Source organism: Ginsengibacter hankyongi, assembly GCF_008710285.1.
GTDB classification, from domain to species: Bacteria; Bacteroidota; Bacteroidia; order Chitinophagales; family Chitinophagaceae; genus Ginsengibacter; species Ginsengibacter hankyongi.
The window spans coordinates 865,072-922,742 of sequence record NZ_VYQF01000001.1 but is presented as its reverse complement, the minus strand read 5'-3'; the positions used below and the strand labels follow the sequence as shown (position 1 = coordinate 922,742).

The 57,671-nt window shown below is 37.1% G+C and carries 46 protein-coding genes and 1 tRNA gene (1 of these 47 running past the window's edge); 38 read left to right on the top strand and 9 right to left on the bottom strand.

The window, feature by feature from the left end:
- From FW778_RS03895 to uxaC, 3 genes are all read left to right on the top strand, one after another.
- Positions 1-1,433, top strand: the 3' portion of a protein-coding gene (locus FW778_RS03895) for a hypothetical protein (RefSeq protein WP_150413275.1). It extends 733 nt beyond the left edge of the window; only the last 1,433 of its 2,166 coding nucleotides appear in the window; its start codon lies beyond the left edge, outside the window; the stop codon is at positions 1,431-1,433.
- A gap of 300 nt (positions 1,434-1,733) precedes the next feature.
- Entirely contained in the window at positions 1,734-4,481 is a 2,748-nt protein-coding gene (locus FW778_RS03890) for a glycoside hydrolase family 2 protein (RefSeq protein ID WP_202552066.1), read from the top strand.
- A gap of 126 nt (positions 4,482-4,607) precedes the next feature.
- Positions 4,608-6,062: a glucuronate isomerase gene (gene uxaC / locus FW778_RS03885; RefSeq protein ID WP_150413274.1), complete on the top strand. Its 1,455-nt coding sequence runs from the start codon at positions 4,608-4,610 to the stop codon at positions 6,060-6,062.
- A gap of 25 nt (positions 6,063-6,087) precedes the next feature.
- Here the strand turns inward: uxaC and FW778_RS03880 are convergent, their stop codons facing one another.
- From FW778_RS03880 to FW778_RS03870, 3 genes are all read right to left on the bottom strand, one after another.
- A complete protein-coding gene (locus FW778_RS03880) occupies positions 6,088-6,285 on the bottom strand; it encodes a hypothetical protein (protein ID WP_150413273.1) in 198 nt (65 codons plus the stop codon).
- Between the two features lie 10 nt (positions 6,286-6,295).
- On the bottom strand, positions 6,296-7,957 hold the full coding sequence (locus FW778_RS03875; protein WP_150413272.1) for a sodium:solute symporter family protein: 1,662 nt from the start codon (positions 7,955-7,957) through the stop codon (positions 6,296-6,298).
- 125 nt (positions 7,958-8,082) lie between these two features.
- Positions 8,083-9,099: a LacI family DNA-binding transcriptional regulator gene (locus FW778_RS03870; RefSeq protein WP_202552065.1), complete on the bottom strand. Its 1,017-nt coding sequence runs from the start codon at positions 9,097-9,099 to the stop codon at positions 8,083-8,085.
- 491 nt (positions 9,100-9,590) lie between these two features.
- On the opposite strand from FW778_RS03870, the gene FW778_RS03865 reads away from it, so the two are divergent.
- The 13 genes from FW778_RS03865 to FW778_RS03805 all read left to right on the top strand — a co-directional run bounded on the left by FW778_RS03865 (position 9,591) and on the right by FW778_RS03805 (position 28,752).
- A complete protein-coding gene (locus FW778_RS03865) occupies positions 9,591-12,635 on the top strand; it encodes a SusC/RagA family TonB-linked outer membrane protein (protein WP_150413271.1) in 3,045 nt (1,014 codons plus the stop codon).
- 26 nt (positions 12,636-12,661) lie between these two features.
- A complete protein-coding gene (locus tag FW778_RS03860) occupies positions 12,662-14,329 on the top strand; it encodes a RagB/SusD family nutrient uptake outer membrane protein (RefSeq protein WP_150413270.1) in 1,668 nt (555 codons plus the stop codon).
- Between the two features lie 283 nt (positions 14,330-14,612).
- On the top strand, positions 14,613-15,563 hold the full coding sequence (locus tag FW778_RS03855) for a class II fructose-bisphosphate aldolase (RefSeq protein ID WP_150413269.1): 951 nt from the start codon (positions 14,613-14,615) through the stop codon (positions 15,561-15,563).
- Entirely contained in the window at positions 15,560-16,441 is an 882-nt protein-coding gene (gene iolB, locus FW778_RS03850) for a 5-deoxy-glucuronate isomerase (RefSeq protein ID WP_202552064.1), read from the top strand. The genes FW778_RS03855 and iolB overlap by 4 nt, the downstream gene beginning before the upstream one ends.
- A 9-nt stretch (positions 16,442-16,450) precedes the next feature.
- The gene (iolC, locus tag FW778_RS03845) at positions 16,451-17,464 is read left to right on the top strand and encodes a 5-dehydro-2-deoxygluconokinase (RefSeq protein WP_150413268.1); all 1,014 of its coding nucleotides are present in this window, start codon (positions 16,451-16,453) and stop codon (positions 17,462-17,464) included.
- 45 nt (positions 17,465-17,509) lie between these two features.
- Positions 17,510-19,375 carry a 3D-(3,5/4)-trihydroxycyclohexane-1,2-dione acylhydrolase (decyclizing) gene (gene iolD, locus FW778_RS03840; RefSeq protein WP_150413267.1) on the top strand — a complete coding sequence of 622 codons (1,866 nt, stop codon included), beginning with the start codon at positions 17,510-17,512 and terminating at the stop codon, positions 19,373-19,375.
- 23 nt (positions 19,376-19,398) lie between these two features.
- Positions 19,399-20,871 (top strand): CoA-acylating methylmalonate-semialdehyde dehydrogenase, encoded by a 1,473-nt coding sequence (locus FW778_RS03835; RefSeq protein ID WP_150413266.1) that lies wholly within the window; start codon positions 19,399-19,401, stop codon positions 20,869-20,871.
- A 7-nt stretch (positions 20,872-20,878) separates the two neighbouring features.
- Positions 20,879-21,790: a TIM barrel protein gene (locus FW778_RS03830; protein WP_150413265.1), complete on the top strand. Its 912-nt coding sequence runs from the start codon at positions 20,879-20,881 to the stop codon at positions 21,788-21,790.
- Between the two features lie 38 nt (positions 21,791-21,828).
- The gene (iolG, locus tag FW778_RS03825; RefSeq protein WP_150413264.1) at positions 21,829-22,857 is read left to right on the top strand and encodes an inositol 2-dehydrogenase; all 1,029 of its coding nucleotides are present in this window, start codon (positions 21,829-21,831) and stop codon (positions 22,855-22,857) included.
- 156 nt (positions 22,858-23,013) lie between these two features.
- On the top strand, positions 23,014-24,474 hold the full coding sequence (locus FW778_RS03820; protein ID WP_150413263.1) for a glycoside hydrolase family 27 protein: 1,461 nt from the start codon (positions 23,014-23,016) through the stop codon (positions 24,472-24,474).
- 10 nt (positions 24,475-24,484) lie between these two features.
- The gene (locus FW778_RS03815; RefSeq protein WP_150413262.1) at positions 24,485-26,140 is read left to right on the top strand and encodes an alpha-L-fucosidase; all 1,656 of its coding nucleotides are present in this window, start codon (positions 24,485-24,487) and stop codon (positions 26,138-26,140) included.
- Between the two features lie 9 nt (positions 26,141-26,149).
- A complete protein-coding gene (locus FW778_RS03810) occupies positions 26,150-27,793 on the top strand; it encodes a glycoside hydrolase family 28 protein (RefSeq protein ID WP_202552063.1) in 1,644 nt (547 codons plus the stop codon).
- Between the two features lie 158 nt (positions 27,794-27,951).
- Positions 27,952-28,752: a universal stress protein gene (locus FW778_RS03805; RefSeq protein WP_150413261.1), complete on the top strand. Its 801-nt coding sequence runs from the start codon at positions 27,952-27,954 to the stop codon at positions 28,750-28,752.
- Between the two features lie 30 nt (positions 28,753-28,782).
- Here FW778_RS03805 and ytxJ read toward each other — a convergent pair whose 3' ends face one another.
- Positions 28,783-29,118 carry a bacillithiol system redox-active protein YtxJ gene (gene ytxJ / locus FW778_RS03800; protein WP_150413260.1) on the bottom strand — a complete coding sequence of 112 codons (336 nt, stop codon included), beginning with the start codon at positions 29,116-29,118 and terminating at the stop codon, positions 28,783-28,785.
- A gap of 277 nt (positions 29,119-29,395) precedes the next feature.
- Between ytxJ and FW778_RS03795 the strand changes: the two genes are divergently transcribed.
- From FW778_RS03795 to FW778_RS03785, 3 genes are all read left to right on the top strand, one after another.
- Entirely contained in the window at positions 29,396-30,748 is a 1,353-nt protein-coding gene (locus FW778_RS03795; protein ID WP_150413259.1) for a UDP-N-acetylmuramate--L-alanine ligase, read from the top strand.
- A gap of 38 nt (positions 30,749-30,786) precedes the next feature.
- Positions 30,787-31,554: a 3'-5' exonuclease gene (locus FW778_RS03790; RefSeq protein WP_150413258.1), complete on the top strand. Its 768-nt coding sequence runs from the start codon at positions 30,787-30,789 to the stop codon at positions 31,552-31,554.
- 70 nt (positions 31,555-31,624) lie between these two features.
- On the top strand, positions 31,625-32,416 hold the full coding sequence (locus FW778_RS03785; RefSeq protein ID WP_150413257.1) for a polyprenol monophosphomannose synthase: 792 nt from the start codon (positions 31,625-31,627) through the stop codon (positions 32,414-32,416).
- Between the two features lie 115 nt (positions 32,417-32,531).
- On the opposite strand, the gene xerD is transcribed toward FW778_RS03785, so the two are convergent.
- Positions 32,532-33,431: a site-specific tyrosine recombinase XerD gene (xerD, locus tag FW778_RS03780; protein WP_150413256.1), complete on the bottom strand. Its 900-nt coding sequence runs from the start codon at positions 33,429-33,431 to the stop codon at positions 32,532-32,534.
- 113 nt (positions 33,432-33,544) lie between these two features.
- Here xerD and FW778_RS03775 point away from each other — a divergent pair, with 113 nt between their 5' ends.
- Positions 33,545-34,048, top strand: coding sequence for a YkgJ family cysteine cluster protein (locus FW778_RS03775; RefSeq protein WP_150413255.1), 504 nt, complete (start codon positions 33,545-33,547; stop codon positions 34,046-34,048).
- Here FW778_RS03775 and FW778_RS03770 read toward each other — a convergent pair.
- The gene (locus FW778_RS03770) at positions 34,045-34,788 is read right to left on the bottom strand and encodes a M15 family metallopeptidase (RefSeq protein WP_150413254.1); all 744 of its coding nucleotides are present in this window, start codon (positions 34,786-34,788) and stop codon (positions 34,045-34,047) included. The two genes, FW778_RS03775 and FW778_RS03770, sit on opposite strands and share 4 nt — an antisense overlap.
- 57 nt (positions 34,789-34,845) lie before the next feature.
- Here FW778_RS03770 and FW778_RS03765 point away from each other — a divergent pair, with 57 nt between their 5' ends.
- The 3 genes from FW778_RS03765 to FW778_RS03755 all read left to right on the top strand — a co-directional run bounded on the left by FW778_RS03765 (position 34,846) and on the right by FW778_RS03755 (position 38,448).
- Positions 34,846-36,537 (top strand): L,D-transpeptidase family protein, encoded by a 1,692-nt coding sequence (locus FW778_RS03765; protein WP_150413253.1) that lies wholly within the window; start codon positions 34,846-34,848, stop codon positions 36,535-36,537.
- 62 nt (positions 36,538-36,599) lie between these two features.
- A complete protein-coding gene (locus tag FW778_RS03760) occupies positions 36,600-37,025 on the top strand; it encodes a septal ring lytic transglycosylase RlpA family protein (protein ID WP_150413252.1) in 426 nt (141 codons plus the stop codon).
- A gap of 94 nt (positions 37,026-37,119) precedes the next feature.
- The gene (locus FW778_RS03755) at positions 37,120-38,448 is read left to right on the top strand and encodes an OmpA family protein (protein ID WP_150413251.1); all 1,329 of its coding nucleotides are present in this window, start codon (positions 37,120-37,122) and stop codon (positions 38,446-38,448) included.
- A gap of 67 nt (positions 38,449-38,515) precedes the next feature.
- Here FW778_RS03755 and kdsA read toward each other — a convergent pair whose 3' ends face one another.
- The gene (kdsA, locus tag FW778_RS03750) at positions 38,516-39,337 is read right to left on the bottom strand and encodes a 3-deoxy-8-phosphooctulonate synthase (protein ID WP_150413250.1); all 822 of its coding nucleotides are present in this window, start codon (positions 39,335-39,337) and stop codon (positions 38,516-38,518) included.
- A gap of 38 nt (positions 39,338-39,375) precedes the next feature.
- Here kdsA and FW778_RS03745 point away from each other — a divergent pair, with 38 nt between their 5' ends.
- Positions 39,376-39,600: a hypothetical protein gene (locus FW778_RS03745; RefSeq protein ID WP_150413249.1), complete on the top strand. Its 225-nt coding sequence runs from the start codon at positions 39,376-39,378 to the stop codon at positions 39,598-39,600.
- Positions 39,601-39,746: 146 nt separating this feature from the next.
- Here the strand turns inward: FW778_RS03745 and FW778_RS03740 are convergent, their stop codons facing one another.
- Positions 39,747-40,931 carry a glycosyl hydrolase family 8 gene (locus FW778_RS03740; RefSeq protein WP_202552061.1) on the bottom strand — a complete coding sequence of 395 codons (1,185 nt, stop codon included), beginning with the start codon at positions 40,929-40,931 and terminating at the stop codon, positions 39,747-39,749.
- Positions 40,932-41,087: 156 nt separating this feature from the next.
- A tRNA-Gly gene (locus tag FW778_RS03735) sits at positions 41,088-41,160 on the bottom strand.
- Positions 41,161-41,459: 299 nt separating this feature from the next.
- On the opposite strand from FW778_RS03735, the gene FW778_RS03730 reads away from it, so the two are divergent.
- The 14 genes from FW778_RS03730 to FW778_RS03670 all read left to right on the top strand — a co-directional run bounded on the left by FW778_RS03730 (position 41,460) and on the right by FW778_RS03670 (position 57,312).
- The gene (locus FW778_RS03730) at positions 41,460-42,230 is read left to right on the top strand and encodes a hypothetical protein (RefSeq protein WP_150413247.1); all 771 of its coding nucleotides are present in this window, start codon (positions 41,460-41,462) and stop codon (positions 42,228-42,230) included.
- Between the two features lie 114 nt (positions 42,231-42,344).
- On the top strand, positions 42,345-43,100 hold the full coding sequence (locus tag FW778_RS03725) for a hypothetical protein (protein WP_150413246.1): 756 nt from the start codon (positions 42,345-42,347) through the stop codon (positions 43,098-43,100).
- A 99-nt stretch (positions 43,101-43,199) separates the two neighbouring features.
- Positions 43,200-43,943 carry a hypothetical protein gene (locus tag FW778_RS03720; protein ID WP_150413245.1) on the top strand — a complete coding sequence of 248 codons (744 nt, stop codon included), beginning with the start codon at positions 43,200-43,202 and terminating at the stop codon, positions 43,941-43,943.
- 43 nt (positions 43,944-43,986) lie between these two features.
- A complete protein-coding gene (locus FW778_RS03715) occupies positions 43,987-44,730 on the top strand; it encodes a hypothetical protein (protein WP_150413244.1) in 744 nt (247 codons plus the stop codon).
- Positions 44,731-44,762: 32 nt separating this feature from the next.
- Positions 44,763-45,524 (top strand): hypothetical protein, encoded by a 762-nt coding sequence (locus tag FW778_RS03710; protein ID WP_150413243.1) that lies wholly within the window; start codon positions 44,763-44,765, stop codon positions 45,522-45,524.
- A 167-nt stretch (positions 45,525-45,691) separates the two neighbouring features.
- The gene (locus FW778_RS03705; RefSeq protein WP_150413242.1) at positions 45,692-46,924 is read left to right on the top strand and encodes an ATP-binding protein; all 1,233 of its coding nucleotides are present in this window, start codon (positions 45,692-45,694) and stop codon (positions 46,922-46,924) included.
- A gap of 86 nt (positions 46,925-47,010) precedes the next feature.
- Positions 47,011-47,388 (top strand): GxxExxY protein, encoded by a 378-nt coding sequence (locus tag FW778_RS03700; protein ID WP_150413241.1) that lies wholly within the window; start codon positions 47,011-47,013, stop codon positions 47,386-47,388.
- Between the two features lie 2 nt (positions 47,389-47,390).
- Entirely contained in the window at positions 47,391-47,534 is a 144-nt protein-coding gene (locus tag FW778_RS23010) for a hypothetical protein (protein ID WP_235906013.1), read from the top strand.
- Positions 47,535-47,659: 125 nt separating this feature from the next.
- On the top strand, positions 47,660-51,385 hold the full coding sequence (locus FW778_RS03695) for a sensor histidine kinase (RefSeq protein ID WP_150413240.1): 3,726 nt from the start codon (positions 47,660-47,662) through the stop codon (positions 51,383-51,385).
- The gene (locus tag FW778_RS03690) at positions 51,382-53,340 is read left to right on the top strand and encodes an ATP-binding protein (protein WP_150413239.1); all 1,959 of its coding nucleotides are present in this window, start codon (positions 51,382-51,384) and stop codon (positions 53,338-53,340) included. The genes FW778_RS03695 and FW778_RS03690 overlap by 4 nt, the downstream gene beginning before the upstream one ends.
- A 247-nt stretch (positions 53,341-53,587) precedes the next feature.
- A complete protein-coding gene (locus tag FW778_RS03685; protein ID WP_150413238.1) occupies positions 53,588-54,358 on the top strand; it encodes a hypothetical protein in 771 nt (256 codons plus the stop codon).
- Between the two features lie 135 nt (positions 54,359-54,493).
- Positions 54,494-56,122, top strand: coding sequence for a M1 family metallopeptidase (locus tag FW778_RS03680; RefSeq protein WP_150413237.1), 1,629 nt, complete (start codon positions 54,494-54,496; stop codon positions 56,120-56,122).
- A gap of 128 nt (positions 56,123-56,250) precedes the next feature.
- Positions 56,251-56,808 carry a fasciclin domain-containing protein gene (locus tag FW778_RS03675; RefSeq protein ID WP_150413236.1) on the top strand — a complete coding sequence of 186 codons (558 nt, stop codon included), beginning with the start codon at positions 56,251-56,253 and terminating at the stop codon, positions 56,806-56,808.
- A 192-nt stretch (positions 56,809-57,000) separates the two neighbouring features.
- Positions 57,001-57,312: a hypothetical protein gene (locus FW778_RS03670; RefSeq protein WP_150413235.1), complete on the top strand. Its 312-nt coding sequence runs from the start codon at positions 57,001-57,003 to the stop codon at positions 57,310-57,312.
- Positions 57,313-57,671: the final 359 nt, after the last annotated feature.

Below are 57,671 nucleotides of genomic sequence, written 5' to 3'. Positions count from 1 at the left end.
ACAATGGCGCCGATTATTATTACAATTACGACACTACAAAAGGCTATGCAAATACATTGCTTTTATTGAAAAAGCATTATGACGAACAGGGTATACCGTTAGGTTATATGCAACTTGATAGTTGGTGGTATGAGAAATCAATTACTGATCCAAGAGGACAGCCAACAGCGGATCATAAAAATCCTCGTTTACCTTCGGGTGCGTGGAACCGTTATGGTGGTTTAATGGAATACAGGGCTGATCCTTTTTTGTTTCCTAAAGGATTAACTTCTTTTCAGCAAAAATTAGGACTGCCATTGGTTACTCACAATCGTTGGGTTGATCCGTCGAGCCCATACCAAAAAATGTACAAAATTTCAAGGTATGCGGCTATTGACCCGGCATACTGGAAAGATATAATGGGCTATATCAAACATTCCGGAGTTATTTGTTACGAACAAGACTGGCTCAATCAAATTTATATGCAAAGCCCAAAAATGAGCTCTGATTTATCTGTTGGTAATGCCTTCACTGACGGAATGGCGAATGCGGCAAAAGCAGATGGACTGAATATGCAATATTGTATGGCCATGCCCAGGCATTTTTTGCAGGGTGTAAAATATAATAACCTAACGACCATCCGTACCAGCGGAGATCGTTTTGAACCGAAGAAATGGATGCCTTTTATTTTCACATCACAGTTAGGGTATGAAATGGGTATATGGCCATGGTGTGATGTATTTAAAAGTTCCGAAAAAGGTAATATGATCGTTTCTAACTTATCTGCAGGACCAGTGGGAACCGGTGATGCAATTGGTAAAGAAGATAAGGCAAATATTTTTATGACTTGTAGAAATGACGGCGTGCTTGTAAAACCAGATGCGCCTTTATTGCCTGTGGATGAAGATTATATCGATATGGCACGCATGGATCACAAGCCCGTGCTGGCGTACACTTACACGAAACACCCAGGTGCAACTACCAGCTATGTGTTTGCTTTTGCAACCGCCCAAACTACAGATATGCAGGTAACTTTTAAACCCGCTGATATAGGTATGAAAGGAAACGTGGCTATTTATGAACCTTTGCAAAACAAGTTGCAAATTATAGCAGCAGATAAAATTTTTACAGATGTATTGCCATCAAAAAAATATACTTATTACATAATAGCGCCGGTTACTAAAACAGGAATTGCATTTTTGGGAGATGCCGGAAAAATAACATCTACCGGTAAAAAAAGAATAGCCGATATTATTACTAACGGTAAAAATTTACAGGTAAAAGTATTATTTGCCAAAGGAGAATCTGCGGTTACCCTACACGGTTATGCCGGACATACTGTTGCCTGCGACAGGGGAAAGGCGAGTTATGATAATGCAACGCATCTTTTTAATTTGGTGGTAGATGCGCCAGCCACGGGAAATAGTGTTAATATAAATTTGAGGATTAAATAACATACGGCAATACTATCTGATAGTCACTGTCTTTTTTTTTATTAAAAATTGATTGCTATAGAATTATTTCCTGCTGCGATTTTTATTAAAATTCGTTGGCAATAAGTCTGCAATTACACAGAGCTAGCCCGCGTTAGCTCCTACGAAAACGTTTCCGTGAATAAACCATTTAACTGAAATAAATTATTACAACTTTGTTAGTACAATTATTATTTTTTGAGAAAATGACATTGCACTTTTGGGCATCTATATAAAAGCGCGAAATATTTTCGGTACCAAAAATTAATTAAACTAAAGTTGATGAGAATGCAAAGTAGAGTAGCTGTATTGTTTTGTTTGTTGTCATTTAATTATTATTCCGTTGCTTTCTCTCAGTCTTCAACAGATCGCTTATGCAAGCGTTCCAGCGATCAATCTGTTTTCCTAAGATCTTCCCTCGGTTTTAATGGTTCCGCTTCCTGGAAAATTAAAAGGGTAAACCTTGTTGGCGATAGCGGAAACATAATATCAAAAGCGGGATACAACACAAATAATTGGTACAATGCTATGGTTCCGGGAACTGTATTGAATACATTGGTTAAAAATAATGTTTACCCAGATCCTTATTTTGGCGATAATAATAAACTAAATAAAAACCTTATTCCTGACATTGCAAGTGTAGGCAAAGAATTTTATCATTATTGGTTCAGGACTGAGTTTGCAATACCACCGGCCTTTGATGGCAAGCGGATTTGGTTAAAATTTAATGGTATCAATTACCGTTGTGTTATTTGGCTGAACGGGCACGTTATAGGACATATGGCGGGAATGTTCAATGATAAAGAAATTGATATTACTTCATTTGCAAATCTTAAAGGACATAATGCGCTCGCCCTTGATGTTGACCCGGTTGATTTTCCCGGGTCAAATAAACCTACTAAAGGGAAAATGCCAGGCGCCATAAGGGAGGCGAAGAACGGAGGCGATGGAATCATTGGTAAAAATGTGACCATGCTCATGAGCGCCGGTTGGGATTTTACTTTTCATGATGGTATCAGGGATAGAAATACAGGTATTTGGCGCGATGTAGAATTGTTTGCTACCGGCGATGTAGTGTTACAACATCCTTATGTGCAATCCCTGCTTCCGCTACCGGACACAGCTTCGGCGAAAGAAACCATTTCTGTGGAAGTATTTAATGCTTCTGATAAAATACAGGAAGGTGTTGTTAAAGGCACTATTGCATTATTGGATAAATCGTTTGCAAAAGAGGTTGAATTAAAGCCGGGAGAAACTAAACAAATTGTTTTTGATGCTGCTGATTTTCCTCAACTCAATATTAAAAACCCCAGGCTTTGGTGGCCAATCAATAAAGGAAACCAGTATCTATATAAGCTTAATCTAAAGTTTATAAACAAAAAGGGAATCAGCAATTCGTTGAATACCACTTTCGGTATTCGCCAGGTCAGCACTGATAGGGATACGCCCGATTCATCGAAAAGATTCCTGGTGAATGGTGTTCCAATATTTATCCGCGGAGCCAACTGGATACCTGAAGGGATGTGCAATGAATCTGAAGAAAGAACGTATACGCAGCTCCGTTATACCCGGCAGGCACGGGTTAATTTTTTAAGATTATGGGGAGGTGGCGTTGCAGAATCTGATTATTTCTATAAGCTCTGTGATGAATTTGGCATTATGGTATGGAGTGAATTCTGGATAACGGGTAATACAGTTTTTCCTGTTGATACATCTTTATATATGAAAAACCTTGCCGGCACTATAAAACGCATCAGGAGTAATCCGTCTGTTGCGTTTTATGTTTCTGCCAACGAATCGCATGACCTGCCGGGGGCAGAACAAGTTATTCATAATATTGATAGTGCAACAAGTTACCAGGCAACATCTGAATGCTGTGGAATACATGATGGCAGCCCCTACAAATATTTAAACCCGATGCAATACTTTGAAAATACTGCATCAGGAAGGGGAAGCCGTATAGATGGTTTTAATCCTGAATATGGTACGCCATGTTTGCCAACAGTTGAATGCCTCAGGGAAATGATGCCAAAGGAAGATCTATGGCCTATTAATGATTCTGTGTGGCAATATCTTGATGGCGGTGGTTTTCATAATATGACTACAACCTACCGGGATGCCGTAAACGAATTTGGTAAATCATCATCTATTGATGAATATGCGATGAAGGCCCAATACGTGGGCGCTATGGGTTACCGTTCCATTTGGGAAGTATGGGATTATAATAAATTTAATTATGGCGACCGGTTTTGTTCAGGATTTTTATTCTGGTACCTCAATAGCCCGGTAAGGCAAACTGCCGGGCGCATGTGGGATTGGTCGCTTGAACCAACAGCGGCATTATATTATACACAAAATGCCCTCCAGCCTTTACACCCGCAGTTTGATTATTTAAAAAATACCGTGTCAGTTTGTAATGATTACCGCACAGCCTTTAAAGGTTATGCAGTAAAAGCTACCGTGTACGATTTAAATATGAAAGTAAGATTTGTCAAAAAGGAAAATATAAATATTCCCGAAGATGGAGTAGTAAATGATGTATTTAAAATTGATTTCCCGGAAGATATTACACAGGTGCATTTTATACAATTGGAATTATTTGATGCAAAAAATAAGCCGGTATCAAATTCATTTTATTGGAGATCAAAAGACAAGTATGAAAAAGCCGGGGCGCTTGAAGGGCCTGCTGTATCAGGGTTCCAGGAGATAGATAAATTACCCGAGGTTAACCTTAAAATAAATGTAAAAAAGGAAATAAAAAACGGCAGGGCATATTTTTTTGTACAGGTTAAAAATCCTGCAAAGTCACTTTCTTTTTTTACCAGGCTACAATTGCAATATGATAATGGTAAACCGGTAAGGCCATCTTTCTATTCTGATAATTTTATTTCACTGCTGCCCGGTAAAGAAAAAGACATCCGCATTGACGTAGATGATAAATTAATAAATGAAAAAAAAATACAGCTGATGATAAGCGGAGGAAATGTAAAAAAGATGCTACTTAATGAAACTATTTATAACGCCAAATAGGATGACTATTTATTAAAAATTTATTTTGAAAATAATTCAACGGAAGAAAAATTCAACGGAATTATTGTTTTACAATAGAATAACGCGATGTAATAAAACCTTTTTGCCAAACTGTTAATTAGAAAAATGGAAAGCCTGGAAATTTTAAGGAGTACTAACGGTAACGACTCATCGAAATTTTTAAACGATGATTTTTTATTACAAAGCGATGTGGCAAAAAGGCTATACCATGATCATGTAAAAGATCTTCCTATAATAGATTATCATAATCACCTTATACCTAAAGAAATTGCAGAAAACAAAAAATTTGAGAACATGACTGCTCTCTGGCTGAAAGGTGATCATTATAAATGGAGAGCCATGAGGGCTTTTGGTATAGATGAAAAGTATATAACAGGCGATGCAACGGATGAGCAAAAATTCATGAAATGGGCGTCGGTCGTTCCTTATAGTTTAAAAAATCCATTGTTTCACTGGACTCAAATGGAATTATTAAAACCATTTAATATCAATACGTATCTTAATGAACAAACTGCTGCAGCCGTTTATAAACAATGCAACGAAATGCTGCAACAGGATTCTTTTTCTTCACGATCTCTGCTTCAATATTTTAATGTGGAACTGGTAGGCACCACAGACGATCCGTGTGATGACCTCCGGTGGCACCAACAAATAAAAGATGATGAATTTCATATAAAGATTTTGCCAAGTTTTCGCCCTGATAAAATTTTAGACATTGAAAACAAGGATTCGTTTTTGTCTTATGTTGCCTCGTTGGAAGAAGCAGTCAAGTTTAAAATAACAGATGTAATTTCTTTACTTGGGGCATTGCAAAAAAGAGTTGATTATTTTCATGATAATGATTGCAATGTAGCCGACCATGGCTTATCGCAAATGCCTGCTGTAACCGGGTTTAACAAGGAATATATTACTGAGTTTAATATTTTCATTAATAATAAATCTGCTAAATCATTTTCTAATCCCGAAGCGTTTACAGGGTTTATATTGCAGGAACTTTGCAAGATGTATCATAAGAAAAACTGGGTACAGAAATTTCATTTGGGCGCTTTGAGAAATAACAATAGCCGCATGTTGCGAACAATTGGCACGGATGGAGGATATGATTCAATCGGAGACTTCAGGCATGCAGAGAAGTTGTCGGCATTTCTCAATGAACTTGATAATACCGATCAATTGGCGAAAACTATTCTTTACAATAATAATCCTGCAGATAATGAACTGTTTGTTACTATGACGGGAAATTTCAATAATTCTGAAATAAAAGGGAAGATCCAGTATGGTCCCCCGTGGTGGTATCTCGATCAAAAAAATGGTATCGAAAAACATTTGAATGATCTTGCAAATATGTCACTGGTAAGTACTTTCATTGGTATGACGACAGATTCACGCAGTTTTCTTTCCTACTCAAGGCATGAATATTTCCGTAGAATATTATGCAACCTGTTTGCTATTGATATTTTAAAAGGTGAATTGCCAGGTGATGAAAAATGGATAGGTGGCATTATAAGTGATATTTGTTATTATAATGCCCGTAATTATTTTAAAACAAACAACACATAAAATAATTTATAGTTTGCTTCGCAGACTATACCTCTTCTTTTTTATGATTGTTCCTGTTGAATAATGCCATGAAAATGCCAAACACGAGAAATGAAAAGCCGGTATAAAAATTTAATTTATAGCATAGCGCTGCAGAAACAAAACCACCGATGATAAGAATCAGTGAAATAATTATAAAAAAAATTCCAATTACAAAACCAAGGTCATTTAATTTTTTATACATCGTATTTTTTTTAAAAGAAAATTATATTAAGGAGAATAGTAATCACAATTAAAATAATACCTAAGGGAACAACCCTTAGATACCATTTATCCTGGTGATAAGTCGGTTTAACAGTTAATGAATACACCAGTCCCTTTAATTCCGCCTCAGGTTTTGGTTTTGTAAAGAGGCTCACAAAAATTGCGGTACAAAAATTGACAATCCATGAAACAGAAGCTACAATAAATGCTTGTCCCATGCCGCTGTGAATTTCATATAAAGGATAAATCCAACCACCTTTTCCTTCGGCCAAGGTTAAACCGTGAGTAAGCGCTGCAGCCACAGTTCCAGCGAGAAGGCCCCAAAAAGCACCATGGCCTGTTGTTCTTTTCCAAAACATTCCCAGTAAAAAAGTTGCAAACAAAGGACCGTTGACAAAACTAAAAACCAGTTGAAGAAAATCGTTAATATTATTAAAGCTTTTGGCGATGTACGCTGTTACAATAGATAAAAGAATTCCGGCAATAGTAACAATTTTTCCAACAACCAGGTAATGCCGGTCTGATTTGTTTTTTATAAAATAAGATTGATAAATATCAAAAGTAAAAACTGAATTAAATGCTGTTACGTTGCCGGCCATGCCACTCATAAATGATGCGATAAGCGCCGTGATACCAACGCCGAGCAAGCCGGTTGGGTAATAGTGTGAAATAAGCGAAGGCAGTGTCATGGTATAATCCAGCCCGCCTTTTCCGTCAGAAGGAATACTAAAACCTTTGGATGCTAAAGCAGGCTGTAATAACGCAATGGCAATAACGCCGGGCAACACTACAATAAGCGGCATGAACATTTTAGGGATTGCTGCAATAATAGGTGTGCGTTGCGCAGCGCTCATATTTTTTGCCATCATGGCTCTTTGCACTACCAAAAAATCGGTGCACCAATATCCAAATGACATAACAAATCCTAACCCAAATATTAATGACATGAAATTTATTCCCATCGGGTTCGATTCGGCATTGCCCATATACTTCCATGCATGAGTCATTTCCGGCTGTAATAAAGTTTTAATGTTTGTCCATCCGCCGGCATCGTGTAAAGCAACAATCACCAAAGGTGACAAACCAAGAACGATCAAAAAAAACTGGAGTACTTCGTTATAAACTGCACTTGTTAATCCGCCCAAAAAAGTATAGATCATTACAATGCTTGCAGCCAGCCAAATTGAAACATCAAAATCCCAATGCAAAATAACTTCAAGCAATTTTGCCAAAGCATATAAAGATATACCAGATGAAAAAATGGTCATCACTGCAAAAGAAACTGCGTTTAGCCCCCTTGTCTTTTCGTCGAAACGAAGTTTTAAAAATTCAGGAACACTCCTGGCCCTGCTGCCATAATAAAAAGGCATCATAAACACACCCAAAAAAACCATTGCGAAAATTGCGCCTACCCAATAGAAATGCACGGTCATTATTCCATACTTTGCTCCGGATGCAACCATGCCTAATACTTCCTGTGCGCCAAGGTTTGCAGATATAAATGCGAGGCTGGTTATCCATAGCGGAATATTTCTGCCGCTTGTTAAAAAATCATTACTTGTTTTAATTCGCTTTTTTATGATAAAGCCAACGCCGATAACAAAAAGGAAATAAACAATAATTATCAGGTAATCTGCAATGTGAAGATTCATATCAATCGTGCAATTATTAAAGTAATAAAAATTGCCACAATATATTATTTATAAAAACAACTAGAGAAAAGTTTTTTCAAACATTGTAAATATTATATCATAAAGTGATCGGCAAAATTATTTATTCACGAGTTGCGTGATGACATTCTTTCAGTGAGGACTGATGGAAGTTCCACATATTCATCGGCGAGATTATATCCTTTTTTTTCAATTCCCTTAAACAGGAGTTCAGCGGCGGCCTTTCCAATTTCAAATGCAGGCTGTGTAATAGTGGTAAGGGGTGGATTAAGTATGGGAGCCGTTTCGAGAGTTGAAAATACTACAACCTTTAATTGATTTGGAATAGATATCCCGGTTTCATGGCTCATCAGGTACACTGTCATAGCAAGCCTCTCAACAGATGCCACAATACCATCAGGCCTGTTTTTACCTGTAAGTAATTTTTTTATCTGCGAATATTCGTCACCGCTAGTTCCCTTACATACAACAACCGCGTTTTCGATATCACCTGCTTTCATTTCAAGAAGTGCAGCTTTAAACCCTTCTGCCCGTTTATTACAAATGCCAAGGCTTGTGGAAATTGATAAGAAGACAGGATTCGTACAACCGTTATTTATTAAATGTATTGCAGCGTTATATCCACATTCAAAATCATTTGTAACGACCCTGGCTATCCGAAGTCCTTCAAACTCTCGGTCAAAAAAAACGATAGGTATATTTTCCCGCTGCAGTTTAAGGATGTGTTCAGCACTGGTGGTCTCACTGCTTATTGAAATAAGAACGCCGTCGACACGGCCGCTGCTGCATTCAGAAAGAATAGAAACTTCGTTGAGAAATTTTTCATGTGAAAGATAGATGAGAACATGATATCCTTTTCTTTCTGCGACAGATTGAATACCGTTGATAGCAAGCGAAAAAAAATTATCTGCCACTTCTGGAAGAACTAAGGCTATCGTCTTACTTTGTCTTTTTCTTAAACTGCTTGCATAAGGATTGAGTGTATAATTAAGCCTGGCGGCGGCTTCCAGCACTTTCTTTTTAGTTTGCTCGCTGATTTCGTGGCTATCACGCATTGCTTTTGAAACAGTGGCAACCGAAACATTGAGCTCTTTTGCAAGTTCTTTCATATTTACTTTTACCATCAGTTTGTTGTTTTTTTTTACACTAAAATTTTACAATACACATACTGTATTACGAAACCGGTTTCGTAAATAAATCTAATCCATTATGTGAAACTCTTGAAAAAAAAAAGCAATTTAGCATTGAGAATTTTAATAAAGGTAAAACGATTGCTAATGAAAATTCAGGAACAAGATCCTGCTATAAAACAAATTAACATTTTGATTTTATAGGATACAAAAAATTACTAATTGGGATGGTTATCCTGGTTGGTTAAAGAATTCGTCAGGGAGGTCTGATAAGGAATTTGTAAAATATAAAACTCTCGAGCAGCCGTAAAGTGTCCTTTTACCGGCTTGAAAAATAAGTGCCAGGCGATTAATTCAGATTGCTAAGAGTAAATCAAATTACATTTTGTCAACGTAAAAAGGTATATAAAATTATAGGCGAAAAATAAGTGTATAAAATACATTATTAAGGGTATAAATATTTCTTTAACTAAAATCAATTGCATATGAAAGTGCTTCATTTTTTGCTGCCAAAAAAAAGAACGGCTGCAATTTTTACAATGGTAATGTTGTTACCTGTTTTATTATTGGCACAGCGAACAGGTACTAAGGATGTTACCGGTAAAGTGACTGATAAATCGGGCAATGATTTATCGGGGATAACTGTTTCTGTTAGATCAACTACGATTGCTACTGTTACTAACGCCAGTGGCATTTATACCATTAAAGCGAGGGAGGGTGACATTCTCGTTTTTAGTTCAGCGTCTTTTACTGCGCAACAAATCAAAGTAACTTCTGCTTCTTCTTATAATATCGTAATGGAAGCATCGGTAACTACCTTAAGTGATGTTGTAGTGGTGGGGTATGGCAGAAGCAGCCGCAAAAATTTATCAAGTTCTATAACCACTATTAAGCCTGAAGAACTTAACAAAGGAGCAATTGGTGATGTTGGACAGTTGCTGCAAGGTAAAGTTGCGGGCTTAAACATTAGCGCCAGTGGCGATCCCAACAGGGCTGCAGCCGTTATTTTGCGTGGTGCTTCAACCATCAATAGTCCCTCTGCTCCATTTTATGTTATTGATGGGGTTCCCGGTGCCGATATCTCTCTGATTGCACCTGATGATATAGCATCAATTGATGTATTGAAAGATGCTGCCGCAACCGCTATCTATGGAAACCGCGCTACCAGCGGAGTAATAATCATTACAACCAAAAGAGGAAGCAAGGGCCAGTTGCAAACAAATTATAACGGGTATGTAGGATTAGAAAAAGTAAGCAGCAATCTTAGTCTTATGAACTCGAGCCAGATTCGGGCATATCTTGCTGCAAACAATAAATCCTTTTTACCTGCTGATGACCTTGGGGCCAACACTGACTGGATGAAGGCAATTGAAAGGTCTTCTGCTGTTTCCCAAAATCATAATCTTTCGTTTAGCGGAGGTGGAGAGCACACTAACTATAGCGCCAGTATTAACTATCTCGATAAAGAAGGTATATTAACTAATAGTGGGTTAAAAAGATTTATAGCTCGCTTAAGCCTTGAACAGTATGCATTGAATAATAAAGTGAAGTTTGGCTTAAATGTATCTAATTCAAGGAGCGATGCATCTTATGTTCCAATACAAAATATTGTGTTACTCCAGGCTGCACACCATCTTCCGGTATCTCCTGTAAAAAATGCCGACGGTACTTATTTTGAAAATTTTAATACAACCGGTTATTTTAATCCTGTTGCGCTTATCGATCATGCAACAGATGAAACAAAATATAATAACCTGATCGGGATATTTACCACAGAAGTAAAACTTCCATTTGGATTTACCTATAATGTCAATCTTTCTTATCAGCAATTATCTTCTTTGCATGGAGAATTTTATGACAGTTATTATTCTAATTATCCAACCAGCAATTTTTACAATAACCCGGATCCTGGTATAGGAATTTCGCATACGTTAATAGGTAATCTTTTCGGAACAAACGGTTCTGCTTTAAGAAGCTCTTATCAAAACACAACCAAAACAATTGAATCTTATTTAACCTGGGATAAAAAATTGGGAGACCATTCTATAAACGCAGTAGTCGGTTATTCATGGCAGGATAATGTTTATGGTGATGGTTTTCAAACTTCCAGTACTAATTTTCCGGCAGATAACGTTGGGTTTAATAACCTTGCTTTGGGCAATCCTTATGCTCTTTCATCTTACCGTGTGCAGTTTGGCCCGGATGGTGTTTATGGTCAGACCCGCCTGATCTCAGATTTTGGCAGGGTCAATTATGGATATAAAAATAAATATCTTTTACAGGGTTCTTTAAGAAGAGACGGAGGATCAGTATTTGGAACAAATAACCAATGGGGTTATTTCCCTTCAGTAGGTGCAGCATGGAGAATATCGCAGGAAGGTTTTATGCAAAATCAGTCGTTTATAAATGAATTAAAATTACGAGGCAGTTACGGTGTAACAGGTAATTCACAAGGCTTTGGCGCCTACACAGCCCAATTCTTGTATGGAAGCACGGGTACTTATTATTCTAATGGAGTGCAGGCTGGAGCTTACGGGCCTATACAAGGCGCTAATCCTGATTTGAAATGGGAGAAAACTGCCACTACAAATATTGGAGCAGATTTTACAATACTCAATGGTAAATTAAGTGGTTCATTCGATTGGTACGATAAGTCAACCACCGGAATGATTTTTAATTACTCCGTTAGTTCAGCCATTGTTCCCGGTGGTAAAATATGGGCTAATGGTGGTAGTATGACAAACAAAGGAATTGAATTAAACCTGAATGCAACACCATTAAGAACAAAAGACTTTAGCTGGAATACTTCTTTGAATCTTGCTCATAATAAGAACCTCATTACCAGCCTTACCAATCCTTATGGAAATGGTGACTCAATATTATATTCTGATCCCGAAGGTCCCGGGCAAACCAATAGCACGCTGCAAATTTTAAAAGTGGGTAAACCACTCGGCCAGTTTTTCTCTTTGCAATATGCAGGAAAAGACCAGAATGGAAATTCACAGTTCCTGAAACATGATGGCACACTAACAACTGCTCCTGTAATTGGCGCTGATTATTGGTATGTAGGCAATGCACAACCCAAATTATTAGCAGGCTGGAGCAACACCTTCCGGTATAAAAACTTTGATCTGAATATCTTTATCCGTGGAGTATTTGGAAATAAAATATTCGATGCTACACGTGCTGACGAGTTTTATGTATCGGGCGCTGCCACTAACAATATTTCACCGGATGCAGCAAATGATAAAATTACCGATGTTAGAAATTCCACTTATTCTACCCGATTCATAGAGAGTGGAAATTATGTAAGATTTGATAATGCAACACTTGCCTATACTTTTAATATTAAGGGCAACTATGTTCATTCTGTAAGAGTTTACTCATCAGTAAATAACCTTTTTGTTATCACCAAATATAAAGGTGTTGATCCTGAAATTAACCAGGGAGGTGCGGCACCGGGCATTGATTTTCAAAATTTTTATCCTAAAACAAGAACCATATTATTTGGGGTAAACGTATCATTCTAAATCCTTCTATTATTAAATATAATAAAATGAAAAAAATAATTAAATTTTTGATAGTGCCTGCTTTCGTGGCAGCAGGTATATTATCATCCTGTCATAAGTTAGACGTTAAAGTAACTTCCGAACTTACACCTGAAAGTTTTCCTGTTACGCCCGCTCAATATGCATCCGTAATTGGTCCTGTATATACTGCGCTTAGATCAGATTATGCCGTGTCTTACTGGTTTTTGCAGAGTTGCAGTTCGGACGAAGCCATATTACCTGCCTATGGTGCTAACTGGTACGACGGAAACAAATACCAGGAATTACACAGGCATACCTGGACAAAAGATAATGGGTGGGTAAACTCTGTATGGAGCTATCTTGAAAATATTATAGGTACCACCAACCAGACTATTTATATTGTTAAGAAATCTCCGGATGGACCTGCTAAGGATGCAAGTCTGGCCGAACTAAAAACCATGAGGGCACTATCTTATTTTTATTTGATGGATTCATATGGAAATGTTCCTCTTGATACTGCTTATGGCACAGGAGAGTTGCAAACCAATACCCCACGGGCACAGGTTTTTAATTTTATTGAAAGCGAATTAAAATCGGCAATACCTTATTTAAGCACTGCCTCCGGGGCCTCTACTTATGGTAAACCAAATAGATACACAGCTTTTGCCTTGTTGGCAAAAATGTACCTAAATGCGGAAGTGTATACAGGAACTGCAAAATACAATGAATGTATTGCAGCGTGTGATAGCGTTATGAATTCCGGCAATTACTCATTAGAGCCAATGAGTACTTACCTGAAAATGTTTTATCCTACGAATGGCCCATCCATGAAGGAATTTATTTTTGCAATTCCTTATGATCCTTCCACGTCTAACGGTACCATGTTTTATGCCCGTTATGATCTTAACCGCAACCTGGGAATCCGTTACAGTTATTCCGGATCTACTGCTGGTGGAAACATTGATCCCATCATGAATAAAACAACAGGCAATGGATTGTCTAATAATAAACCAAGCGGTCCGAGGGCAACTTTGCCGGAGTACTATGCAAATTTTAATGACCCTAACGATATAAGAGATAAACAATGGCTGACAGGCCCGCAATATTGGCCTGACGGAAATCCAATTATGGTTAAGACGACAAAATCGGGCTATGACCAGTTTTATACAGGTTCTGACGGAGGTGCCGAATATATTTACCCATTAGTAATTGATCCAAATATTGTATTAAGAGCAAACCCAGCTCTCTTTGACGTAGGCAACGATGAAATTGGATGGAATATGGGAACACGTAATATTAAATTTTATCCAGATTACACCAATACTACGAGCCGGAACCAAAGTAACGATGTACCTATTTTTCGCTATTCAGATATTATGTTAATGAAAGCTGAAGCTATTCTACGTGGTGGAACTGCTACACTGGGACAAACAGCGCTTTCATTGGTTAATATGTTAAGAGCGAATCGTACTACGTCTGCTGCGCGGACTTCTGTGACATTAGATGATATTTATGCTGAAAGATGTCGTGAGTTTGCATGGGAAACCTGGCACAGGAATGATATGATTCGCTTTGGAAAATTTGAAGACTCTTATGGCTTCAAAAACAACGCAGATACCTATCGCCGGATTTTTCCAATACCTACAACGGCATTGTCAACGAATCCTAAATTGGTACAGAACCCCGGCTATTAGTATTTTTTTATATAGTAATCAAGTAGTCACAATTCCCGGGGTTATCGTGCCCTGGGTTTTATTTTCTTAAGACTACTGAAGTATTTTTATTATGATTCGATAAACGTTTTAACCTGAAATGAGTAACTTGAAATTAAATAAATTAATTACCTCTTTTTACGACAGCTTTTCAAAAAATCTTAGTATAAACGTTGTTTGCTTTTTTACTGTAAATCTAGGCATGATTGAAAATTTTTCTCAAGTGTTTAAAAATAGTAGAGTGTAATTAAAAGAGATATTGTAAATGAATCCCATTTCTTCTAAAATATTATTTGATCATTGCTATGGTAAATACACTATCGCGGCGGTCAACGTATTTACGATGGAGCAGGTGCATGGTTTGTTTGCGGCAGCGCAGGATTCTGAAACACCTGTTATTATTCAATTGACACCTGCGGCAAGAAATTATGCACATCCGGACATGCTGATGGCGATGGTCGAAGCTGCATCAAAAATTTACCCGAAAACAGTATATACAATTCATTTAGATCATGGCGTGGAAGCGCATGTATTTGATGCTATCGGTAAAGGGTACACGTCGGTAATGATCGATGCTTCGCATGATGAATTTGAAACGAACATAAAGAGAACCAAAGCAGTTGTAGATGCTGCGCATAAAAAAAATATAGTTGTTGAGGCTGAATTGGGTGTATTAAGTGGAGTAGAAGATGATTTAAATATTGAAGAGGCTCGCGCAAAATATACCAATCCTAACCAGGCGAAAGAATTTGTTGAAAAAACGGGATGCGATAGCCTTGCTGTTGCCGTGGGAACAAGCCATGGCGCTTATAAATTTAGTGGCGGCAGGGGACTGCAATTTAGCGTACTTGAAAAAATTCAACAACAATTACCCGGTTATCCTTTGGTACTTCATGGAAGTTCGGGAGTAAATAAAAATGATATTGCTGAAATAAACCGCTATGGTGGAAAGCTAAATGAAAATGCCAGTGGTGTTACCGATGAGGAATTAAAGAAAGCGATTCATTATGGAATATGTAAAGTAAATATTGCAACAGATCTGCGGCTTCTGTGGACAAAAATTCATCGTAAATTTTTTGTTGAGCACCCGGATTTATTTGACCTTATTATACCTGGTAAAGATTATATGAAAGCTTATAAAGAATTTATGATAGAAAGGTTCGAGGTTTTTGGCTGTAAAGGAAAATCATCAACCATTAAATTAAATGAATTATGAAAGAAAGGAAACAATATAATTTGGCTAAACATCCTTCTCAAAAAATGGGTGTATATCAAAAGGTGACTACCGGAGATGCAAATTGGAACCATCTTAATTTTGAAGCAAGATTAATGAGTAAGGGCGAAGTCTGGAATGGCAATACAGGTGAGAATGAATACGCTATTATTTTGTTAAGCGGCAACTATTCGGTAACAACTGATAAAGGAAATTGGGAAACGATCAACGGCAGAAAAAATGTTTTTGCCGGTATTGCTCACACGTTGTATTTACCAAGACATACTTCTTTTAGTATAACTGCGCAAAGCGAAATTCTTGATATTGCTGCCGGCTGGTGTTTGGCAAGCGCAGATTTTCCTGCAAAGTTTAAGAGGCCGGAAGAAGCTGCTATTGAGATTCGCGGTGGTGATAATGCCACCCGCCAGATAAACAGTCTTGTTGAGCCTGGTTTTGGTTGTAGCAAAATAGTAGCGGTTGAGGTTTATACGCCTTCAGGCAACTGGAGTTCGTTTCCCGCACATAAGCATGATGAAAGAAAAGTGGATACTAACGGTGCCGTACTCGAAGCATCTCTTGAAGAATTTTATTTTTATAAAATAGATAAAGAACAAGGATATGCTATTCAACAAGTATATACAGCAGATGGAACGCTGAATGAATTGATGCAGGTGAAAACCAACGATATTGTGTTAGTCCCAAAAGGCTATCACCCGGTTGCTGCAGCACATGGGTACAATTGTTATTATTTAAATTTTTTAGCAGGCAGCGACCAGTCATTAGCCAACACACCTGATCCGGATCATGAATGGATCTTTAATTCATGGAAAGGAATTGATCCGCGTATACCGATGGTAACTGCAGCTATGAATAATCAATGAAATATTTTTATGAAAGAAAAGGAATTTGATTTAATAACATTCGGCCGCTCTTCAATCGACCTGTACTCTCAGGACATTGGTGCAGACTTTATTGATATAAAAGGCTTTGATGCTTTTGTTGGAGGATCCCCGCTGAATATTGCCGTTGGGGCGACCCGCCTGGGAGCTAAAGTTTCTTTACTAACGGGCATTGGCAATGATAAGGTCGGTGACTTCATCATTAATTTTTTAAAAGAACAAAATGTAAATACGGATACTATTGCCCGAATAGATGGAGCAAGATCAAGTGCGGTTGTCCTGGGCATAGAACCGCCGGACAGGTTCCCGTTAGTGTATTACAGGGATAATGCAGCCGATAGCCAGGTGACGATTGATCATGTGATTGCTGCAAAGATTGATCAATATAAAATACTTGAAATTTCAGCAACGGCATTAAATATTGAACCAAGTCGAAGCGCTGTTTTTTATGCAGTCGAAACTGCATTCGACAATAATGTAGAAGTCTTTTTAGACATGGATTTCAGGGCCGATCAATGGAAGGATTTGCGATCGTTTGGTTTAATGGTAAGGGCTATTTTGCCAAAGGTAAAAATTGCTATTGGAACTGAAGAAGAAATACTTGCTGCTACATTGCAACATGCAGACCAGGTGCACATCAGTCATCAACAGATTTCTGCTCCGGAAATTAAAGGAGATATAGAAGCATCTATTCAAAAAATAATCAAGTCAGGCCCTGAATTACTGATTGTAAAACGAGGTTCTAAAGGCGCCACCGTTTATTATAAAGACGGCAATAAGCGAGATGTGCCCGGGTTTCCGGTGGAAATATTAAATGTGTTAGGTGCGGGCGATGCTTTTGCCAGTGGATTTATTTATGGGTACCTGCAGGGTTGGGATATTTATAAAGCATGCAGGTTAGGCAATGCCAGCGGTGCATGGGTAGTGCAAAAATCAGGATGCGCTAATGCAATGCCTTACCATGATGAATTGATACAGTTTGTTGACTCATGGGGAGGACTGTAAAAAGATAGAATATAACTTAAATGCATAAATGAAATAATATATAAAATGGCAGAGAAAACAAAACGACTAACCACTGCACAGGCTACCATTGAATTTTTGCAAAAGCAATTTGTAGAAAGAGATGGAATTGAACAGGCATTCTTTGCCGGATGTTTTGGCATATTCGGGCATGGAAATGTCGGCGGCATAGGACAGGCACTATTTCAATACCTGGCTTTTAAATATTATCAATCAAGAAATGAACAGGCAATGGTTCATACCGCTATCGCCTATGCGAAAGTAAAAAACAGGTTAGGCGCATTTGTATGTACTTCGTCGATTGGTCCGGGTGCTACCAATATGGTTACTGGCGCAGCTACCGCCACTATTAACAGGTTGCCCGTGTTGCTTTTGCCAGGTGATATATTTGCTAAAAGGCTCGTGGATCCTGTATTACAGCAATTAGAATATCAATATTCCAAAGACCTTTCAGTCAATGATTGTTTTAAACCGGTTTCGAGATATTGGGATCGTATCAATCGTCCTGAACAGTTGATACCTGCTATGATGAATGCGATGCGCATACTAACGTCGCCGGCTGAAACGGGAGCTGTTACCATTGCTATTCCGCAGGATGTTCAGGCAGAAGCTTATGATTTTCCTCTTAGCTTTTTTAAAAAAAGAGCGTGGCAGATTCCAAGAATAAGAGCAGACAAAAACATATTACAAAAGGCAGCAGCAATTATAAGCCAGGCAAGAAACCCTGTGATAATTGCAGGTGGTGGAGTTATATATAGCGATGCATGTAACGAATTAAAAAAGCTGGTAAACAGAACAGGCATTCCTGTTGCTGAAACTTTTGCCGGTAAAGGGAGCCTGCGTTTTGATGAACCTCAAAACCTGGGCGCGGCAGGCGTTACAGGTACTCCCGGTGCCATTGCTGCCTGCGAGAAAGCAGATGTAATTATTGGGATTGGTACACGTTACAGCGATTTTACAACGGTTTCGCAAGGTGGATTTCAAAATCCTTCGGTTCAGTTTATTAATCTGAATGTTTCTGAGTTCGATTCTTTTAAACAAGGTGCTTTACCTGTCGTGGGAGATGCGAAAGAATCAATCAAAGAGCTTGATAAATTATTAAAAGATTATAAGGTTCCTGATAAATATGATGGTGCCATCAAAAAGAGCCATACAGATTGGAATAAAATTGTTGATAAGGTCTATTCATTAAATCATGGCATACCAGTAAGCCAGGGTGAAGTGATTGGTGCGGTGAATAATTTTTCATCAGCAAAAGATATTGTGGTATGTGCTGCAGGAAGCTTGCCGGGTGATTTGCATAAGCTCTGGAAAACTGCTGACAGCAAGGGGTTTCATCTCGAGTATGGCTATTCCTGCATGGGATATGAAATCGCGGGTGGCCTTGGTGCGAAGATGGCTGATCCTTCAAGAGAGGTATATGTGATGGTGGGCGATGGAAGTTATTTAATGTTGTCGCAGGAAATAATTACGTCTATACAAGAGGGTTATAAACTTACCATTATATTGCTTAATAATAATGGTTATGCAAGTATTGGCGGCCTTTCAAAATCTTTGGGAACAAAAGGATTTGGAACAGTTTATAAATACCGCGATAAGAAAACCGGGCAGCTTACTGGCAATTATTTGCCGGTTGATTTGGCCACCAATGCGGAGAGTTTAGGCGCAACTGTAATTCGTACAAAAAGTATCGATGAATTTAGACTGGCGCTTGCGGATGCAAAAAAGGAAAATAAGACAACAGTAATTTATATTGAGACTGACCGTGAGCAAAGAGTGAATGGTTATGCCTGGTGGGAAGTCCCGGTGGCAGAAGTATCAACCGTTAGTTCGGTAAAAGAGAGTCTTGAAAAATTGCAAAACAATAAGAAAAAACAAAAATATCATTTATAAAAAAGCATAATAAAAAAACAAAAATGGACGTGTTAAAAAATTATATTAATGGCCGGTGGGTTAACAGTGTTTCCAAAGAAACAATAGATGTAGTGAACCCCGCTACTGGTGAAGTTTTGGCGAAGGTGCCTTTTGGAGTTTATACTGCAACCGATGTGGAAACGGCTGTAAATGCAGCAAAGATTGCTTATCAACAATGGAAGGATGTGACAGTTTTAAAACGTATTCAGCCGCTGTTTAAATTGAAGCAGCTTTTCGAAGATAACGCTGATGAGATCGCCCGGACCATCACGCTCGAGTGTGGTAAAACGTTAGCAGAGTCAAATGGGGAAGTTCAAAGAGCAATTGAGAATATAGAAGTAGCTGCCGGCGCTCCAATGCTTTTGCAAAGCGAGTTTTTAGAAAACATCACAACAGGAATTGATGAGTACATGATAAGGCAACCGTTGGGTGTAACAGCGTGTATAGCGCCTTTCAATTTTCCTGCAATGATTTCTTTTTGGTTTCTTCCTTATGCTATTGCGTGTGGCAATAGCATGATTATAAAGCCTTCTGAAAAGGTGCCACTAACCATGATGAAAATTTTTGAATTGATCGGTCAGTTAGATATTCCAAGCGGATTAATTAATTTGGTTCATGGCGGAAAACAATCTGTTGATGCCTTACTCGATCATCCGGATATTAAATCCATAAGCTTTGTAGGAAGTACAGCAGTGGCTAAATACATTTATTCCCGCGGCACCGCCAAAGGAAAAAGGGTTCAGGCGCAAGGAGGTGCAAAAAATCCCGTTGTCATATTACCGGATGCTGATCTTGAAATTACTTCCCAGATTATTACGGATAGCGTGTATGGCTGTGCCGGTCAACGTTGCCTTGCTGCATCTGTGGTAATAGCTATTGATGATAATTCAAAAATTCGCGATTCTTTATATGCTTCTGCAAAAGCAAGAACTGTTGGTTTTGGGTTAAACAAAGGAGTAGAAATGGGGCCTGTTATAAGCAAAGAAAGCAAGAGAAGAATTGAAACGCTGATTGCTCAAGGTGAAGCAGAAGGAGGTTCTATTTTATTAGACGGAAGAAATGCTTCTGTAAAAGATTATGAGCAGGGGAATTTTATTCAACCAACAATTCTTGAAAATATACCAATAGATGGTGATCTGATTAAAACAGAAATCTTTGGTCCCGTTATGAGCTTGTTGCACATGAAAACGGTAGACGATGCGATTGCGTTTATCAATAACGGTAAGTACGGAAATATGGCATGTTTATTTACGAGTAGTGGTTCCAGTGCCCGTAAATTCAGAAGCCAGGCAATGGCTGGGAATATAGGAATTAATATTGGCGTTGCGGCTCCGATGGCACAATTCCCTTTCAGTGGATGGAAAGAAAGTTTCTTCGGCGACCTTCATGGACAAGGCAAGCATGCCATCGAATTTTTTACACAAACAAAAGTTGTAATAGAACGTTGGCCGAAAGAATGGTCAAGAAAATTTTAATAATACTATGGAAAATAAAATTAAAATAGCGAACGCACCTTGTTCATGGGGAGCATTGGAGTTTGAATTGGAAGGGAAATCTTTGGGATATGAACAAGTTTTGAATGAATTGGTTGAAACGGGTTATGCGGGTACCGAATTGGGCGATTGGGGGTTTATGCCAACTGAACCTGGCGCTTTGCATGATGAAATTGCAAAACGAAATATTAGCTTGTTAGGTGCTTTCGTACCAGTTGCTTTGTCAAATGAAAGTGCCCATGAAGAAGGTGTGGAAAAAGCATTGAAAGTTGCTGGACTCATGTATGATGGAGGTTACACAAATGCGTTTATTGTATTGGCCGATGAGAATGGAACAGTGGAATATCGAACAAAGAATGCTGGCAGAACAAATGGACATGGCAGCCTTAATGATTCTCAAATGAAAATTTTTGGCGCAGGTGCGGAGAAGGTTGCCAAAGCCGTAAAAGATAGATATGAGATGCGAACTGTTTTTCATCATCATTGTGCCGGGTATATTGAAACGCCTGAAGAAATTGATGCGTTCCTGCAAATAACCAATCCGCAACTGGTGGGACTTTGCTTTGATACAGGCCATTACATGTTTGGTGGGGGAACGAATCCTGTTGAAATTCTTGAAAAATATTGGGATCGCGTCTGGCATGTACATTTTAAAGATTTTTCATCAGAAGTAGCAGCATTATCCGCAAAAAATAATTGGGATTATTTTCAATCCATTCAGCATGGTGTGTTTTGCCAGCTGGGTAAAGGCGATGTTGATTTCGAATCGATCATACAATTTTTAAAAAATAAAAATTACAATGGATGGATTGTAGTGGAACAGGATGTTTTACCGGGAATGGGTAATCCTAAACAATGCGCTGAAAACAACAGGCGTTATTTACAAAGTAAGGGTTTATAATTGAATCACTTTTTAATATACTTTTAAAAAACAAAAAGATGAAGCGAGTTAATATTGCGCTATTGGGAATGGGACGTATAGGTAAAATCCATTTCAAAAACATTGAACAACATTTCCCGGGTGCAAAAATTGCAGCGGTTGCTGATCCTCTTTACGATATATCTCTCAAAGAAAAATATAGTAACATCTTCTTTTCTAAAGATGCGAATGAAGTAATTGCATTACCTGGAGTAGATGCAATATTAATTTGCACGCCAACAAGTTCCCATGCTGATTTAATTGAAAAAGGAATTCAAAATAAAAAACATATTTTTTGTGAAAAGCCCATGGACCTTTCTTTGGAAAGAACTGATGCTTTGAGTTCAATGGCAGAGGATGCCGGCGTAAAGTTGATGCTTGGATTCAACAGGCGGTTTGATCCTGATTTTATGCAGGCTTACAAATCGGTTCGTGGAGGAACCATAGGTGATATTCAAATTGTAAAAATTACCAGTCGTGACCCGGGATTGCCACCGATCGATTATATAAAAAATTCCGGGGGTCTATTTATGGATATGGCCATACACGATTTTGATATGGCCAGGTATATTATGGGTAAAGAAGTAGTGGAAGTATATGCAAAGGGTTTAAATATTATAGATAAAAAAGTGGGAGAAGCTGGCGATATTGATACGGCATTGACTACATTAACTTTTGAAGATGGCACCTACGCTGTTATTGATAATAGCCGGAAAGCTGCTTACGGGTATGATCAGAGATTAGAAATTTTTGGAAACGAAGGAATGATACAAGTTGAAAATAATTTGCATAACCGGAATGTACTTTATAATGAAAAAGGAATACATCATGCATTACCGCTTGATTTTTTTATGGACCGTTATGCAAAATCCTATTTAAATGAAATGGAATTATTTATTGATGCATTAACCGGTGATAAGGAAATGCCTGCCGGCGGAGCAGATGGACTAAAGGCGACACAAATTGCTTATGCAGCCAAAATGTCTATGGAAAACGGCCGCCCGGTAAAGCTTTCAGAGGTAAAGGTTAAGGCAAAGGAAATAGCTTGATATCATTTGAATAAAATAGAATTTTATTCATTTTTTATATTGAGTAAAAAAAGTCTTTTGAAAAGATATTAAGAACGGAAACGTTACTAACGTCTGACAGTAGCCGAAAATAGAATAAAGCGATTGTTTTTTTGTATTACATTAAAAGGTAGCGAAATGATATTTACAGGTAAAATAATTATTAGGAAAATAATTTTCGTATTTCTGATTCTTGTGCTGTCTTTCCCTGTTTTCTCTCAACAAAAAAATTTTGAAAAATGGGCACCTTCGCCGCCGATGGGCTGGAATAGTTATGATGCCTATTATGGCTGCATTACGGAAAGCCAGTTTAAAAATGAAGTGAATGTATTAGCAAAAAAATTATTGCCTTACGGTTACCAATATGCGATAGTGGATTATTGTTGGTTTAATCCGGGCCCGAAAGGTTGGGATTCGGATAACTGGATAACCTTTGATGTGGGTAAAGTTTATAACGATAATAATTTTGGAGGAATGGCAATTGATAAATATGGCCGTTTATTACCTGCCCTCAACCGTTTTCCTTCAACAGCAAATGGTAAAGGTTTTAAAGCGCTGGCCGATTACGTTCATGCAAAAGGAATGAAGTTTGGAATTCATGTCATGAGGGGAATATCAAGAGAAGCCGTAGAAAAAAATATGCCGGTCTACGGAACAAATTTTCATGCAAAGGATATTGTAAGTTATATTGATAGCTGCAGGTGGAACGGGAGCATGTATGGTGTGGATGCAACAAAACCCGGAGCTGCAGCGTATTATCAGTCTTTAATAAATTTATATGCATCATGGGGAGTTGATTTTATAAAAGTGGATGATATATTATCTCCCATTTATCACAAGGGAGAAATAGAATTGATTAGAAAAGCAATTGATAAATGCGGGAGAAAGATCGTATTGAGTTTGTCACCAGGCGACGCTTTAATGGGCTATGCAGAGCATGTAGATAATAATGCCAATATGTACAGGATGGCTAATGATGTTTGGGACCGTTGGGAAGATATACTCCATATGTTTGACATGACAAACGATTGGTCATCTTTTATTGGAAATGGCTCCTGGCCTGACGCTGATATGATTCCTTTTGGTAAACTTTGCCTCACCGGTTACCCCGAGGCTCGTAACAGTCCAAATTCAGAAAAAAGAGAACATTTTTGCTTTTTATCTTATGATGAGCAAAAAACATTTATGACACTTTGGTGTATGGCCCGTTCTCCTTTAATGTGGGGTGGTTCAGCATTGTACAGTTCTGATAGCGCCTTTGCCGTGTTGACCAACAGGGATATTTTGCATATTCAGCAAAACAGTTTTAATAACCACCAGGTTTATATGACGAACTATGGCCAACGGGCATTTAACAAGGACTATCGTATATGGATAGCCGAGGATGTAAAAGGCAAAATAAAATATGTGGCTTTATTTAATCTTGAAGATGTAAATGCCGATGTAACATTTAACACTCAATGGGAGTTGTGGAAAGGGAAATTCAAAGCAACAGAACTGTGGACAAAAGTAATTAAGGATGTCAATAACGATGTTTTAGTTGGAGAAAATATCCCTCCACACGGTGTTAAAGTATTTAAGCTTGAATCTTATAAATAATTTCAATTACATGAAAAGAAGAACTGTTATAAAAAGCCTTGCGGCCACTGTTCCTGCCATTTGGATAGGCAATCAACTGAATGCAAATTCTTTTTTTGCAAATATGAATCAGCTTGAGCCTTTGATGCAAGGGCCCTTTGAACCAACATGGGATTCGTTGAAACAATATGAAGTGCCCGATTGGTTTCGCGATGCAAAGTTTGGAATGTGGGCGCACTGGGGTCCGCAATGCCAGCCCGAGTATGGCGATTGGTACGCACGCAGCATGTATATAGAAGGCAGCAGGGATTATAATTATCATGTTGAAAAATATGGCCATCCTTCTAAATTTGGTTTTAAAGATGTCATTCATGAATGGAAAGCGGAAAACTGGAACCCGGAAGAGCTGGTGAGTTTGTATGCAAATGCCGGTGCAAAATATTTTGTCGCACTAGCCAATCATCATGACAATTTTGACAACTACAACAGTAAATACCAGAGATGGAATTCTACCAAAATAGGCCCCATGAAAGATTTGATAGGTGGATGGGAAAAAGCTGCCCGAGAAAGCGGGTTACGTTTTGGTGTTAGCGTTCATGCGGCACACGCATCTTTATTTTACGAACCTTCACAATCGGCAGATAAAGCCGGCCCTCTTGCAGGCGTTCCGTATGATGGAAAATTGCAGAAAAAAGATGGAAGCGGTAAATGGTGGAATGGGCTCGATCCACAGGAGTTGTATGAACAAAGGAAACCGTTAATTGGTGGAAATTATGATATCGGCAAACAATGGGCGTGGCGTAACGGTGCTATCGTTCCTTCAAGAGCATATTGCGATAAATTTTTAAACCGTACAATTGATCTTATCAATAAATATAATCCTGATCTTCTTTATTTCGATGACACTGCATTGCCGCTTTGGCCCATTAGTGATGCAGGGCTTAAAATTGCTGCACATTATTATAACCAAAGTATTCAAAAACACGGCAAGCTGGAAGCAGTTCTTACCGGAAAAGTTTTGGATATAGAACAGCGTAAATGCATGGTTTGGGATATAGAACGTGGCCAAAGTAATAATATAGAGCCGCTTCATTGGCAAACAGATACTTGTATCGGCAACTGGCACTACGACCGGCCATTGTATGATAAACACGGGTACAAAACTGCAAAAACAGTTGTTCATACTTTAATCGACGTCGTAAGTAAAAACGGGAATTTGTTATTAAACATTCCTGTTCGCGGCGATGGAACTATTGATGATGATGAAAGAAAAGTCGTGGCAGGAATTACCGACTGGATGAAAATCAATAGCGAAGCCATTTACAGTACAAGGCCATGGAAAAGTTTTGGCGAAGGTCCTGCAATTGAAGATGTGGCACCACTTAAAGCGGAGGGTTTTAATGAGGGTAAAGGCAAACCATTTACAGCAGAGGATGTTAGGTTTACGACGAAAGATAATAGCCTTTATGCGTTTGCGTTAGGTTGGCCGGGCGATCAAGAAGTAATCATTAAATCCTTAGCATCGACCTCGCCCAAATTAGATGGTAAAAAAGTAAATAATGTTACCTTGTTAGGCCACAACGGTAATTTGCAATGGAACCAGGCAGATGATGGATTAAAAGTTAAAATGCCTTTACAACCACCTTGCGATCACGCCGTCGTAATGAAAATTGAAGGAATTATTTAATTATATGTTTTGAAAAAAATCAATTTACTCTTAGTAACATTTTTTGTGATGGTGGCTTGCTTCGGCCAAAAAAGAGATTTTGTAATAACGGATTATGGCGCCATCCCGGACGGAGTTACTAATAATGTAATTGCGCTACAACATGCGATTGACGATGCGAACAAAAATGGCGGTGGCAGAGTGGTTGTTCCGAGAGGCCGGTTTTTAAGCGGTGTTATTCATTTAAAATCGAATGTTGAATTGTTTGTTCACGAGGAAGCTGTGTTGCTTGCAAGTACTGACAGGGCTGATTACGGACCAAGCCAGAGCGCTTCTGCATGGATCGTGGCCGATCATGCAAATAATATTTCTATTACCGGCAATGGCACTATAGATGGTCAATGCGACCTGCTAATACAGGATATTTATAAAAAGTTAAAGGCAGGTGAATTATATGATATAGAATGGAAGCAGTATAATGACTGGCACCAGCGAAGGCCGAGTGAAAGCAACCGGCCACGAATGATCGAATTTAGAAATTGTGATAGTGTTACTATAAAAAATATTCACCTGCAGAATGGTACTTCATGGATACAGGATTATAAAAATTGCAGCAACCTAAAAATCGATAGCGTACATGTTTTCAGCAATACATTTTTAAACAACGACGGCATTGATGTCGTGGATTGCAAAAATGCCAGAATAACAAATTGCATTATTAATGCAGCCGATGACGGTATCTGTTTAAAATCAGAAGACAGTAATAGGCGCTGCGAAAATATTTATGTTGCCAATTGTAAAGTTCGTTCGAGTGCCAGTGCTGTAAAATTAGGGACAGCTTCACGTGGAGGTTTCAAAAATATTGTAATAAAAAATATTGAAGTCTATAATACCTTCCGCTCTGCAATTGCAATTGAATCAGTTGATGGAGGCAGGTTAGAAGATGTAGATGTGCAACACATTCATGCAGTCAATACGGGTAACGCAATTTTTATCAGGTTGGGCCATCGCAATAAAGATTCAGTTATAAGTCAACTGCGAAATGTATTTATTAGCGATGTAACTGTAGAAGTACCGAAGGGCAAACCCGATAAAGATTACCCAATGGAAGGACCCGAGTTGAGAGCTCCATCAAAAAATGAAGATACCACTGTTCAGTATCCAAATGATGCAGCGCCGTGGGATCATTTTAGTATTGATACAAGTTCAGCATTAATTCCGCACAATGTTTTTCCTTCTTCAGTTACGGGCTTTCCGGGCCATCCTGTTGAAAATGTAGTGCTGCAGAATATTACTATCATTTATGATGGAGGTGGAGATAAATCGTTAGCGCATTTTCCATTAGATTCATTTAATAAGATTCCTGAAGCGATAACAAATTATCCAGAGTTTTCAATGTTTGGTGAATTACCTGCATGGGGTTTATATGTCAGGCACGTAAAAGGAATTACATTAAAAAATATAAAGCTGGTTAATAAAACGAAAGATTACAGAGTGTCTTTGCTGATGGATGATGCACAAAAAGTTACCGTGCAAAATTTTTCTGTAGAGGGCGCTACGTCTCTTCCAACGTTATTTTTTAATGACGTAAAACCATTAGTTCTTAACAATATAAAGGCTCCCGGAAAGAGAAATCAAACAATCAAGATTAAAACGACCCGGTCTGAAAAATGATGTTAATGAACAAATCGTACATGTGCACTTAATGTTGAAACCTGGAAATTATTGGCTTCGACAATTACTCTAAAGACTAGTTACAAGAAAATCGATCGATTTGGAAAATAAGATTCCTTTCAAATCTTTAATTTGATATTTGCAACCAAATATTAATGATGAAAAAGATTATTGTTCTTTTTAATGGTATAAACGCTCCATGGCATATTACCACGTTTGCTTTAAATATCGCTAAACAAAATAATGCCGAAGTGCAGGCTATATTTTTGAAAGATGAAGAAAATTCCTATCCGTTCCCAAGTGATATAACCTCCGTTCAAAACGACTTGTCGCCTGCAAAGGAAAAGGCGGATGATGAAATACTCGAAGAAAAGAATGTGCAATTATTTAAAACCTTTTGCGAAGATGAAAAAGTAAAGTGTTCTTTTGAACTGAATGTTTCTCTAAAAAAGTTAGTTGATTTAAGTACCGGAGCAGATTGTATAGTGGCAGACTCACGTGACGATTTTAGAAAATATTCTCTTAAAGATATTATGGCCGAAGTGAAATCTCCTTTATGCCTTATATCTGTCAATGCTACTAAAATTAAAAATGCGATATTATTATACGATGGAAGCGACGATGCAATGCTTGCAATTAAAACTTACTCGAATCTCTTTCCAAAATTGAATAAGAAAAAAACCTTCCTGGTAACTATCAATGAGAAAGAGAAAATAAAAAGGAAACACAGAGAAGCCATCTTTCAAAAACTTGAAAAAAGATTTGATGACCTTGAAACAGTATCGCTTACAGGAAAGCTTGAAAAAAAATTAATTGAATTTCTTGACGATCATACCGAAAATACGATGGTAGTTATGGGCGCTTATGGAAGGAGCTCCATTTCGCTGCTTTTTAAACCCAGCCTGGCTAATGTAGTACTGAACCAGTCAAGGACTTCTTTATTTATTGCGCATGATTAAAGAATAGTAAGCGGTAACAGCGCTTTAGCATCAGGTGTTGGCTGCATTTGCCTTTATATCGTCCATATCAATGCCTGAATGGCTCTCATCATACACACATGCTCCCTTGTTGATAATGAGTACTTGCGGAGATTCATGCGGAACATGAAAATCGTGGGCTATTTTGTTGGAAATAGTTCTATGATTTATTATATCAAGGAAATAAAAATCCATTCCTTCAGGCTGCTCCTTTCTATCCAAACGGCTTTTAGCCATGCTGCTTATAGCGCATCGGCTGCTGTGTTTAAAAATTACCTGTGGAACGTGTAGGGAATTTGTTTTTATTTCTTCGAGCTGTTCCTCATTATTCAAAGGAATCCATTTCATGTATTTATACGAGGTGCAATATTTAAAATCAGTGAATAATATTTTGCGTCATAGGACAGCCTGTCCTGCGGGAACTGCTGCAAGACGTAAATATTGCTGCAATTGAACCGGCTAAAGTAAGAATAATGATCAATTTTTTCATAACGATAATTTAGGTTAAAACTTTATTTTGCACCTGTTTGCAAATTTAAATCTAACTTTTTAAGTTGTTATTTCAAAAAACGAATTATATTTCAATCTATTGTTAAAATCTTAAAATACTCGATAAAACTTCATCATGCGTGTCCATTTTATAGCCATAGGAGGTAGTGTTATGCACCAGCTTGCAATTGCCTTGCACCGTAAAGGTTACGAAGTAACCGGCAGCGATGATGAAATCTTTGAGCCGGCATCCACCAATTTGCATAAAGAAGGGATATTGCCTGCTCAAAGCGGGTGGAACCCTGCTAATATAACTCCCGGTATAGATGCAATAATACTGGGAATGCATGCCAAAGATGACAATCCGGAGTTAAAGAAAGCACGGGAAATGGGTTTGAAAATATTTTCATTTCCTGAATATATTTATAAAGAAAGTGAGGATAAAAAAAGAATTGCGGTGGGAGGCAGTCATGGTAAAACTACAACAACCGCGATGATTATGCATGTGCTCAAATATTCGCACATTAATTTCGATTACCTGGTTGGAGCACGGCTGGAAGGATTTGAACAGAGTGTGCAAATTACTGATGCACCACTGATTGTATGTGAAGCCGATGAATATCCTGCGAGTGCTATAGAAAGACGTCCAAAGTTTCATTTTCTTTTTCCACATATTGCAGTAATAACCGGTATAGCATGGGATCATATAAATGTATTTCCTACGTTTGATTTTTACCTCGAGCAGTTTAAAATTTTCATTGAGAAAATAGAAAAGGAAGGTGTTTTAATTTATAATGCAACGGATGAAATATTAAAAAAGTTAATTGAGGAAAATAAAAGAAGCGATATAAAATATGTGCCTTACGCACTGCCGACATACTTTATTGAAGACGGTATAACAACCGTCGTGATTGGCAGGGAGAATGCCAAATTAAAAATTTTTGGAAACCATAATCTTCTAAATTTGCAGGCAGCTCATAATGTTTGTAAAACGCTCGGCATAAGCGATATTGATTTTGCAGATGCAATTGCTTCTTTTACGGGAGCGGCTAAGCGTCTTGAAATACTTGCTGAGAATAAATATTATAATATTTATCGTGATTTTGCGCATGCGCCCAGTAAAGTAACGGCAAGCATAAACGCAGTTAAACAACAATTTCCTCAAAGAAAACTGGTGGCAATCCTCGAATTGCATACCTTCAGCAGCCTTAATGAAAAATTTATGCATGAATACTCGGGCGCTATGGATAATGCTGATGAAGGGATTGTTTTTTACAGCAAGCACGCGTTGGAGTTAAAACGGTTGCCAATGCTTGAGCCGCAAAGTGTGATGGCGGGATTTGATAAACAAAATCTCGAAGTTTTTACCCGCAAAGAAGACCTCGAAAAGAAGCTCAAAAGTATAGACACCATCAATACTAATTTTCTTTTCATGAGCAGTGGAAATTATGAAGGAATAGATATTTTAAATGCGCTAAATAATAACTGAATTAATAATAAACTAAATTCTAAATTTAAAATTCAATAATGCCCTTACAACTAAAACGCCCATTAGTTTTTATTGACCTTGAAACAACAGGCACCAATCTTTCAACCGATAGAATTGTGGAAATAGCTATTATAAAAATATTTCCTGACGGAACTAAAGCTGTGAAGCAGAAAATTATTAACCCCCAAATATCAATTCCAAAAAACAGCAGTGAAATACATGGCATTACGGATGATAAGGTAAAAGATGCGCCTACATTTAAGCAGGTTGCTAACGAGCTGAAACAATTCATTGAGGATTCAGATTTTTCCGGGTATAACTCCAATCGTTTTGATATCCCGCTGTTAATGGAAGAATTTTTGAGAGCTGGCCTTGAAATCGAAATGTCAAACAGGAAAATGCTTGACGTTCAGCATATTTTTCATATGATGGAAAAGAGAACGCTCGGGGCCGCCTATAAATTTTATTGCGAAAAGGAATTGCATGATGCCCATTCAGCCGAGGCCGATGCCACAGCCACCTGGGAAATATTGGAAGCCCAGCTTACCCGGTATGAACATTTAGGAAATACTTTAGATACTATTTTGCAATTTACAGGCGAAGAGAAATTCGTGGATTTTGCGAGGCGGTTTGTTATGGATAATGATGTAGAAGTATTTAACTTTGGAAAACATAAAGGCCGCCCCGTTTCCGAGGTTTTAAAGGCTGAGCCTCAATATTATGACTGGATGATGAAAGGCGACTTCCCATTACATACAAAGCAAAAGCTTACTGAAATATTGAACCGAACCTTATTAAAAAAATGACCTTGTAAAACTTTTTAAAAGGAATTTTTAAGATTAATTGTAATTTCATTTTAAACACACAAGCCCTTTTTTGGAAAAACTTCTTATTATACCTACATACAATGAGAAAGAGAATGTTGCTTCTGTTATTGAAACAGTGTTTTCGCTTCAGCAAAATTTTCATATTCTTATTATAGATGATAACTCTCCTGACGGTACCGGGGCAATTGTGAGAGGGCTTTTTTCGAAATATAACGGAAAACTTTTTCTCGAAGAGCGGGAAGGAAAACTTGGTTTGGGAACCGCTTATATACTCGGTTTCAGGTGGGCAATATCCAGGGGTTATCAATACATTTTTGAAATGGATTGCGATTTTTCGCATGACCCTCACGATCTAGATAAACTTTACAAGGCTTGCAAATATGATGGTGCCGATGTAGCGGTGGGGTCCCGTTATGTAAAGGGCGGAAACGTAAAAAACTGGCCATCCATCAGAGTAAATTTGTCAAAAGGTGCATCAATTTATACCCGTTTAATTACGTTTATGCCGGTAAAAGACCCTACGGCCGGCTTTGTATGTTACACATCTAATGTACTCGAAGCAATTAATTTAGACGAGATTAGTTTTGTCGGGTACGCGTTCCAGATAGAAATGAAATTTGCTGCATGGAAGCTTGGCTTTATTATAAAGGAAGTTCCCATTACATTTATCGACAGGAAATATGGTATTTCGAAAATGAATAAGGGAATTGTCAAGGAAGGTATTTTCGGCGTGCTGAAACTTAAATGGATGAGTATGTTTAAGAATTACAGGAGCCGGGTTAAAAATATCAATGAAAATAGCGCTTATCAAAACGAGAAGGTGCTGGTTGAAGGGAAATAATTACTTTCAAAAAAATATCCCGTTAGTACGCTTTTTCTCTCTTTTAATATTTTACTAAGATTCATCTTTATAGGGCAACCGGATAAAGATTTTGTACGGAAAATATTGAAATACTTTATTTATAGGAAGGATGAAATTGCTCCAACGTATTCCGGAGATATTCCCGGTTAAGATGTGTATAGATTTCTGTTGTAGTAATGCTTTCATGGCCCAGCATTTCCTGTACTGCCCTTAAATCTGCACCACCTTCTACCAAATGGGTAGCAAATGAATGCCTGAAGGTATGAGGGGAAATGGTCTTTGGTATACTGGCTTTTTTTGCAAGATCTTTTATGATCATAAAAATCATAACCCGTGACAGCTTTCTTCCCCTGCGGTTAAGAAAAAGAATATCTTCAAAGCCTGGTATAACGGGAACATGTACACGAATATTTTGGCGGTAGATATTAATGTATTTTATGGCTGGGCGGCCTACAGGAACTAATCTTTCTTTATCTCCTTTTCCAATAATGCGGATATAACCCACATCAAAATACAGGCAGGATAAGCGGAGATTTACCAACTCACTTACCCGTAATCCGCAACTGTACAAGGTTTCAATTATGGCTTTATTTCTTGCGCCTTCATTGGTACTTACATCAATCGAATTACTTATACGCTCTATTTCGCTAAAGCTTAACACATCCGGCAAATGTTTTATTAGCCTCGGAGTTTCGAGCAGAGCTGTTGGATCTGTTTTTGAAATTTGTTCTTGCTGACAATATTTATAAAAATTTCTAAGCCCGGAAATAATTCTTGATTGCGAAGAAGGCGTCATTCCCAATTCACCGATCCATTGCAAAAATTTTTCAAGGTGTTTTAAATTAACCTGTTCGGGTTTTAGTTCAGGCTCGCTGAATGAAAGGAACTGCGTTAGTTTATCGATATCGTGAATGTAGGCTTCAACAGAATTTTCTGATAAAGATTTTTCAAGCTGAAGATGTGCCTTAAATCCCTTTTTATAAACATCCCACATGGTAGGCCCTGGTTTAATAGTTGTGTGAAATTAAAATAAAATATGCGCTACTTTTATAGTTTTAAACAAACTACTTTAAATCTATTCGGCGGCCTATCTAACTTTCATCTTACATGCAGCGTATTAATCTTCTAAAGCACAAAAGAAAGTTTCAAAAAAATAAAAGATCGTTTCGGTATTTCATTACAAAAACCGAAAATAATCTCCCCAGAAATTTTGAGAATATTGTATTGCAAAAAAATAAGGAAGTGTGGGAAGAAATTGATTGCCTCGGTTGTGCTAATTGTTGTAAGGTAATGAGCCCAACTTATACCTTTACCGATATAAAAAGAATCGCTGCGCATTTGGGTATGAGGCCAAAAGATTTAAAAGAAAAATGGCTTTACCTTGATAAAAGGGGAAACGACTGGATGAACAAATCAAGGCCCTGCCAGTTTCTCGACCTTAAAACGAATATGTGTTCTATTTATGAAGTGCGTCCTGCAGATTGTGCCGGATTTCCGCACTTATTGAAAAAGCCATTTAAAGATTACATGCACGTTCATAAACAGAACATTGAATATTGCCCGGCAACAATGCTACTTGTGGAGAAAATGTATGAAGCAATAAAGAGCTAATATTTTGTTTTCCTGTTAATTTTTTTTAGTGCTGCAAAAGGAATATCCAGGAGTTCATAATCCTTAGCACCTGGCAAACTAAAATGCCACCACTCCATACTGAGGCTTACGAAACCGTATTTTGCCATAACGTTTTTTAATAAAAGCCTATTGTCTAAAACTGCTTGCGGCAATCCCGTGAAGTCCCCGTGGGCAGTATCGCTGAAATCATCGAAGCCAGTACCCATGTTTAACTCTTTTTTTGTACGAAGATTTACTAACGTAACATCAACGGCTATTCCACGGTTATGTCCGCTTCCCTTGGCTGGATCTGCCGCGTAGCGATTATCTTTTACAGCTTCCCACATTTCTTCGGTAACAGCATAAGGGCGATAAGCATCGAATATTTTTATAGTAAGATTTTCATTGTTAAGGGCAATAACCACTTTTTTCAGAGCGTTTACTGCTGCAAGCCGGAGGTAGGTCGTTTGCAGCGACGGATACAACCTTCGATGCATAAAATTGTTGTTGGTTGAGTATCTTAAATCAATAATTAAAGAAGGGATCGCTTTTTTCACATCAATCATTTTCTTATTGGAATCAGTCACAATTTCGCTTTGTAATAATTTTACATCATCAATAACCATTAACCCATACTTATTGCCGACTTTTGATTGTGCTGAAATTTTTATAACTGCAAAATGAAATATAAGGGTAAACAGCAGTAATAACTTCAAAGAATTGTTTACTTTATAAATCATTATTTTAATTTTAAATTTTTATAAGAACCATTATTATTTCTAAACACCTATAACAACATGCTTCAAAAAACAAATGTAGTTTATGTTTTATTTACTCTTATTCTCATGAGTGGTATAATTGGCTGCAAGAATAAGCATGCTGCAGTTAAAAAAGAGATTGTAAAAGTGCCTGAGGAGATGGATGATCAGATTACTGAAAATATAAAAGCGGTATTACAATTTGCCCATGATAATAATGGCAAAATAAATGATTCCAGTAAATTATATCTCTTTAACGTGGTAAACTCATTTTATGATAACAACAATTATCACAACATCTGGAGCAGGAAAGAAAAATGGATGCCTCTTGCGGATTCAATGTTTGATTTTATTGAGCATTCCAAATATTATGGACTCTATCCCCGCGATTATCATTTTAACGAATTAACTGCATTACGAAAAAAGATAATCGAGGATACTTTAGCAAAAAAAGATGCAATAGTATGGACGAAAGCAGACCTGTTGCTAAGCGATGCTTTTATGAAAACCTTACGAGATCTTAAAGAGGGAAGACTTTTACCCGAAACTCTTTCAATAACCCGGAAGCCAAAATATATTGATTCATTTTTTATTAAAAATTTAACTGAAGCCCGCAATATTGCTTCTTTAACTAACCTGTTTAATTCTGTTGAACCTGCTAACTTTCGATATCAGTCTCTTAAAAACCTTGTGAAGGATTTTGTTGATAATATGGATACTACCAGGTACCAGTTTATTGTTTACCCGCAAAAAGATTCTTTTTTACTTATTAAAAATCTTCAAAAGAGATTGGTCCAATCTGGTTTGGCCAAGCCGCTCGACACATTACCTGATTCAGTGTTATTAAGCAAAGAAATAAAGAAATACCAAAGTGCTAATAAACTCAGGAAAGACGGAAAATTTGGCCCGAAGCTTATCGAATCTCTTAATAATTTTGACCAGGAGAAATTCAGGCGAATTGCAATTACGCTTGACCGTTATAAGCTGATGCCCGATACACTTCCGCTGCGATATGTTTGGGTAAATCTTCCATCTTATTTCCTCGAATTATGGGATAATGATACGTTAATAATACGTTCTAAAGTTATTATAGGTAAACCTGAAACACGTACGCCTGTATTAACTTCTGCAATTACGGATATGGTCACATATCCGCAATGGACAATTCCCGAAAGCATTATTAAGAAAGATATTTTGCCGGCATTAAAAAAGGATCCGGGTTACCTTGCAGCGAAGGGATTTAATTTGGTTGATTCCAAGGGAGACATTGTAGATCCTTACACTATTAAATGGTCAAAATATTCTAAAGGAATTCCATGGAAAATAATGCAGGGCAGCGGAGACGACAATGCGTTGGGAGTACTAAAATTTAACTTTAATAATCCTTATAGCGTTTACCTGCACGATACCAATCAACGTTATCTTTTTCAAAATTCTGACCGGGGGTTGAGCCATGGTTGTGTGCGTGTTCAAAAATGGGAGCAACTTGCGTTCTATATTGCAAGAAACGATAGTTTAAATACAACCAAAGAACAGAAGCTCGCTTACGATGTTGATTCTATTAAAAAATGGCTCAGCAATAGAGACAGGAAACGTATATTTATAAAGAACAGGCTACCTCTTTTTATTGAATATTTTTCCTGTGAAGCAAGAGATGATAAACTGGTTATCTATAAAGACATTTATAATGACGATGCTATGCTTGCCGAAAAATATTTTGCAAATAAATAAGCGACAAATACGTTATGCTATTAATTATTATTTTGTAAAATATTACCTCATCATTAATTAATATGAGAAAAATAATTCCTGTCTTTTTACTAATTGCTTTTTTTTCACAGAATTTATATGCGCAAAAAACAGTTAGGAGAAAAAAGCATATAAACGCAAAAGAAAAAAAGAGTACCAAAAAAACGATTGTCAAATACGGAGTAGCAAGTTTTTATGCTAAGAAATTTGAGGGGCGCTCTACAAGGAACGATGAAATTTATAATTCTGCAAAATACACTGCTGCCTGTAATGTATTACCTCTTGGCACGTGGATAAAAGTTACCAATCTTCGCAATCATAGAACCGTTATTGTAAGAATAAACGACAGGATGAATCATAAAAATAAACGCCTTGTTGATTTGTCAAGAGCTGCCGCCAGGGATCTTGGTTTTTTGGGAAGAGGCGTGGCAAAGGTAAAAGTAGAGGTGCTCAACAATTTTCGTCCATAAGCTTGTGGAGACGGTTTACATAAAATAGATAACTAATTAATTTTACCCTTTGCCTGCGACGGATTAATTTTGCTTTACAGTAAACTAATTGGCTATGAAAAAAATTCAATTTTTATTTATTTGTATTTTTTGTTTTGCAACAGCATTTGCCCAGCAGGAAACTACACATAAAAAGCAGGCTCTGGGGATTAGTTTTTTTTTAAATGATTTTAAAACCGCAGCAAACATCAGAACTAACGGTTTGGTGAGTGTTCTCAAAGACAAAAGTTTTTTTAAGCCGTCGATAATGAACCCGGGAATTGCAGTTGATTACTTTTCCGGAATCAGTAAACATGTAGATTTTATAGCTACGCTCGGTGGTTCTTTTCTGGACTATCCTATAGATAACGTGCCTGCTTTTAATGCAAATAATTTTTTATTAGAAACCACAGCAAACCTTAATTTAAAATTACTAACGGACAAATATTGGGTGGTACCTTTTATTGATCTTGGGGTAGGCGCCAGTAATTATCAAAAATATTTTAGCGCTTTTACTCCTGTTGGTATTGGTTTGCAGGTTAATTTTTTGGATGAAGCGTATTTAATTTTGAATTCTCAATATAGAATTCCGGTTACTGAAAATGCAAGCTATCATTTTTACCACAGCATAACTATTGCCGGCAATATCGCCAGCAATAAAGTTATTGTTCCTAAAGCCGTTGAAGTACCTGTAGTTGTTGATCGCGATGGAGATGGTATAGTAGACAGTTTGGATGCATGCCCTGACCAGGCAGGAACAACTGCTTTGCAGGGATGTCCTGATAAAGACGGTGATGGAATTGCAGATAAAGATGATAAATGTCCGGATGTTGCAGGCACCGCGAAGTATAACGGCTGCCCCATACCCGATACTGATAAAGATGGTATTAATGATGAAGAAGATAAATGCCCGACAGTTGCAGGAGTTGCCCGTTACCAGGGATGCCCGGTTCCGGACAAAGATAATGATGGAGTAAATGATGAAGAAGATAAATGTCCAAACGAAGCAGGGCCTGCATCAAACTTTGGATGCCCTGTAATAGATGTGGTAGTGGTTGAAAAAGTAAACAAGGCAGCAAAAAATATTTTCTTTGCAACAGGTAGTTCAAAGCTTCTTGCGAAATCTTACAAATCATTAAAAGATGTAGCACAGATATTGAAAGATAATCCATCTTATAAAATAGATGTTGATGGCTATACCGATATTACTGGCTCTGCAGATAAGAATCAAACATTATCAGAAAACAGGGCTAATTCAGTTAAGCAATACTTAATAGCCAATGGAGTCGATGAAAGCCGTATAACCGCTACGGGACATGGTATTAATGATCCGATTGCAGATAACAAAACTGCTGCAGGCCGTTCTAAAAACAGGAGAGTAGAAATGAAACTTAGGAATTATTAAGTAAAAAAAATATTTAAAATAGAAAATCCCGTTGTTAAGCGGGATTTTCTATTTTAAGACAATTGATTTATAAAACAGCCTTTCTAACGGCAATTAATTTTTTAAGTAACTCTTCAAGTAAATCAAGCTTCAGCATATTTGCTCCATCACTTAAAGCGCAGGAAGGATCGGGATGTGTTTCAATAAATAAGCCATCAGCGCCCGTTGCAATCGCAGCTTTGGCAACGGTTTCAATCATTTGAGGATTGCCACCAGTAACGCCGCTGCTTTGATTGGGCTGTTGTAAACTATGTGTGCAATCCATAACTACAGGTACTCCATGGTTTTTCATAATAGGTATATTCCTGTAATCAACTATAAGATCGGTATAACCAAAAGAATTTCCTCTTTCAGTTAAAATCACTTTATCATTTCCGGCTTTTATTATTTTATTTGAAGCAAACTTCATGGCTTCGCCGCTCACAAATTGTCCTTTTTTTACGTTTACAATTTTACCAGTCCTAGCAGCCGCAAGCAACAAATCAGTTTGCCTGCAGAGGAATGCGGGTATCTGTAAAACGTCAACATATTGGGCAGCAACTGCAGCTTCCTCTGCAGTATGTATGTCAGTTGTTACCGGAATGGAAAATTTTTCTTTTACTTTTTTTAATAATTGCATTGCTTCTTCATCGCCAATACCCGTAAAAGAATCGCCACTGGTCCGATTGGCTTTTCGATAAGAAGCCTTGAATGTATAAGGAATTTGAAGCCTTTTGCAAATCTCAAAAACTTTTTTTGCAATGTCCATTACTAAAGTCTCACTCTCTACAACACATGGCCCAGCAATTAAAAAGAAATTATTTTCATTATACTGCTGGCCTGCAAAAAGTTCTTTAAGAAAATCTTTCATTATATCATTTTAAGAAACAAAGTTATTTTAAAGTGCCGATGTGGCACAAAGAAAAACAAATCGTATTGCTAAAATTTGTTGGCAAGCCGGGCTCCTCATTTATTTGTTTTAGTTTGCCAATAAATATTTTTATATGCCTGGTAAAAAAAGTGTTGGTTGCTGATGATGATTTCGGAATTGCAGATGTAATGCTTGATCTCTGCATGTCGGGAGTTGATGCTAATGTTGTTTGTAAAGAACTAAAAGTGAACGATAATTTTTGACATATTCCTGTTATAATAATTTCAGACCACAAGAACATAAAGCAGATATCCATTAATTGCAATGCCGATGGATTTTTATCGAAGCCTTTTGAATTAAGTGAATTATTGAGTATGGCTCATAAATACTCAACTTCTGTTGGAACCATTTAAGGTGCCCAATAATTACCAGATAGTATAATCATGCTAATCATTTTAATAGTGTTATCAAAGTAATCAAATCGGTCTATATCAAAACTTACAATATAATCCCAAAGTTTATTCAGCCATATTTGATTTTTAGCATCAACCATAGCGCTCACAGCAAAGGGCGCTATAAAACTCATTGCTTCATAATACCGCTTGTGAATATCATCTCCTTCTAATGTATATCCTGCAGAAATATTATCAGGATTTTCCTGCGTGGTTTCCCTGATCCATTTATTAATTTTTGAAACAATTTTTTTTGAGCGGCTTTCACCATTTATAATAAAATCCGTAGCGATCCGCCAGGGAACGCGGCAGGCATTGTAATTATATTTCCCATCATATTTCGATTCAAGATAATGAGGTTTTGCGGGAACAGGTTTTGTATTAATATGCTCTATAAAATCAGGCAGGAGTCCGGCATCCCCGCTAAATTTTTTTTGCATAAAATTGAAAAGTTTATAATTGGCGTCAATTACTTTATTCCAGGTTTTGTTATTGGTGGCTTTACCAAAGGCTTTAAAATGAGCAGGCATAAAATCTGAAGAACGCATATCAAAATAATCTTTGCTGTCATATTCTACTGCATTACTCAATAAAACAGAAAATGTTTTTGAATTTATTTCCTGCTGCAATATAGCGGCTATCATGGATTGCGCTTCCTGCAGGTAATTAATTTTCCCTTTACTGCCCCATTGCGCATTTGCCAATAATAAAGAATAGGCGATATCCATATCACCATCCGTGGCTGAGCTTAATTCATAATCTTTAAATGTTTTTGTTTGAGCCCATGCCATAAGATAGGGGCTGTTTTTGCTTGGATGTAGCTTGTAATATTTATAAAGACCGTTATATATTTTTTGCGCAGCAGTATCATATCCTGCCATTAATGCCACTATTATCATTCCATATCCCTGGCCTTCAGATACACATTGATTACTTGCAACGGATCCTTCTACCCAAACATAATATTGGCCTTCACCGGCATCATCATTTATATATCGTTCTTTCCATTTATTATAAAATGAGGCCACGCTGTCATCCAATTGTTGTTGAGAAACATGATTGGGTTTAATAGTGCTACCGGCGTAACTAACGTGTTGTGGAAATGGCTTTGATACCTGCTGTGCGGCTGATAATTTATGCATTAAAACAAATACAAAAAAGAAGGTGATAAATTTTATAGGGCGAAACATCTTAATAATTCCAATAATCAATTTAGTGATAATATAATTCCCGCTATGTTAATATTATGGAGCTAAGTAATGATAATATTTTCGGGATAATTAAACAACAGGGAAGTGAGCGGCAAAAGGGATTCGAACCCTCGGCCCTTAGCTTGGGAAGCTAATGCTCTACCAACTGAGCTACTGCCGCTTATTAACCTTAAAGTTAAAATTAATTTTCTTGTTTCTGCAAACAGGTTGATTTTACTTTTTATTGTTCAACCATAATTCCTATCTAATGGAGTCACGTTACGTTCTTTTAATTCTTAATATTGTGGTTGCGATATTCATATCCGGAAATTTCTGCAAACTATTTTCCGTTAATGAAATATTGTTCGCTACCTGCATTGTAAAATCTCCTGCCATTATTATATCATAAAAATTTACGCCAAACATTGGAGTAATGATTTACATGTGACACTATTACACTATTAACGATCAATCAAAAACATGGAAGTACATCATCATCCCGATCTTCATCACAAAAAGAAAAATTTCAAAGAATATTTTTTAGAATTCTTAATGATATTTCTTGCGGTAACGCTTGGTTTTTTTGCAGAAAGTATAAGAGAACATTTGGGCGACAGATCAAAGGAGCGGGAATATCTTTCTTCAATGGTTTCTGAGCTACAGTATGATACAGCTCAGTATAGCCAATTAGTGCAAAAATTAAATTACCTGCGGCCTATTCTTGATTCTCTTTATATAAATGCAAAAGAAGCAAAACGATTTAATTATGTATTGCAGGGCAGATGGAATACACCCGTAAATGCAGAGTCATATACATACCAGCCATCGTTAACGACTATTGAACAATTAAAAAGTTCAGGCAATTTAAGATTGATAGATGATAAAAACATCGCCGGAAAAATAGTGAGTTATGCGGCCTACGTTCAAAACAATATTTTAGAAGCAAGAACCGGGTCTATGAACGGTGCAGCCGATAATATTTATGCCCAGGAAGATGCAATAAGCGACGAAAAGGAATTCAATAAAAAAATTGACGATAACATTCGAAATAACATTCCAATTGAAAACAGTGATTTGTATGATATGCCATTGCTTGTAAAAGACTCTGTTACTTTAAACAAACTTGCCAACAGCTTCGTAAATCTAAAAGGGAGAAACTATGGCTATTCCGATGTTCTAAACCATGCTGATACATTGGCTACACAACTTATTAAGTCAATCAACAATAAATACCATTTTTCAAATGAATGAAAAAACAAAGCAACGCTTATTTAAAATGCTGATCTATATTTTGATTGGTTTTGCGGTTGCTTATTTCTGGCATCGTATGAAACAATAAATACGTCACAAAAAATAATATAATAAATGGAAGTACATCATCATCCCGATCTTCATCATAAGAAGAAAAATTTCAAAGAATATTTCTTGGAATTCTTAATGATATTTCTTGCTGTAACGCTTGGTTTTTTTGCAGAAAATATAAGAGAAAGTATTAAAGACAAAAATCAGCTTCACGAATATGTTCAATCAATGGTGAACGATCTGCAAAGTGATACCGTAATGTATAATGAAGCAATTAATTTTAACCTGGCACATTGCCGTATAATTGATTCTATCATTACTTACCTCACGCAAAATAAAGACAATAATAATAAACGACTTTATTACATGGCCCGGCAACTTACAATGGGTAGCAGTGTAATTTCTCCAACCGCAAAAACCTTTGAGCAAATGAAAAGCAGCGGCGGGCTCAGACTTATTAAAAAGCAGTTTATCGCAGATAGTATTGGCTCTTATTATCAATGGATAAAAAGGTTTGATTATTGGTCAGACTTTCAGAAGCAAAGGATGAATGAGCTTATCTCAATTAACGACAGAATTTTTGATGCAGCAGTTTTATTTTCTATAGTGAAGAAAATTGAAAATGAAAATACTTCAGGCTTTACGCAAGAAAGCAACCCGGCGCTTATTTCTACCGATCGCATGGCAATTAATGCTGTAATGATGCGCTATCAATATTATTATGGAATTTTAAAACTAATGAACGAGCGGGCATTGTCTGCTTCCAAAGAGGCAATCGATTTAATCAGCTTGTTGAAAAAACAATATCATTTAGAATAAGTGAAGAAAAAAACATAAAGCCGTCCGCAGACGACAGTCTACAGACAACAGAAAGTGAAAATATTTCTGAACAACAAACCAAAAACTACAAACTGAAACATGGAAGTACATCATCATCCACACGTAGAGAAGAAAAATTTCAAAGAATACTTTTTGGAATTTGTAATGATATTCCTTGCCGTAACACTTGGCTTTTTTGCTGAAAATATAAGAGAATATATTTCTGATAAGGAGCATGTTCAACTGCTTTGCGAACAACTGGTAAATGATCTTAAAAAAGATACAGCAGCGCTTAATAAAAATATTTCGCTCGAAACTATTTTTACACGAAAGGAAGATAGTTTGTTTTATCTTTTGCAACAACCTATAGGAAAAGCAGATTTAAAAAAAATGCAGGAGTTAATACTTGACTGCTTTAACGTTACCATTTTCAGAGCTTCAACCGGCGCGATAACGGAAATAAAAAACGAATTACATCTAAAACAATTATCCAATTCAAAAATCATGTCTTACATCACCGATTATGAATCTGATTTATCGGGGTTGCGGTACATGAAAAACTATCAGCAGCAAAATGAAAGGCAATATACACAAACATTTATTATTGCGCATTTTACTCCTGCTAACATGCGCTCCTCTCTTACAAGCGGCTTTAATAACCATGTTATAGATGCGCAAGTAAGAAATCTTACCCAGAACGATATGACACAGTTGAGTGTAAGCCTGGAGAATATTGAAGCATACGATAAGATATTTATTACAAATTATAGCAAAACAAAAGAAACTGCAGAAAGATTGATGGATTATGTAACTGATGAGTTCGATTTGCAAAAAAAACAATGAATAGTTGTATCAGCATTCATTATTTAATTAAAAAGTAAAAGAAATGGAAGTACATCATCATCCACACGTAGAGAAGAAAAATTTCAAAGAATATTTTTTAGAATTCTTAATGATATTTCTTGCGGTAACAATGGGATTTTTTGCGGAGCAAATGCGTGAAAGTGTGGCTGATCACAATCGGGAAAAAGAATTTATGAAGTCAATGCTTGAAGATTTAAAAACAGACACAGCAAAAATTAATTCTTTTTCCATGCAAGCTAACGTAGCGCTCACCCAAATGGATTCATTAATACATTTGATGCAAAGTCGAGATAGAGCTAAGTATGGTAGAACGATGTATTATTTCGGAAGAACTATTACAACTAAACTTAGAAGGTTTGAGCTAAATGAAAGAACGTACGAAGAAATGAAAAATTCCGGTTCATTGCGGCTGATCAGGGATGGTGCGCTTTCCGATTCAGTTTCAAAGTACTATGCCTCACAAACTCATTTTAAAGAACAATCTGAAATACAAATACAGGAAATGATAGCATACATTCATTCAGCAGTGAAGGTTTTTGATGGAGCGGTTTTCCAAAATATGCTGCAAAAATCTCCTTACCGGGTAAATCCACCACAAGGGAATCCGCAATTGATTACAAACGATGCAGCCATTATCAATGAATTTGTAGGGTTACTGCATTATTACAGTGCGGAAGTTTTAATTAATTTAAGCTATGCAGTGCAGGAAAAAGATGTTACGATTCGACTAATTAAAATGATTCAGAAAAAATACAATCTTCAATGAAATGAGAAAATGAAAATCAAAACAATTAAATAATGGAAGTACATCATCACCCCGACCTCCAACATAAGAAGAAAAATTTCAAAGAATATTTTCTGGAATTCTTAATGATCTTTCTCGCTGTAACGCTTGGCTTTTTTGCAGAGAATATTCGTGAGCATTTAGTAAACGTCAAGAAAGAAAAGGAGTATATCATTACTTTAAAAGAAGACCTGTTAACAGATACTTCATCCTTAAGCCACTTAATTCCCAGGGCACAATTACAGCTTGACAAACTTGACAGCCTTTGTATTTTATTGAACCTTGCAGCCAATAAAAATACCTACGATATACACCGGCTTTACTATCTCAATTTCAGGTACAGTTTCGGTTTGATTCTTTTTCAGCAAAATGAAAGAACCATTTCACAAATAAAAAGCACCGGAGCCTTTAACCTGATTGAAAATAAAGCATGTAAAGACAGCATTACTTTTTATTACAATTTTTATGACGGGGATATTCAACATGAGGCTGTTGACGTTGAGAACTGGATGACCGACCTCAATAAGATGTCTCAAACAATATTTGATTATTCGCTGATCAAAAGATTCGGTTTTCGAGGAGGTGCCGATATTTTTTTGAATGATTCACTTTCACAGAAATTAATCAGTTCGGATAGTATTGTTTTAAAAGAATACATGAATAAAGTAAAGTCACTTATGATGATGCTGGATAGCCACTTAAGTCTCGAAACCTCACAATTTGACAAGGCCAGAAAATTGATTAGCCTATTGAATAAAGAGTATCATTTACAATAAACAGTAAAAATATGGAAGTACATCATCACCGACACAGCGATACGATTGGCAAACGCAAAGAATGTAATTGCAGACCTTGACAAAAGCGAAGAATGAAAAACAAGTGAATGGTGAATGAAGAAATTAAAATCAATCAATAAGGCATCACAACATCAGAAATAAAAAATATGGAAGTACATCATCACCCACACGTAGAAAAGAAAGGATTCAAGGAATATTTCCTGGAGTTCTTAATGATATTCCTGGCGGTAACCATTTGCCTGTATTATATAATCAGTTCCTGGAAAAAACTGCAGGGAGCACAATGGGCCATCGTCGTGGGACTATTTTTTTCTCTTTTCACCTTTTTTGCAGGCATTATTTATGCTTACGTAACAGGCATCACTAGCCAATATTTTACCTTTTTTCTTTTTACTTGCTTCATTCTCTCATTCCCAATCTCCTTATTAGTATATGTATCTATGCGATTTAAAGAAATGATACAGGAAGTGAGGATAAATGCGGATAAGGTAGTACAGCTTTCAGAAGAAAAAAGAATACAGGCAGAAAACCAGCAACAAATATTGCAGGAAGAAGTAAACAGGCAAACAGCAGAGATACGCCACACACTGGACAATTTAAAAGCTACGCAAAAACAACTCATTCAATCCGAAAAAATGGCTTCGCTGGGTGAACTCACCGCCGGAATTGCCCATGAAATTCAGAACCCCCTAAACTTCGTGAATAATTTTTCGGAAGTGAACAGCGAAATGATCGATGAATTAAAAAATGAATTGGCAACAGGCAATTTGCAATTGGCAAATGAAATAGCTGATGACATAAAAAGTAATGAGCAGAAAATAAATCATCATGGCAAACGAGCCGATGCGATTGTAAAAAGTATGCTGCAGCATTCAAGAGAATCTTCCGGGAAAAAAGAACCCACAGACATAAACGCATTATGTGATGAATATTTAAGGTTAAGTTATCATGGATTAAGATCAAAAGACAAGGGCTTTAATGCAGAAATAAAGACCGGTTTTGATCCTTCGATCGGAAAAATAAATATCGTTCCGCAGGATATCGGTCGCGTGTTGTTGAATCTTTTTAATAATGCTTTTTATGCTGTAAACAAAAGGCAAGAGGCAAAAGGCAAAGAGTATGAACCCTCTGTTTCAGCAACTACAAAGAAATCCGGAAATAGTGTATTGGTTACCGTTAGTGATAATGGAAACGGCATTCCGCAAAATATTGTAGATAAAATATTTCAACCATTTTTTACTACAAAACCGACAGGGATTGGAACAGGATTGGGTTTAAGCTTGAGCTATGATATTGTAAAAGCACATGGTGGGGAGATAAAAGCGGAAAGTAAAGAGGAGGAAGGAAGTAAATTTATTATTCAATTACCAGTTGTCTGAATCACGGATTATAAATGTCTGAATCACGGATTATAAATGTCTGAATCACGGATTATAAAGATTAAAAGATTGCACAGATTGATACGATGGCAGAATTAAAATATAAAGACATAACGGAAAAAATTATCGGCGCTTCCTTTGAAGTACATAAGTTCCTGGGAAATGGGTTTCAGGAAATAATATACCAAAGGGCATTAGCTTGGGAGTTGTCACAAGCCGGGTTAACTTTTGCCAGGGAAATTGAACAGGAGATATTTTATAAAGAACTTACAGAGCCGATAGGAATAAGAAGAGCCGATTTTGTTGTGGCAGTAAAAGTTTTAGTGGAGTTGAAAGCAATTGTTGAACTGGAAGATGTACATATGGCGCAAGTATTAAATTACTTAAAAGCCTATAAACTCGAAGTAGGATTGCTAATCAATTTTGGCAGTAAAAGCTTAACCTTTAAAAGACTCGTCCTTTAAAAATGAAATCTGTGAAATCCATGAATCCATTTAAATCCGTGATTCAGACGAGTTATGATATTGTAAAGGCGCATGGCGGAGAAATAAAACCAGAAAGTAAAGAAGGAGAAGGAAAGGAATATATTATTAAAATGCCTTCTGAATAACCGATCATGAGTATTAGCACCATTGTATGGAATGAATTACTAATACATTAAATTCCTGAGATGTTGGGCATTTCATAATCAACAATACCAATGTGATTACTAAACTAAAAAAACAAAGGGTTTTTATGAGAAAATTGATACTGCTGTTAACTTACGTGGCTATTACCGCTATTGCAGCCGCACAGCACTATGCCGAAGCCGGCTCCCAGGAGATTATTAATTACCTGCCAAAAGAATACCACGCAGATATGCAAAACTGGGCAATCACACAGGACAAGCGTGGCATTATGTATTTTGGAAATAATGTCGGGCTGCTGGAGTTTGACGGCAATGCGTGGCGGCTTTACCAGTTGCCGAACAAATCCACTATCCGCTCTTTGGCAAATGGAGATGACGGAAAAATATATGTAGGATCAGTGGGTGACCTGGGATACTTCTTGCCAGATTCTTCCGGGCAATTAAAATTTCATTCGCTCACAAATTTTCTACCAAAGGATAAAAGACACTTTACGGATGTGTGGGCAACCTATGTCAGCGGCGGCAAAGTATATTTTGAAACATTTAATTACATTTTTATCTGGAACATAAAAAAAAAGGAATTCCATATTATTCAGGCACAAAATACCTTTCACGTAATGTTTAACGTGAGGGGAACCATTTATGTGCGGGAATGGGGAAAAGGGCTGGAAGTTTTGAAGAACGATTCGCTGGTTGTTGTAAAAGGAGGTCAAAAATTTGCCAATGAAAGGATTTATGTAATGCTTCCCTTTCCCGGTGAAAAAGGAACCATTTTGATTGGTACCCGCACCATGGGATTATTTAAGTATGACGGCAACAATTTTATTCCCTTTAAAACGGAAGCCGATCAGTTTATTAAAGATAACCTGATTTATTTCCCCGGCACCGTGCTTTCCGACGGAAATATATTACTGGGCACACAAAACAGCGGAGCAGTAGTAATTGACAGCACAGGCAGGGAAGTCGGTAGGTACAATTTAGAAAACGGCATTGAAAATAATTCTGTCGATTTTTCCTTCCAGGACCGCTCCGGTTCTATTTGGCTGGCCACAGCAAACGGCATCTCCAGGATAGACTATTCCTCTCCGGTAAGTTACTTCGATTCCAGGAATGATATTTCGGGAGTTCCAATTGATATTATCCGTCACAATGGAATTATCTATACATGTACAAATAACGGTCTTTATGCGCTTAATCCTAAAACATCAAAATTTCACCTTTTAAGGAACAGTAACAATCAGTCATGGACTTTTGCGGAGGTTGGAAATCAACTACTCGTTGGAACAAACGATGGGTTATTTCAGGTTGAAAAAGATCAGTTATCACCGATCAGAAAGACCATTGGAAATGAATATTTTGTTTATGCATTAAAACAATCACGGGTAAACCCCGACAGGGTTTTTGCAGGGACCTCAAGCGGCTTGTGGTCTGTAGTAAAAACCGGCAGCACGTGGAAGGATGAAAGTCACATATTAGATAACCCTGACGAACCAACTTCTATCATAGAATACAAAGATGGAAGGGTGTGGATGGGTACCCAATCATCCGGCCTTTTCGAGGTTACTTTTCAAAAAGGTGATGATGGAAATATATTACTTCAAAAGCCGGTTATTGAACACTTTAATAAATTGAACGGACTTCAGGATGGCATTACGTATGTAACGAGCATTAATGGGGTAAATTATTTTACCACAGCTGACAGCATTTATCTATTCAATGAAAACAAAAAAATATTTTATGCTGATACTTCTAATAAAATTATTGCTGAATTCATTAACATAAAAGCTAATATTGTAAAAATAAGTTTTCAACAAGATAACCTTGGACGAATATGGATGGGAGGAGAAGATAAATTAACCATGGGGACGCTTAAGCCGGATGGATCCTGGAAATGGCTATCTTCCCCGTTCAACAGGTTTGCTGAGGAATCAATTAGTAAAGTATATGCAGAAAAAAACGGTATTAGCTGGTTCACTGCAAATGATCAGATCATTAAATATGATTTTACAAAGAAGAATTCAGGTAAAACCAACTATGCAGCCCTTATCCGGAAAGTGGATGTTGGTGAAGACTCAACTCTCTACTTTGGCGGAATGCTGGATAAACCGGTTAGTTCTAAGATAACTTATAATAACAACTCTGTTGCCTTTAGGTATGCTGCCACCAGTTACGAAGGAAAAAACGTAAATCAATTCAAAACATTTTTAGAAGGCTTTGATAAGGGCTGGTCAGCTTATTCAACAGAAACAAGAAAAGAATATTCCAACCTGCCTCCGGGTAAATATACCTTTAAAGTGACTGCATTAAACGTTGCCGGAATAGAAAGCAGCACAGGAACCTATTCATTTGAGATTTTACCTCCGTGGTACAGAACCTGGTGGGCGTATAGTTTGTATGTAATCCTCTTCGGCCTGCTGGCATTTTTAATTTTTCGCTGGCAACGCAGCCGTGTAATTACGCGTGAAAGGCAACGTGCGGCATTCAGGGAAGCAAACTTAAAAGCAGAAGCCGAGAATGAACAGCGAAAAAATACCGAACTGATCAGCGAGATGGGTAAAGAAATTACATCATCCCTTTCCATCGGGAACATTATCAATACGGTTTACACGCATGTAAATAAGTTGATGGATGCATCGGTATTTGGCATTGGCATCGTAAACAGGGAAAAACAGCAACTGGAGTTTCCGGCTACCAAAGAAAAAGGAGAAACTTTGCTTCCCTACAGTTATCACCTCAATGATACCAAAAGGCCTGCAAGCTGGTGTTTTAATAATCAAAAAGAAATTATTATGAATGATTTTGAAAAAGAACACCCTGCTTATATTTCCGACATTCCGGAATCAGCCGCCGGGGATAATACAGCATCGGTGATTTATTTGCCATTGGTTTATAAAAGCAAAGCTATTGGCGTAATTACGGCGCAAAGCTTCAGCAAAAATGCCTATAAAGAATACCATCTTAACATTCTTCGAAGCCTTGCTACTTACACCGCTTTGGCACTGGACAATGCCGACGCATACCGCAGCCTAAAATCAACTCAGGCACAACTAATACAATCAGAAAAAATGGCAAGCCTTGGAGAATTGACGGCCGGCATTGCTCATGAAATTCAAAACCCATTAAATTTCGTGAATAATTTTTCGGAAGTGAATATGGAATTAACCGACGAACTAAAAGATGAACTAAATAGAACCAACCTTTCTCCGGAACAAAAACTTCCTTTAGAAGAAATTGCCAACGATATTAAAAATAACCAGGAAAAAATAAGCTTTCATGGTAAAAGAGCAGATTCTATTGTAAAAGGAATGTTGCAACACTCACGGTCAAGCACAGGTGTAAAAGAACCAACGGATATTAATGCATTAGCGGATGAATATTTACGATTAAGTTATCATGGGCTGAGAGCAAAGGATAAATCTTTCAATGCAGAAATGAAAACTGATTTTGATAAGTCTATTGGCAAAATCAATATTATTCCACAAGAAATCGGCAGAGTATTATTAAACTTATACAATAATTCTTTTTATGCAGTAAATGAAAAAGCCAAACAACAACTAAATAGTTATGAATCGGTCGTTTCAGTTAGTTCAAAAAAGATGGGTGGTAATGTAATACTAACGGTTAAGGATAACGGCAATGGTATCCCACAAAAAGTAGTAGATAAAATATTCCAGCCTTTCTTTACCACTAAGCCAACGGGAGAAGGAACGGGACTGGGATTAAGTTTAAGTTACGATATCATTAAAGCGCATGGTGGGGAAATAAAAGTGGAAAGTAAAGAGGGAGAAGGAAGTGAATTTATTATTCAAATACCTATTTATACTGATCAATGATAAAGACTTTCACATTAACCATTCTTCTTGCGTTTGTATGTAGTGTTGGTTTTACCCAAACAAAAGAAGCAATTGATAGCTTGCAACATCAATTAGCTACTGCAAAAGATGATACAAGCCGTATCAATGCCCAGATAGCATTATGCCTGCTTTATCGTTTGGGAAATACAGATTCTTCAATGATCTACGGACAACAGGCATTGGAATCTGCTGAGAAAATAAAATATGTACGTGGGCAGATTAATGTTCTGGGTTTTATGAGCATTGTAACTGGACAGCGGGGCAACTTGCCCAAATCAATGGAACAGGGCTTCAGGTCATTGCAACTTGCACAACAGTTTCACCTTGAAACGTTAAACGGAGCCGCCCTGGATGGTATTGGTGAAGATTATATTACACTTAAAGATTATACTAAAGCAATAAGTTATTTACGTAAATATATACTGATTGAAGAAAAAGGGATGAATGATGAGGGATTGGCCTATGCATATTACGATATGGGAGTTGCATTTGAAGGATTAAACCAGTTGGATTCAGCCAAATTTTATGAAAAGAAAGCAATTGAAACTTTTGGAAAATATCATCGTGAAGAACCATTGGTTTATCAAACCATTGGAGATATAAAAATAAAATCAGGCAACCCCGGTGAGGCATTGAATTACTATCAAAAAAGTCTTCAGATTGCGCTTAAAAATAATGAAAGCAGGGCTTTAGCTTATGCTTATAATAAAATTGCAGCACTTTATAAGACTGCCAATCAATCGGATTCTGCTATTTATTATGCTCAAAAAGGTTTCGAAGAATCGAAATTGATTAATCAAAAGAAAACAATACTTGAAGCAGCAACTTTGTTGGCTGATTTATACGAACCCAAAGACACTAAAACATCTTTACAATATCTTAAAATTGCAAATGCATATAAAGACAGCATATTTGGGACGGGAAATATAGAAGCAGTGCAAACATTGGTTGCGCATGAGGAACAACGCCAAAAAGAAATTGAAGCTGCCAGGGTTGCCTACCAAAACCAATTAAAACAGTATGCATTAATTGCAGGTCTGGCAATTTTACTGCTGATTGCTTTCTTTCTTTATCGGAATAACCGGAAAGAAAAGGAAGCCAAGAAACTGCTCCAAAATAAAAATGAAGTAATTGAACAAACGCTTAATCATCTAAAATCCACCCAGGCGCAACTCATACAATCAGAAAAAATGGCAAGCCTGGGTGAACTCACCGCGGGCATTGCCCATGAAATTCAGAACCCGCTAAACTTCGTCAATAATTTTTCGGAAGTGAACAGTGAAATGATCGATGAATTAAAAAATGAATTGGCAACAGGCAATTTGCAATTGGCAAATGAAATTGCTGATGACATAAAAAGTAATGAGCAGAAAATAATTCATCATGGCAAACGAGCCGATGCGATTGTAAAAAGTATGTTGCAACATTCAAGAGAATCTTCCGGGAAAAAAGAACCCACAGACATAAACGCATTATGTGATGAATATTTAAGGTTAAGTTATCATGGATTAAGGTCAAAAGACAATGGCTTTAATGCAGAAATAAAGACCGATTTTGATCCTTCGATCGGAAAAATAAATATCGTTCCGCAGGATATCGGTCGCGTGTTGTTGAATCTTTTTAATAATGCTTTTTATGCGGTAAACAAAAGGCAAGAAGCCCAAGGCAAAGAGCATGAACCATCTGTATCAGTAACCACAAATAAATCCGGAAATAGTGTGCTCATAACCGTTAGAGATAATGGCGGCGGTATTCCTGAGTCAATCAAAGAAAAAATCTTTCAGCCTTTCTTCACCACAAAACCGACAGGATCAGGAACGGGGTTGGGATTGAGTTTGAGTTATGATATTGTAAAAGCGCATGGTGGGGAAATAAAGGTGGAGAGTAAAGAAGGAGAAGGAAGTAAATTTATTATTCAATTACCAGTTGTCTGAATCGCCGATTTCAGGGTAAATGCTCCGGCACAGGAGGTTTCACGGGGTACTGCTGTAGATGTTGGCACCAGCACTTTAAGCGGTCCCTTATTGTTTTCGGATGACCGGGCTATGTTGAATAAATGGTTTACCAACTGCAATTGTCTTTACGTGCTATAAAAGCGCAGCGATTATTAATAAGTGGTTTAGAAATCAAAGCCATTAATCTTATTGCCTTCTATAAAAACAAACATCATCTTAAATAAATATGGAAGTACATCATCATCCACACGTAGAAAAAAAAGGCTTCAAAGAATATTTTTTGGAATTTGTAATGATATTTCTTGCCGTAACACTTGGATTTTTGGCGGAAAGCCTGCGGGAATACGTAACGGAGCACAAGCATGCAAAGGAATATGCACAAGAAATGATCAGCGATCTTAAAAGTGACACTGCAGATTTAAAATACTACATCAATTATACCGGATATGGAGTTGGTAAAATTGATACACTCATACAACTGATTTCTGCCAAGGATCCAAGGCAAATTCCTTCGGGCAAATTGTACTGGTATGGTTTATTTGGCGGGGCTCATGGCTCTTTTGTATCACACGATGCCACTATTCATCAAATGGAAAGTTCAGGTGCGCTGCGTTATTTTACTGACGCCTCACTTAACCGGAACGTAGCACAGTATGATCAACTTTGCCGCAGATGGGGGAAGTTAGAAGAAATAGATATTGGAATTTATACGGAAGTGAGAAAAGCAAGGGCAAAAATTTTTGAATTCAAATACAATGATGCAGCTAACAATATTTATCTGGCAAACAAAACTTCATTTAACCAGGAGAGAATTGATTCTTTTATGAAGACCAATCCACCATTACTAACTTATGATAAAACATTGTTTAACGAATATCTTGAGATGATCCGTTCAAGATTTTTGCCCAATCAGCTTAAGGATGCCGATACCTTATTGCAGCATGCAACCACCTTAATTGATAAATTAAAAAAAGTATATAATTTAAAAAATGAATAGCAACACTAAAGAAAGGATTATTAAAATACTTATTTACATCCTTGTAGGATTTGCCATTGGTTTTTTCTGGCATCAATACCGGAATAAATAATAATATTTACAAATAAAAAAATTCATCATTTAATTAAAAAATGTATGAGGGAATATTGTTACCTCTTGTTCACCTTTTTTCTTACAATAAGTAGCCATAAACTTTTATCCCAGAATAGAGCAATAGACGTGCGGCATTATAGTTTTGCAATTTCTCTTAATGATAGCAATAACATAATTCAGGGAACTGCAGGAATTGATTTCGTTGCAGAACAGCCATCCGCAATGGTTTATTTTGATCTGAGAGGTTTTATCGATTCTACTCAAAAAGGAATGAAAGTTCTGCATGTATTAGAAAATAACAAGAGTTTAAAATTTACACAGGATACTGATCGGGTAAATATTTTCTTCGATTCTCCGTTGCCGTTATATGCTGAGAAAATTATTTCTATAAGTTATGCAGGAGTGCCTGCTGACGGGCTTATTATTGATACGAATAAATTTGATCACCGTACTTTTTTTGCGGATAACTGGCCCAACCGTGCACATAACTGGATTCCGTGTAACGATCACCCTGCTGATAAAGCATCAGTTGAGTTTATGGTTACAGCGCCAGATCATTACCAGGTAATTGCCAATGGAATTCTTGAAGAAGAAACCAATATGCCCAATCATTTGAAACTTACGCATTGGAAAGAAGATATGGTGTTACCGACAAAAGTTATGGTGATAGGCGTTGCCGATTTTGCTGTTCAGCTTAATTCAACTATCAACTGCATTCCTATAACCAGTTGGGTATTTCCTGAAAACAGGGATAGTGGCTTTGCACAATATGCTGTTTCAAAAAACATTCTTCCGTTTTATGAAAATTATATTGGCCCTTATCCTTATAAAAAATTAGCCAATGTGCAATCTAAAACCATATTTGGCGGAATGGAGAATGCGGGTAATATTTTTTATTATCAGAATTCTGTAGCGATGGACACGTTTCACTCAAAACATCAAAGATCAATTGAAGAACTTTTTGCTCACGAAACAGCACATCAATGGTTTGGTGACGAAGCATCAGAAATAGACTGGCCGCATCTTTGGCTCAGCGAGGGTTTTGCAACTTATATGACGCATTTGTATATGGAGCATCGCTATGGAACTGATACATTAAAAAAGGGAATGAAGCATGACAGGGATGAAGTGATTGCATTTTATAAAAAGCGTAAAACACCTGTTGTTGATACAACTGCAGGTAAAAATTTGATGCAGTTATTAAATGATAATACGTATCAAAAAGGGAGTTGGGTGTTGCACATGCTGCGAAGGAAATTAGGAGATGAAGTCTTCAAAAAAGGAATACAAACTTATTATGCAGCTTATAAAGGTAAAAATGCATCGACAGATGATTTTATGCATATTATGGAAAAAGTGAGTAAACAAAACCTGCAGTTGTTTTTTAAACAGTGGCTCTATAACGAGGGGCAGCCCACGTTGCAGGGAAAATGGTCTTATGACGTAAACAAGAAAGTATTAAACATAGTCATACATCAAACACAGAATTTTGTGTTTCAATTTCCATTGGAAATCGCTATAAAAGACGGAAATAAAAATGTTTTTAAAACTATTGACTTCATTAACAGGACTATTAATATCAGTATGCCGCTTAATTTTAAACCGGAGGCAATTTCATTAGATCCAAATATTAATTTATTATTTCAAGGCGGTATTCAGCAGGAAAAATAAATTCATCTAAAGCTTCTACGTTCTCCTTCAGGTAGCCGTTACCGTTGTATAAATATTTTTTATACAAATAAATCCAACCCTTTCATTAAAGCGTAAATGGATACATCAATAACTTAAAAATTTATAAAATGAAAACTATTAAAGTATTAGGATTATTTATTCTTTCAGCTTTTTTTACATCTGCAACTTTTGCGCAAATGGGAAAAACTGTAATGGTGGGTGGAGCAGCCATGTACCCCTCGAAAAATATTATTGAAAATGCCGTAAATTCTAAAGATCACACAACTTTAGTTGCGGCTGTAAAAGCGGCCGGTCTTTTTGAAACATTGGAGCGCCCGGGTCCTTTCACCGTGTTTGCTCCAACAAACAGCGCATTCAATAAATTGCCTGCGGGAACAGTTGAAACGCTTTTGAAACCTGAAAATAAAGCAAAGCTTACAGCGGTATTGACTTACCATGTGGTTCCCGGAAAACTGGATTCAAAAGAATTAATGTCTATGATGAAAGCCGGTATGGGTAAAGCAACTTTAAAAACAGTGCAGGGCGAAAATTTATACGTTAGTATGAAAGGGAAGAAAATTATGATAACAGACGAAAATGGTGGTGTTGCAACTGTAACTATCGCTGATGTAAATCAAAGCAACGGTGTAATACATGTAATTGACAAAGTACTGTTACCTAAATAAAGTAAGTATCCTTAGGTAAAATTTATTTTATGAAGCCGGCATCGTGCCGGCTTTTTTATTTATAAGATTGTCAACTTAAGAGTTATTGTTATTTTTTACATTGGAAATTCTTATTTCAATCTTGATTTTCTTCATCCGCGTAATTAATAATTTTGCTGATAACTTTTATTTTCACTTTCTAAAATAATTTTTATGCCCTCACCTGTAAAATTAATTGCGATACTCATTCTTTCTTTTGTTTCTATTTTGGTAAATGCACAACCGCCACAGGGTATTCATTGGTCAAAAGATGGCAATAGTTATTATGAAGTGAAAAATGGAGAAATCATTCAAAACGATTCTGGTACTGCTAAATCAACAATTGTTGTAACAATGGAGCAATTAACCTCGCCTGGTGAATCAACGCCATTATCTGTTCGCAATTTTTTCTTTTCAAATGATGGAACTAAAATACTTATTTATACCAATTCAATGCGGGTATGGCGTTATGAACCTACGGGGTAATTTATTATATATTCATGGAACGGGTGATGATAATGTTCATTCAGAATGCAGAAATGATATTGAATGAATTAATAGAGTATAACAAGCAATTTCAATTTATGCCTTATCCCAACCGGTCGCATGGAATTTTTGAGGGAGAAGGAACAGGGGAACATTTGCAAACGTTATATACAAATTATCTGAGATAGTATTGCCCGCCGGGAGGAAGATAAAAGGCATAAAAAAAGCCACCAGAGGCAGCTTTAGTTGTGGATTTTTTTCAAGAGTTCAGAGGTAGTGCAGAGCCGGGGTAGATTCAGGTAGTTATTATTTGCCTCGACCATATTAATAACGGTTGTAATTTTGTTTTATTGCATAAG

Coding starts and splice junctions, on each gene's coding strand:
- FW778_RS03875 (WP_150413272.1), bottom strand. CDS start 7,957: ATGAATCTTCACATTGCAGATTACCTGATAATTATTGTTTATTTCCTT.
- FW778_RS23010 (WP_235906013.1), top strand. CDS start 47,391: ATGAAATCTGTGAAATCCATGAATCCATTTAAATCCGTGATTCAGACG.
- FW778_RS03835 (WP_150413266.1), top strand. CDS start 19,399: ATGGACGTGTTAAAAAATTATATTAATGGCCGGTGGGTTAACAGTGTT.
- ytxJ (WP_150413260.1), bottom strand. CDS start 29,118: ATGAAATGGATTCCTTTGAATAATGAGGAACAGCTCGAAGAAATAAAA.
- FW778_RS03685 (WP_150413238.1), top strand. CDS start 53,588: ATGGAAGTACATCATCATCCACACGTAGAAAAAAAAGGCTTCAAAGAA.
- FW778_RS03805 (WP_150413261.1), top strand. CDS start 27,952: ATGAAAAAGATTATTGTTCTTTTTAATGGTATAAACGCTCCATGGCAT.
- iolB (WP_202552064.1), top strand. CDS start 15,560: ATGAAAGAAAGGAAACAATATAATTTGGCTAAACATCCTTCTCAAAAA.
- FW778_RS03695 (WP_150413240.1), top strand. CDS start 47,660: ATGAGAAAATTGATACTGCTGTTAACTTACGTGGCTATTACCGCTATT.
- iolG (WP_150413264.1), top strand. CDS start 21,829: ATGAAGCGAGTTAATATTGCGCTATTGGGAATGGGACGTATAGGTAAA.
- FW778_RS03705 (WP_150413242.1), top strand. CDS start 45,692: ATGGAAGTACATCATCACCCACACGTAGAAAAGAAAGGATTCAAGGAA.
- iolC (WP_150413268.1), top strand. CDS start 16,451: ATGAAAGAAAAGGAATTTGATTTAATAACATTCGGCCGCTCTTCAATC.
- FW778_RS03870 (WP_202552065.1), bottom strand. CDS start 9,099: ATGGTAAAAGTAAATATGAAAGAACTTGCAAAAGAGCTCAATGTTTCG.
- FW778_RS03795 (WP_150413259.1), top strand. CDS start 29,396: ATGCGTGTCCATTTTATAGCCATAGGAGGTAGTGTTATGCACCAGCTT.
- FW778_RS03770 (WP_150413254.1), bottom strand. CDS start 34,788: ATGATTTATAAAGTAAACAATTCTTTGAAGTTATTACTGCTGTTTACC.
- FW778_RS03725 (WP_150413246.1), top strand. CDS start 42,345: ATGGAAGTACATCATCATCCCGATCTTCATCATAAGAAGAAAAATTTC.
- kdsA (WP_150413250.1), bottom strand. CDS start 39,337: ATGAAAGATTTTCTTAAAGAACTTTTTGCAGGCCAGCAGTATAATGAA.
- FW778_RS03675 (WP_150413236.1), top strand. CDS start 56,251: ATGAAAACTATTAAAGTATTAGGATTATTTATTCTTTCAGCTTTTTTT.
- iolD (WP_150413267.1), top strand. CDS start 17,510: ATGGCAGAGAAAACAAAACGACTAACCACTGCACAGGCTACCATTGAA.
- FW778_RS03775 (WP_150413255.1), top strand. CDS start 33,545: ATGCAGCGTATTAATCTTCTAAAGCACAAAAGAAAGTTTCAAAAAAAT.
- FW778_RS03740 (WP_202552061.1), bottom strand. CDS start 40,931: ATGCATAAATTATCAGCCGCACAGCAGGTATCAAAGCCATTTCCACAA.
- FW778_RS03700 (WP_150413241.1), top strand. CDS start 47,011: ATGGCAGAATTAAAATATAAAGACATAACGGAAAAAATTATCGGCGCT.
- FW778_RS03755 (WP_150413251.1), top strand. CDS start 37,120: ATGAAAAAAATTCAATTTTTATTTATTTGTATTTTTTGTTTTGCAACA.
- FW778_RS03730 (WP_150413247.1), top strand. CDS start 41,460: ATGGAAGTACATCATCATCCCGATCTTCATCACAAAAAGAAAAATTTC.
- FW778_RS03710 (WP_150413243.1), top strand. CDS start 44,763: ATGGAAGTACATCATCACCCCGACCTCCAACATAAGAAGAAAAATTTC.
- FW778_RS03815 (WP_150413262.1), top strand. CDS start 24,485: ATGAAAAGAAGAACTGTTATAAAAAGCCTTGCGGCCACTGTTCCTGCC.
- uxaC (WP_150413274.1), top strand. CDS start 4,608: ATGGAAAGCCTGGAAATTTTAAGGAGTACTAACGGTAACGACTCATCG.
- xerD (WP_150413256.1), bottom strand. CDS start 33,431: ATGTGGGATGTTTATAAAAAGGGATTTAAGGCACATCTTCAGCTTGAA.
- FW778_RS03715 (WP_150413244.1), top strand. CDS start 43,987: ATGGAAGTACATCATCATCCACACGTAGAGAAGAAAAATTTCAAAGAA.
- FW778_RS03830 (WP_150413265.1), top strand. CDS start 20,879: ATGGAAAATAAAATTAAAATAGCGAACGCACCTTGTTCATGGGGAGCA.
- FW778_RS03765 (WP_150413253.1), top strand. CDS start 34,846: ATGCTTCAAAAAACAAATGTAGTTTATGTTTTATTTACTCTTATTCTC.
- FW778_RS03720 (WP_150413245.1), top strand. CDS start 43,200: ATGGAAGTACATCATCATCCACACGTAGAGAAGAAAAATTTCAAAGAA.
- FW778_RS03865 (WP_150413271.1), top strand. CDS start 9,591: ATGAAAGTGCTTCATTTTTTGCTGCCAAAAAAAAGAACGGCTGCAATT.
- FW778_RS03680 (WP_150413237.1), top strand. CDS start 54,494: ATGAGGGAATATTGTTACCTCTTGTTCACCTTTTTTCTTACAATAAGT.
- FW778_RS03880 (WP_150413273.1), bottom strand. CDS start 6,285: ATGTATAAAAAATTAAATGACCTTGGTTTTGTAATTGGAATTTTTTTT.
- FW778_RS03745 (WP_150413249.1), top strand. CDS start 39,376: ATGTGGCACAAAGAAAAACAAATCGTATTGCTAAAATTTGTTGGCAAG.
- FW778_RS03760 (WP_150413252.1), top strand. CDS start 36,600: ATGAGAAAAATAATTCCTGTCTTTTTACTAATTGCTTTTTTTTCACAG.
- FW778_RS03820 (WP_150413263.1), top strand. CDS start 23,014: ATGATATTTACAGGTAAAATAATTATTAGGAAAATAATTTTCGTATTT.
- FW778_RS03860 (WP_150413270.1), top strand. CDS start 12,662: ATGAAAAAAATAATTAAATTTTTGATAGTGCCTGCTTTCGTGGCAGCA.
- FW778_RS03855 (WP_150413269.1), top strand. CDS start 14,613: ATGAATCCCATTTCTTCTAAAATATTATTTGATCATTGCTATGGTAAA.
- FW778_RS03690 (WP_150413239.1), top strand. CDS start 51,382: ATGATAAAGACTTTCACATTAACCATTCTTCTTGCGTTTGTATGTAGT.
- FW778_RS03790 (WP_150413258.1), top strand. CDS start 30,787: ATGCCCTTACAACTAAAACGCCCATTAGTTTTTATTGACCTTGAAACA.
- FW778_RS03890 (WP_202552066.1), top strand. CDS start 1,734: ATGAGAATGCAAAGTAGAGTAGCTGTATTGTTTTGTTTGTTGTCATTT.
- FW778_RS03670 (WP_150413235.1), top strand. CDS start 57,001: ATGCCCTCACCTGTAAAATTAATTGCGATACTCATTCTTTCTTTTGTT.